The 56,774-nt window shown below is 65.7% G+C and carries 50 protein-coding genes, 1 other RNA gene and 1 pseudogene (1 of these 52 running past the window's edge); 26 read left to right on the forward strand and 26 right to left on the reverse strand.

The genetic code is table 11. The annotated features are described in order from the left end of the window. Window positions 1-129 precede the first annotated feature (129 nt). A complete protein-coding gene (locus ABF648_RS03070) occupies window positions 130-2,214 on the forward strand; it encodes a GH92 family glycosyl hydrolase (RefSeq protein WP_415630827.1) in 2,085 nt (694 codons plus the stop codon). Between the two features lie 39 nt (window positions 2,215-2,253). Here the strand turns inward: ABF648_RS03070 and ABF648_RS03075 are convergent, their stop codons facing one another. Further along, window positions 2,254-3,195, reverse strand: coding sequence for an aldo/keto reductase (locus tag ABF648_RS03075; protein WP_415630828.1), 942 nt, complete (start codon window positions 3,193-3,195; stop codon window positions 2,254-2,256). Window positions 3,196-3,394: 199 nt separating this feature from the next. On the opposite strand from ABF648_RS03075, the gene ABF648_RS03080 reads away from it, so the two are divergent. Continuing rightward, window positions 3,395-3,958: a TetR/AcrR family transcriptional regulator C-terminal domain-containing protein gene (locus ABF648_RS03080; RefSeq protein WP_415630829.1), complete on the forward strand. Its 564-nt coding sequence runs from the start codon at window positions 3,395-3,397 to the stop codon at window positions 3,956-3,958. Window positions 3,959-4,084: 126 nt separating this feature from the next. On the opposite strand, the gene ABF648_RS03085 is transcribed toward ABF648_RS03080, so the two are convergent. Further along, the gene (locus tag ABF648_RS03085) at window positions 4,085-4,888 is read right to left on the reverse strand and encodes a decaprenylphospho-beta-D-erythro-pentofuranosid-2-ulose 2-reductase (RefSeq protein WP_415630830.1); all 804 of its coding nucleotides are present in this window, start codon (window positions 4,886-4,888) and stop codon (window positions 4,085-4,087) included. Beyond that, window positions 4,885-7,848 carry a bifunctional [glutamine synthetase] adenylyltransferase/[glutamine synthetase]-adenylyl-L-tyrosine phosphorylase gene (locus ABF648_RS03090; RefSeq protein WP_415630831.1) on the reverse strand — a complete coding sequence of 988 codons (2,964 nt, stop codon included), beginning with the start codon at window positions 7,846-7,848 and terminating at the stop codon, window positions 4,885-4,887. The genes ABF648_RS03085 and ABF648_RS03090 overlap by 4 nt, the downstream gene beginning before the upstream one ends. Before the next feature lie 148 nt (window positions 7,849-7,996). On the opposite strand from ABF648_RS03090, the gene ABF648_RS03095 reads away from it, so the two are divergent. Next, a complete protein-coding gene (locus ABF648_RS03095; protein WP_415630832.1) occupies window positions 7,997-8,737 on the forward strand; it encodes a sterol carrier family protein in 741 nt (246 codons plus the stop codon). Window positions 8,738-8,800: 63 nt separating this feature from the next. On the opposite strand, the gene ABF648_RS03100 is transcribed toward ABF648_RS03095, so the two are convergent. Then, window positions 8,801-10,135, reverse strand: coding sequence for a glutamine synthetase family protein (locus ABF648_RS03100; RefSeq protein ID WP_415630833.1), 1,335 nt, complete (start codon window positions 10,133-10,135; stop codon window positions 8,801-8,803). 217 nt (window positions 10,136-10,352) lie between these two features. On the opposite strand from ABF648_RS03100, the gene ABF648_RS03105 reads away from it, so the two are divergent. Next, window positions 10,353-11,222 (forward strand): DUF2510 domain-containing protein, encoded by an 870-nt coding sequence (locus ABF648_RS03105; RefSeq protein ID WP_415630834.1) that lies wholly within the window; start codon window positions 10,353-10,355, stop codon window positions 11,220-11,222. A 47-nt stretch (window positions 11,223-11,269) separates the two neighbouring features. Then, complete coding sequence (gene map / locus ABF648_RS03110) at window positions 11,270-12,178, forward strand: type I methionyl aminopeptidase (RefSeq protein ID WP_415630835.1); 909 nt, start codon at window positions 11,270-11,272, stop codon at window positions 12,176-12,178. A 66-nt stretch (window positions 12,179-12,244) separates the two neighbouring features. Here the strand turns inward: map and ABF648_RS03115 are convergent, their stop codons facing one another. Further along, the gene (locus ABF648_RS03115) at window positions 12,245-12,742 is read right to left on the reverse strand and encodes a hypothetical protein (protein WP_415630836.1); all 498 of its coding nucleotides are present in this window, start codon (window positions 12,740-12,742) and stop codon (window positions 12,245-12,247) included. 469 nt (window positions 12,743-13,211) lie between these two features. Here ABF648_RS03115 and ABF648_RS03120 point away from each other — a divergent pair, with 469 nt between their 5' ends. The 3 genes from ABF648_RS03120 (at window position 13,212) to ABF648_RS03130 (ending at window position 16,334) form a co-directional block, all read left to right on the forward strand. After that, the gene (locus ABF648_RS03120) at window positions 13,212-14,282 is read left to right on the forward strand and encodes a FecCD family ABC transporter permease (RefSeq protein ID WP_415630837.1); all 1,071 of its coding nucleotides are present in this window, start codon (window positions 13,212-13,214) and stop codon (window positions 14,280-14,282) included. Continuing rightward, a complete protein-coding gene (locus ABF648_RS03125) occupies window positions 14,279-15,118 on the forward strand; it encodes an ABC transporter ATP-binding protein (protein ID WP_415630838.1) in 840 nt (279 codons plus the stop codon). Before ABF648_RS03120 ends, ABF648_RS03125 begins: the two co-directional genes overlap by 4 nt. An 85-nt stretch (window positions 15,119-15,203) precedes the next feature. Beyond that, window positions 15,204-16,334 (forward strand): ABC transporter substrate-binding protein, encoded by a 1,131-nt coding sequence (locus ABF648_RS03130; RefSeq protein WP_415630839.1) that lies wholly within the window; start codon window positions 15,204-15,206, stop codon window positions 16,332-16,334. A 176-nt stretch (window positions 16,335-16,510) separates the two neighbouring features. Here ABF648_RS03130 and rnpB read toward each other — a convergent pair. Further along, an RNA gene (rnpB, locus tag ABF648_RS03135) (RNase P RNA component class A) lies at window positions 16,511-16,898 on the reverse strand. 182 nt (window positions 16,899-17,080) lie between these two features. Continuing rightward, the gene (locus tag ABF648_RS03140; protein ID WP_415630840.1) at window positions 17,081-17,827 is read right to left on the reverse strand and encodes a zinc ribbon domain-containing protein; all 747 of its coding nucleotides are present in this window, start codon (window positions 17,825-17,827) and stop codon (window positions 17,081-17,083) included. A gap of 113 nt (window positions 17,828-17,940) precedes the next feature. Here ABF648_RS03140 and ABF648_RS03145 point away from each other — a divergent pair, with 113 nt between their 5' ends. After that, window positions 17,941-19,389: an aminopeptidase P family protein gene (locus tag ABF648_RS03145; RefSeq protein WP_415630841.1), complete on the forward strand. Its 1,449-nt coding sequence runs from the start codon at window positions 17,941-17,943 to the stop codon at window positions 19,387-19,389. Window positions 19,390-19,715: 326 nt separating this feature from the next. Here ABF648_RS03145 and ABF648_RS03150 read toward each other — a convergent pair whose 3' ends face one another. Both ABF648_RS03150 and ABF648_RS03155 read right to left on the reverse strand, forming a co-directional pair. After that, window positions 19,716-20,588, reverse strand: a complete 873-nt coding sequence (locus ABF648_RS03150; protein ID WP_415630842.1) for a general stress protein — start codon at window positions 20,586-20,588, stop codon at window positions 19,716-19,718. A gap of 115 nt (window positions 20,589-20,703) precedes the next feature. Beyond that, complete coding sequence (locus ABF648_RS03155; protein WP_415630843.1) at window positions 20,704-21,567, reverse strand: HpcH/HpaI aldolase/citrate lyase family protein; 864 nt, start codon at window positions 21,565-21,567, stop codon at window positions 20,704-20,706. A gap of 66 nt (window positions 21,568-21,633) precedes the next feature. Between ABF648_RS03155 and ABF648_RS03160 the strand changes: the two genes are divergently transcribed. From ABF648_RS03160 to ABF648_RS03170, 3 genes are all read left to right on the forward strand, one after another. Beyond that, on the forward strand, window positions 21,634-22,926 hold the full coding sequence (locus ABF648_RS03160; RefSeq protein ID WP_415630844.1) for a magnesium transporter MgtE N-terminal domain-containing protein: 1,293 nt from the start codon (window positions 21,634-21,636) through the stop codon (window positions 22,924-22,926). Then, complete coding sequence (locus ABF648_RS03165) at window positions 22,926-23,462, forward strand: DUF1003 domain-containing protein (protein WP_415630845.1); 537 nt, start codon at window positions 22,926-22,928, stop codon at window positions 23,460-23,462. Before ABF648_RS03160 ends, ABF648_RS03165 begins: the two co-directional genes overlap by 1 nt. A gap of 255 nt (window positions 23,463-23,717) precedes the next feature. Further along, complete coding sequence (locus ABF648_RS03170; protein ID WP_415630846.1) at window positions 23,718-24,875, forward strand: Mrp/NBP35 family ATP-binding protein; 1,158 nt, start codon at window positions 23,718-23,720, stop codon at window positions 24,873-24,875. Window positions 24,876-25,009: 134 nt separating this feature from the next. On the opposite strand, the gene ABF648_RS03175 is transcribed toward ABF648_RS03170, so the two are convergent. Together ABF648_RS03175 and dapA are read right to left on the reverse strand one after the other, a co-directional pair. After that, window positions 25,010-25,435 carry a sec-independent translocase gene (locus ABF648_RS03175; RefSeq protein ID WP_415630874.1) on the reverse strand — a complete coding sequence of 142 codons (426 nt, stop codon included), beginning with the start codon at window positions 25,433-25,435 and terminating at the stop codon, window positions 25,010-25,012. Between the two features lie 174 nt (window positions 25,436-25,609). Then, entirely contained in the window at window positions 25,610-26,494 is an 885-nt protein-coding gene (gene dapA, locus ABF648_RS03180) for a 4-hydroxy-tetrahydrodipicolinate synthase (RefSeq protein WP_415630875.1), read from the reverse strand. Between the two features lie 69 nt (window positions 26,495-26,563). Here dapA and ABF648_RS03185 point away from each other — a divergent pair, with 69 nt between their 5' ends. Continuing rightward, complete coding sequence (locus ABF648_RS03185; RefSeq protein WP_415630847.1) at window positions 26,564-27,229, forward strand: O-methyltransferase; 666 nt, start codon at window positions 26,564-26,566, stop codon at window positions 27,227-27,229. A 62-nt stretch (window positions 27,230-27,291) separates the two neighbouring features. On the opposite strand, the gene glgC is transcribed toward ABF648_RS03185, so the two are convergent. After that, a complete protein-coding gene (gene glgC / locus ABF648_RS03190) occupies window positions 27,292-28,554 on the reverse strand; it encodes a glucose-1-phosphate adenylyltransferase (RefSeq protein ID WP_415630848.1) in 1,263 nt (420 codons plus the stop codon). A 98-nt stretch (window positions 28,555-28,652) separates the two neighbouring features. Between glgC and glgA the strand changes: the two genes are divergently transcribed. Further along, a complete protein-coding gene (gene glgA, locus ABF648_RS03195) occupies window positions 28,653-29,849 on the forward strand; it encodes a glycogen synthase (RefSeq protein WP_415630849.1) in 1,197 nt (398 codons plus the stop codon). Window positions 29,850-29,998: 149 nt separating this feature from the next. On the opposite strand, the gene ABF648_RS03200 is transcribed toward glgA, so the two are convergent. The 5 genes and pseudogenes from ABF648_RS03200 to dapE form a co-directional block, all read right to left on the reverse strand. Next, window positions 29,999-30,166 (reverse strand): DUF3117 domain-containing protein, encoded by a 168-nt coding sequence (locus ABF648_RS03200; RefSeq protein WP_415630850.1) that lies wholly within the window; start codon window positions 30,164-30,166, stop codon window positions 29,999-30,001. Then, on the reverse strand, window positions 30,138-30,563 hold the full coding sequence (locus tag ABF648_RS03205; RefSeq protein WP_415630876.1) for a DivIVA domain-containing protein: 426 nt from the start codon (window positions 30,561-30,563) through the stop codon (window positions 30,138-30,140). Before ABF648_RS03205 ends, ABF648_RS03200 begins: the two co-directional genes overlap by 29 nt. A 55-nt stretch (window positions 30,564-30,618) precedes the next feature. After that, window positions 30,619-30,831, reverse strand: a pseudogene (locus tag ABF648_RS03210) (chloride channel protein); the annotation flags it as partial. Window positions 30,832-30,848: 17 nt separating this feature from the next. After that, a complete protein-coding gene (locus ABF648_RS03215; protein WP_415630851.1) occupies window positions 30,849-31,715 on the reverse strand; it encodes a TIGR00730 family Rossman fold protein in 867 nt (288 codons plus the stop codon). Next, window positions 31,712-32,830, reverse strand: coding sequence for a succinyl-diaminopimelate desuccinylase (gene dapE / locus ABF648_RS03220; RefSeq protein WP_415630852.1), 1,119 nt, complete (start codon window positions 32,828-32,830; stop codon window positions 31,712-31,714). The genes ABF648_RS03215 and dapE overlap by 4 nt, the downstream gene beginning before the upstream one ends. A 133-nt stretch (window positions 32,831-32,963) precedes the next feature. Here dapE and dapD point away from each other — a divergent pair, with 133 nt between their 5' ends. Both dapD and ABF648_RS03230 read left to right on the forward strand, forming a co-directional pair. Then, window positions 32,964-33,911, forward strand: a complete 948-nt coding sequence (gene dapD / locus ABF648_RS03225; protein WP_415630853.1) for a 2,3,4,5-tetrahydropyridine-2,6-dicarboxylate N-succinyltransferase — start codon at window positions 32,964-32,966, stop codon at window positions 33,909-33,911. Window positions 33,912-33,913: 2 nt separating this feature from the next. Next, entirely contained in the window at window positions 33,914-34,765 is an 852-nt protein-coding gene (locus ABF648_RS03230) for a hypothetical protein (RefSeq protein ID WP_415630854.1), read from the forward strand. A gap of 38 nt (window positions 34,766-34,803) precedes the next feature. Here the strand turns inward: ABF648_RS03230 and dapC are convergent, their stop codons facing one another. The 3 genes from dapC to fdxA (ABF648_RS03245) form a co-directional block, all read right to left on the reverse strand. Beyond that, window positions 34,804-35,895, reverse strand: coding sequence for a succinyldiaminopimelate transaminase (gene dapC / locus ABF648_RS03235; protein ID WP_415630855.1), 1,092 nt, complete (start codon window positions 35,893-35,895; stop codon window positions 34,804-34,806). Next, entirely contained in the window at window positions 35,892-36,209 is a 318-nt protein-coding gene (gene fdxA / locus ABF648_RS03240) for a ferredoxin (protein ID WP_415630856.1), read from the reverse strand. The genes dapC and fdxA (ABF648_RS03240) overlap by 4 nt, the downstream gene beginning before the upstream one ends. 329 nt (window positions 36,210-36,538) lie before the next feature. Continuing rightward, window positions 36,539-36,853 (reverse strand): ferredoxin, encoded by a 315-nt coding sequence (gene fdxA, locus ABF648_RS03245; RefSeq protein WP_415630857.1) that lies wholly within the window; start codon window positions 36,851-36,853, stop codon window positions 36,539-36,541. A 226-nt stretch (window positions 36,854-37,079) separates the two neighbouring features. On the opposite strand from fdxA (ABF648_RS03245), the gene ABF648_RS03250 reads away from it, so the two are divergent. Beyond that, complete coding sequence (locus tag ABF648_RS03250; protein ID WP_415630858.1) at window positions 37,080-38,048, forward strand: 2-hydroxyacid dehydrogenase; 969 nt, start codon at window positions 37,080-37,082, stop codon at window positions 38,046-38,048. A gap of 155 nt (window positions 38,049-38,203) precedes the next feature. Beyond that, on the forward strand, window positions 38,204-39,625 hold the full coding sequence (gene fumC, locus ABF648_RS03255; RefSeq protein WP_415630859.1) for a class II fumarate hydratase: 1,422 nt from the start codon (window positions 38,204-38,206) through the stop codon (window positions 39,623-39,625). Window positions 39,626-39,692: 67 nt separating this feature from the next. Here the strand turns inward: fumC and ABF648_RS03260 are convergent, their stop codons facing one another. Together ABF648_RS03260 and tkt are read right to left on the reverse strand one after the other, a co-directional pair. Continuing rightward, window positions 39,693-41,033: an MFS transporter gene (locus tag ABF648_RS03260; RefSeq protein WP_415630860.1), complete on the reverse strand. Its 1,341-nt coding sequence runs from the start codon at window positions 41,031-41,033 to the stop codon at window positions 39,693-39,695. A gap of 67 nt (window positions 41,034-41,100) precedes the next feature. Next, window positions 41,101-43,173: a transketolase gene (gene tkt / locus ABF648_RS03265; RefSeq protein WP_415630861.1), complete on the reverse strand. Its 2,073-nt coding sequence runs from the start codon at window positions 43,171-43,173 to the stop codon at window positions 41,101-41,103. Between the two features lie 88 nt (window positions 43,174-43,261). Here tkt and ABF648_RS03270 point away from each other — a divergent pair, with 88 nt between their 5' ends. Then, window positions 43,262-43,798, forward strand: coding sequence for a GNAT family N-acetyltransferase (locus ABF648_RS03270; protein ID WP_415630862.1), 537 nt, complete (start codon window positions 43,262-43,264; stop codon window positions 43,796-43,798). Window positions 43,799-43,942: 144 nt separating this feature from the next. Here the strand turns inward: ABF648_RS03270 and ABF648_RS03275 are convergent, their stop codons facing one another. Beyond that, entirely contained in the window at window positions 43,943-45,184 is a 1,242-nt protein-coding gene (locus tag ABF648_RS03275) for a M20 metallopeptidase family protein (protein ID WP_415630863.1), read from the reverse strand. 89 nt (window positions 45,185-45,273) lie between these two features. On the opposite strand from ABF648_RS03275, the gene ABF648_RS03280 reads away from it, so the two are divergent. Continuing rightward, the gene (locus ABF648_RS03280; protein WP_415630864.1) at window positions 45,274-46,407 is read left to right on the forward strand and encodes a hypothetical protein; all 1,134 of its coding nucleotides are present in this window, start codon (window positions 45,274-45,276) and stop codon (window positions 46,405-46,407) included. Between the two features lie 29 nt (window positions 46,408-46,436). Here ABF648_RS03280 and ABF648_RS03285 read toward each other — a convergent pair whose 3' ends face one another. Then, entirely contained in the window at window positions 46,437-47,462 is a 1,026-nt protein-coding gene (locus ABF648_RS03285; RefSeq protein WP_415630865.1) for a diacylglycerol/lipid kinase family protein, read from the reverse strand. Window positions 47,463-48,165: 703 nt separating this feature from the next. Here ABF648_RS03285 and cysK point away from each other — a divergent pair. Next, window positions 48,166-49,131, forward strand: coding sequence for a cysteine synthase A (gene cysK, locus ABF648_RS03290; protein ID WP_415630866.1), 966 nt, complete (start codon window positions 48,166-48,168; stop codon window positions 49,129-49,131). Window positions 49,132-49,260: 129 nt separating this feature from the next. Here cysK and ABF648_RS03295 read toward each other — a convergent pair whose 3' ends face one another. Beyond that, the gene (locus ABF648_RS03295) at window positions 49,261-50,169 is read right to left on the reverse strand and encodes an ABC transporter substrate-binding protein (protein ID WP_415630867.1); all 909 of its coding nucleotides are present in this window, start codon (window positions 50,167-50,169) and stop codon (window positions 49,261-49,263) included. A gap of 260 nt (window positions 50,170-50,429) precedes the next feature. On the opposite strand from ABF648_RS03295, the gene ABF648_RS03300 reads away from it, so the two are divergent. Both ABF648_RS03300 and ABF648_RS03305 read left to right on the forward strand, forming a co-directional pair. Then, window positions 50,430-53,003, forward strand: coding sequence for a circularly permuted type 2 ATP-grasp protein (locus ABF648_RS03300; RefSeq protein ID WP_415630868.1), 2,574 nt, complete (start codon window positions 50,430-50,432; stop codon window positions 53,001-53,003). Then, entirely contained in the window at window positions 53,000-53,914 is a 915-nt protein-coding gene (locus ABF648_RS03305; RefSeq protein WP_415630869.1) for a transglutaminase family protein, read from the forward strand. Before ABF648_RS03300 ends, ABF648_RS03305 begins: the two co-directional genes overlap by 4 nt. A gap of 83 nt (window positions 53,915-53,997) precedes the next feature. Here the strand turns inward: ABF648_RS03305 and ABF648_RS03310 are convergent, their stop codons facing one another. Beyond that, window positions 53,998-54,639 carry a peptidyl-tRNA hydrolase gene (locus ABF648_RS03310; RefSeq protein ID WP_415630877.1) on the reverse strand — a complete coding sequence of 214 codons (642 nt, stop codon included), beginning with the start codon at window positions 54,637-54,639 and terminating at the stop codon, window positions 53,998-54,000. A gap of 96 nt (window positions 54,640-54,735) precedes the next feature. Here ABF648_RS03310 and ABF648_RS03315 point away from each other — a divergent pair, with 96 nt between their 5' ends. The 3 genes from ABF648_RS03315 to ABF648_RS03325 all read left to right on the forward strand — a co-directional run. Then, window positions 54,736-55,479, forward strand: a complete 744-nt coding sequence (locus ABF648_RS03315; RefSeq protein WP_415630870.1) for a sulfite exporter TauE/SafE family protein — start codon at window positions 54,736-54,738, stop codon at window positions 55,477-55,479. A 74-nt stretch (window positions 55,480-55,553) separates the two neighbouring features. Beyond that, window positions 55,554-56,441 (forward strand): VOC family protein, encoded by an 888-nt coding sequence (locus ABF648_RS03320; protein ID WP_415630871.1) that lies wholly within the window; start codon window positions 55,554-55,556, stop codon window positions 56,439-56,441. Window positions 56,442-56,580: 139 nt separating this feature from the next. Further along, a protein-coding gene (locus tag ABF648_RS03325; protein ID WP_415630872.1) for a hypothetical protein crosses the window boundary here: on the forward strand, window positions 56,581-56,774 show its beginning. 328 nt of this gene lie beyond the right edge of the window; 194 of the gene's 522 nt are visible here — the first part of the coding sequence; its start codon is at window positions 56,581-56,583; its stop codon lies beyond the right edge, outside the window.

Raw genomic sequence — 56,774 nt, forward strand, 5'->3', positions numbered from 1 at the left:
CGCCAGCCCCCCCGGGGGCCCGGGGCACGGGCGCGCCGCGGGGCCCTCCCCCGGGCGGCGGGCCGCGCCCCCCCCCGGCGCCGGCGCCCGGGGCCCCACACCCCGTGGGGTCAGCGGCTGATCCGCAGGATGAGCCGTCCCCACAAGCAGGCGGGCGTAGTGCGGCTCCGCGAAGGCCAACGCCTGGAGATCAAGGCCGCGATGAGCTGCATCTCCGTCGAGCAGGCGCACCACTTGCTCGACCTGGAGGTGGGTCAGCACGATTTCGACACGGTGTGGCAGGAGTCCCATGCGCTGTGGGCAGATCTGCTCGGCAAGCTGGAGATCGATGGCGGGCCGGCCTGGCTGCGTGAGGTGGCGTGGAGCAGTCTCGCCCGGTTGATGGCCTGGCCGCGGACCCACAGCGAGAACACCGGCAGCGTCGAGGACCCGCACCCGATGTACGCCTCGCCCTTCCGCCCCCGTGTGCACCCGGACACCCTCGCGCACACCGGTTGCCAGGTGGTCGAGGGCGAACTGTGCGTCGACAACGGCTACTGGGACACCTACCGCACCGCCTGGCCGGCCTACCACCTGCTCTTCCCCGAGCGCGCCGGCAAGATGCTCGACGGCATCCTCCAGCAGTACCGCGACTCGGGCTGGATGAGCCGATGGAGCGCACCGGGGCACATCGACTGCATGGTGGGCACCAGCTCGGACACCATCTTCGCCGACGCCTCGGTGCAGGGCATCGCCTTCGACGAGCTCACCGGTTACGAGTCGGCGGTCAAGAACGCCACGGTGCCGTCGGCAAGCCCGCTGACCGGCCGCAAGGCCATTGCTCGTGGGCGATTCACCGGCTGGATCGACACCGATGAGATCGAGGGTTACAGCTGGACGGTCGACAACGCCAACTGCGATGCCTCCCTGGCGCTGTGGTCGCAGCGGCTGGCCGAGCGCGCCGGGGAACTGGGCGTGCCCGAACGAACCCCTGAGTTCGTGGCGAATGCCCGCTACTTCACCAATCGCAGTCTGGTGAGCGAGGCGATGTACGACGCACGGATCGGATTCAGCCAGGGCAGGAAGCCCGATGGCAGCTTCCGGGTCGACCCTGAGCGCTTCGATCCGCTGATCTGGGGCACCGACTACACCGAGACCTCGGCCTGGGGAATGGCCTTCGCCACCGTGCAGAACGGCGCCGGACTGGCCCGTTCGATGGGCGGCGAGGCGGCGCTCGGCGAGAAACTGGACGCGGCCTATCGGGTATCCGACCCGGCGTCGCGGCGCACCTCCGGGGCATACCCCGAGGTCACCCACGAGATGGGCGAGGCCCGCGCGGTGCGGATGGGCCAGGTGGCGGTGTCGAACCAACCCGCCCACCACACCGCGTACATGTATCTGCATGCCGGGCGTCCCTGGGCCACGCAGTGGGCCACCCGCGAGATCGCCGGGCGGCTCTGGGCGGGCAGTGAGATCGGGCAGGGCTATCCCGGCGACGAGGACAACGGCGAGATGAGCGCCTGGCAGCTGTTCACCTGCTTCGGGCTGTATCCATTGCAGCCCGGCAGCGGCGAGTTCGTTCTCAGCGCGCCGATCTTCCCGACGGTTCGCTGGCATCGTGACGACGGCACCACCCTGGAGATCGTGGCGCACGATGTGGAGCACCGCTACATCCAGCGCGTCGAGATCAATGGGCAGGACTGGAATCAGGTGAGCGTGCCGGTGGACCTGCTCCATCGCGATTGCCGCATCGAATTCTGGATGGGCGCCCAGCCGAGCAACTGGGGCTCGGACAGCAGGCCGATGTCGATGAGCACCCTGGACGGCGAGACTCGCAGTTGGCAGCCGGATCGCAGCGCCGACGCCGCCGTGTCGCTTTCCATGTCACCACTGTCCACATCAGAGGGTGTGGCGACGGACACACCCTTGTTGCGGCAGCTGGTGGACGATCGCGGCGAGCACGACATCGAGCTGCCCGCCGGATGCCGCCTGGAATTGCGGTGGACGCAGCCCTTCCAGGCCTCGCATCTCACCCTCACCACCCAGGCCGACGCACCGCAGCGGTGGACGCTGGAGGTGCTGGCCGGCGGGGTCTGGGCGCCACTGGATGTCGCCCCCGTCACACCGCGCTGGCAGGGGCAGACGATCCCCTATTTGCTGGGTGACCGGCTCATCTCGGGTGTGCGGCTACGCATCGAGGATTCCCTGTTGGTGCGTCAGATCGAGGTGTACTGAGCACTCGAGGCACGCTGGGCAGCCGAGGCGTGGTGGGAATCAGACCGGATCGGGCTGGGAGACCTCGTCCAGGCGATGCACCTCGTCGGCTGTCAGTTCCACAATTGCCGAGGCCAGCAGATCGTGCACCTGCGCGGAGCGTGAGGCGGACGCGATGGGCGCGACGACGGCAGGACGTTCCCGTAGCCATGCCAGTGCCGTCGTGGCGATGGAGGCCTTGTGATCCTTGCCGATCTCCTCGAGCGTGTCGATGATCCGCAGGCCCTGAGGTGTGGCGTACCGGGCGGCACCCTGTGCGCGCGGGGAATCCCCCGCAGTATCCGCGGAGCGGTACTTTCCGGTGAGGAAACCCGAAGCCAGCGCGTAGTAGGGCACCAGCGAGATGTCGTACTCCTGGGCCAGCGGCACGATGGCGGACTCCGGGTCCCGGTGCACAAGGTTGTAGTGCGGCTGAATCGCCACGGGGAGCGCAGCCGACGCCCGGTGGGCGAACCCCAGCCACTCATGGATGCGAGCGGCCGAATAGTTCGACACTCCGACGTGGCGCACCAGACCATCGCTCACCAGATTCGCGAAGGCATTGACCGTTTCGCCCAACAGCACCGACGGATCGTCGAAGTGCGCGTAGTAGAGGTCGATGTGATCCACCCCGAGCCGCTTCAGCGAGGCTTCCGCGGCGGAGCGGACATTGTTCGCCGACAGCCCCTGGAAGTCCGGGTGCTGGGACACTTTCGTGGCGATGACCACATTGCTGGGTTTGCGCGAGGCAAGCCACTGACCGATGATCTCCTCTGACTCGCCGCCATGGTTGCCGGGCACCCATGAGCTGTACGAGTCCGCAGTGTCGATGAAGTTTCCTCCACCGGCCACGAAGGCGTCCAGAATCTCGAAGGAGGCATCCCGGTCTGCCGTCCAGCCGAAGACATTGCCGCCGAGCGCGAGGGGGAACACGTCAAGGTCGCTGTTACCGATTCGAGTCATCCTGCTTCTTTCTCCAGGGGTGCCGCACACGGATCGTCTCTCGGTGCGCGCTGGGAACACGGGCTGTCATTGGTGACAACCATGCTCCTCGCGCAGGCATTCCGTGCTTCCGGCACGGGATCCGACGCACAGTGCGGTCGCCAGCAGGGGCCGCCCGGGGCCGTGACGGGCACTCGCCGCCCGGAATTAGGCTGGTCTCGTGGCACTGAGCAGGCAGGACGTCATCGACGCAGCGCTCGGCATCCTCGACGAGTACGGCCTGGCCGATCTCACCATGCGCCGGCTGGCCGACAATCTCCAGGTGCAGGCCAGCGCCCTGTACTGGCACGTCAAGAACAAGCAGAGCCTGCTCGCCGAACTCGTGCGCTGCATCCTCGACGATCTCCCGGAGCCGTCTGGCCCCTGGCGCACCGGCATTGCCTCCTGGGCAGCCCAACTGCGCGAGCGCCTAATGCGGCACCGCGATTCCGCCGACCTGGTCGCGTCGATGCGGGCACTGGGCCTGGCCGCCACCGATCTGGACGACGGCCCCGCTGCCCTGCTCCGAACCGCCGGATTGTCCGAGCAGCAGGCTTCACTCGCCTCCCAGACGCTGGTGCATCTGGTACTGGGGCATGTCTACGAGGAGCAGCAGCGCGTCCAGCTGGCACCGCTCACCGGCGCCGACGCCGATGAGGAGGCTGCGCGCGCCGCCGGACAGGACTTCGATGGCGGAGTGCAGATCCTGCTCGCCGGCATCGCGTCGTCGTTCGCGACCGTGTAGGCGTTGCGTACCAACACATCCGGATGCCAGCACATCCGGGTGCCCGGCTCCCGTGGACTCGGCGGGTGGCTGGTTCGGCCTGGGGCGTGGCCAGTCAGCGCACCCACCGGCGCAGAGGGCAGAAACTCACCAGGGGAGATGACGAGCCACGGAGTCGGGAATCAGCTTGTAGACGGCCATGATCGGGCCGAAGATCAGGGGCGCACGAACCAACGTGCGACCGGCCCGGTCCGCCTGGACGATGCGGCCGGCCAGCTGCTCGGGAGTGATCGCCAGGGCCGCACTGCGCCCCTGGGTCATCGTCGAATGGACGAAACCGGGCCTCACCACCAGCACACGGATACCCTCCGGGGCCAGGGCCTCACCAAGACCCCGGTAGAAGCCGTCCATGCCCGCCTTGGATGAGCCGTAGGCGAAGTTGGACCGGCGCACCCGCTCGGCCGCCACCGAGCTGATCGCAATGATCCGGCCCTGACGCCCGGAAGCAGCGGCCTGCCGGCGCAGTCGCTGCGCTACCAGCACGCCCAAGCTCACGGGTGCAGTCGTGTTCACCTCGAAGAGCTGGACAGCGGCCGACTGGTCCTTCCAGGCCTGTTCGGGATCACCGAGCACTCCCAGCGCCATGATCACCAGATCCACCGGTGCTGTGAAGGCCTGTTCCACTGCCGCCGGGTGACCAGCTGTGTCGCAGGCATCCAGAGCCACGACGCGCACATCGCTGGCACCCGCGGCACGCAGCCGGGCCCGAGCAGCGGGCAGGCGTGCAGCCCCGGGCCGGGCCACCAGCACCACAGGTGCCGCCTGCCCGGCCAGCAACTCGGCGACCAGGGCCACACCGAGGTCGCTGGTGCCACCCACGAGCACGATCGCCCCGGGCTGCCCGTCATCGCGGTTCTCCGCAGCGAACCGGGGATTCGGTTCCGGGCTCATCGCTCCGACTCCCAGAAGATGCGCTCCACAACGCCCGTTGCGTGCCGGGTGGTGCGTCCGTAGTCCTCCAGCAGCGCGGACGACTCGGATTTTCCGTAACCCATCAGCATGGCCACGGCCCCCATGGCTCGCGATCCCATCGGCAGCTGCTCGCTGGGACGCCCGCGCACCAGCATCGTTGCATTGCGCAGGCGGCCGGCCATGTGCCATGCGGCGCGCAGCGTCTCGGCATCCTCGGCGGTGATCAGATCCTCCGCTTCGCAGCCGTCCAGTACCGCCATGGTGGACTGGGAGCGCAGCGCGGGCAGCTGCCCGGCATGGCGCAGCTGGAGAAGCTGGACGGTCCACTGCACATCGGACAGGCCGCCGGGCCCGAGCTTGAGGTTGCGGTGCGGGTCCGCACCGCGCTCGATGCGCTCGGCCTCGATCCTGGCCTTCATCCGCCGGATCTCAGACACTTGGCCGGGGGTGATGCCAGCCGGCGGCCAGCGCACGGCTGCGACACCTGCCAGCAGCTCCCCGACCAGCTCGCGATCCCCTGCCCCGAAGTCGGCCCGCAACAGGGCCTGGTGCTCCCAGGTCTCCGACCACCGCCGGTAGTAGGCCAGGAAGCTCGACACCGTGCGCACCATGGGGCCGTCATGGCCCTCAGGGCGAAGACCCGGATCCACCTTGAGCGGCGGCTCGGGGCCCGGGGATCCGAGCATCGACCTCAGCCGGGTCACGACCGCATTGGCCCTGGCGATCTGCCGAGAATCCGTTTCATCGGGCACCACGAACATCGCATCGATGTCGGAGGAATAGCCCAGCTCCGCACCTCCCCAGCTGCCCATCGCCACCACCCCGATGGGCGGCACATCACCGGGCTGCTCCCGCACCGCGATGGTCAGAGCCGCCTCCACCGTGGCATCGGCCAGATCACTGAGACCCTGACCCAGCGCATCGACATCCAGGCGCCCCAGAACATCGGCGAAGGCCAGACGCAACAGCTCGCGCCGCCGCAGGACGCGCACCGCGAACACAGCCTCTTCGGCCTGCTCGTGGCGGCGAACGACCGTCAGCATCAACTGCACCAGATCATCGCGACCGCGAAGTGACAGCTCCTTCTCGTCTGCCAGCATCTGGATGGACACCGGGTCATGCCCGATCATCGAGATGACATATCGGCTGGTGGACAGGATGTGGGCGAGCAGCTCAGCCATCTGCCCCTCGTCGCGCAGCGCATGCAGGTACCAGGGGGTGGAGCCCATCTCCTCCGACAACCGGCGGAAACTCATCAGGCCCAGATCGGGATCCGGCCCGGTCGCGAACCACCCCAGCATGGCCGGCAGCAACTGCCGCTGGATCTCCACGGCCCGGCTGGAACCAGTGGTGAGCACCTCGATGTGCTGGAGGGCAGCGGAGGCATCGGAGAAACCGAGCGCCTTGAGGCGATCCTTCGCCGCCTGGGGAGAGAGCCTCAGCGCCTCCTCCGGAAGCCTGCTGACCGTGAGGAGCAGCGGGGAGTAGAACACTCGCTGCTGCCTCGTGCCGACCTCCAGCGCGGTGCGCCGCCAGCGCTTCCACAGCGTGGTGCCATCGGCGAGACCAAGAGACCGGGCGATGTGCTCCCGGTCCATCCCCGCAGGAGGCAGCAGGTGACTGCGGCGCAGATGTTGCAGCTGGATGCGGTGCTCCAGACAGCGCTCGAAACGATAGGCGGCATCCAGCGCCGCCGCATCGGCCCGGCCGACGTAGCCGTGCTCGGCGAGCGCGTGGAGCGACACGAGAGTGCCGCGGTGGCGCAGCCGCTCATCGATACGGCCATGCACGAGCTGGAGCATCTGCACGCTGAACTCGACATCGCGCAGGCCACCCGCGCTGAGCTTGACCTCCCGGTCGCTGTCGGCCGCGGGGATGAGCTCGATGACCCTGTGCCGCATCGCCTGCATCTCGGTCATGAAATTCTCCCGGCCTCCGACCTGCCACACGAGGGGCCCGACGATCTCGGTGAATCCCCTGGTGAGCTCGGGGTCGCCCGCCATCGGCCGGGCCTTGAGCATGGCCTGGAACTCCCAGTTCTTCGCCCACTTCTCGTAATAGGCACGATGACCGGCCAGGCTGCGGACAAGTGGGCCGGCATTGCCCTCGGGCCGCAGCGCGGCGTCCACCTGCCAGATGGTGCCGCATCCGGAGTGGGCCGAGCAGATCCGCATGGTGGCTGCGGCGAGCCTGTTGGCGATGATGAGAGCCTCCGCGGTGCCGCCTTGCGGGCTGGCCGGCTCGCCGATGAAGAGCACATCGATGTCGGAGAGATAGTTCAGTTCCTGGGCGCCGCACTTGCCGAGCGCAATGATGCCGAGCCTGACGAGCTCGGAATTGGCCACCTGGGAGCGGGCGATGGCCAGCGCACAGATCATCACGGCATCGGCCAGGTCGGCCAGCTCGGCGGCGATGTCATCGACGATGGCGCTGGGATCATCGCAGGAAAGATCCCGGGCCGCGATCCGCACCAGGTGCCGCTTGTTGGCAAGCCTCAGCCGATCCGCCGCATCCGGTTCATGCGCAACAGCACTGGCAAGCCGCTGAAAGCCGGCTGTGGCGAGCTTTCCGAGGCCCACACTGGCGAGCAGGTCGTCACGGATCCGCGCCGCGCTCCAGCGTTCCGGCTCGGGACGCAGCACCTGCAGGTCGACCGGATGGATCACCAGGTGCCGCGCCAGGGCACGGCTGAAGCCGAGCACAGCGGTGACCCGGATGCGCCAGCCCTTGTCGTCCAGGATCCTGGCGAGCAGCTCCTCATCACCGGCGGCGAGATCGGTGAGCGCTTCGAGAGCCTGGTTTGGATCGGCAGTGGCTCCCATCGCGGCCACCAGACCATCGGCAGAACCGGGTAGCGTGGCCACGAGGGACGCCGCTCGATTCGCGTCGGCGAAGCCCCGGCGGGCCAGGTCTCCCTCCGCTGTCGACCGCTCGCGCATTGCCCTCCCCATTGTGCTGACTGCTGCCTGACCACGGTTCGACGCCGCGAGGGGCATAATTTCTGGAACCAGGACAGAGTTAATCCCATGGTCACCCAAGGGCAACCAGTTGACAACCCGCAGCGACCATGGTGAAGGAATGACGAGTATGGCGGAGCGAACCCAATTGGCTGTCCAGCATCTTGCCCAGACCCTTGCCGATCAGTTCCCCATCCTGCTGGATGCCGCCGGCGCCACGAGCAGGTGGGCTCTGGCTGAACTCATCAATCTGTGCGAGGAGTTGATCGCCGCCCTCGACGAGCCCACCCAGACCACTCCCGATTCATTGGCCCGCTTTGCCACGAACCGCGACATGGACGTTCTGGCGCACAATCAGACCATCCGCTCGATCATCGGGACTGAGAGCCCCCGGACGCTGCGCAACCAGGCTGCGAATGCCACCTCGCAGGCCATCGCAGCGCTCGCACGCCCCAGCCTTCCCCCAGCGGTCAACACGCCGGTGGGACCGGTTCGCACCTCCGATCTGCTGCGCGCACTCACCATCGAGGCGTCCCTGCTCGCCGACCATTGCCGGGCCAGCCTCGATCCGCCGGGCACCGCACAGTGCACGCGCGCCCTGGCGTCCATCCTCGGCGAGCGCTTTCCCGGTCGCACCATCGAGGTGCGGGTGCCGCCCTACACCGCGGTGCAGCTGGCATCGCTGACGGCAGGCCCGCAGCACCACCGCGGGACACCGCCCAATGTCGTTGAAATGGACACCCGCACCTTCTGGGAATTGTGCACCGGGGTGCTCAGCTGGGACGGCGCGCGCGAGGCTCACCGGCTGCGCGTCTCGGGCGTGCATGCCGGCGACGTTGCGACGATGCTTCCGGTCGTGCATCGCCGCTGACTGGCGTCATGCCTGCCAACGGCGCCTTCACCGGGAAGTGCGGGCCAGGCGCTCCTCGGCCCCTCACAGGCTGAGCAGATGCCCCTTCAACTCGAAGGGGGTCACCTGACGGCGGTACTCGTCGAACTCCGCGCGCTTGTTGCGCAGGAAGTACTCGTAGACATGATCGCCGAGCGTCTCGGCCACCAGCTCGCTGGACTCCATGGCGCCGATCGCCTCACCGAGGGAACGCGGCAGGGGCTGGATACCGAGCGTGCTGCGTTCCCGGTCAGTCAGGGACGACACATCCTCCTCGGCGCCCTCGGGCAGTTCGAGCTCGCGGCTGATGCCGTCCAGCCCGGCATTGAGCAGCAGCGCATAGGCGAGATAGGGGTTGCAGGCCGAATCGAGGGCCCGGTACTCCACCCGGGCGCTGGAGGACTTGTTGGGCTTGAACAGCGGCACGCGCACCAGGGCGGAGCGGTTGTTGCGGCCCCAGCAGACATAGGTGGGGGCCTCGCCCTTGCCCATCAGCCGCTTGTAGGAGTTGACCCACTGGTTGGTCACCGCGGTGATTTCCCGGGCGTGCGCCAGCAGGCCCGCCACGAAATGCCGGCCCACCTTGGACAGCCTGACCTCGTCGGTGGCGTCGTAGAAGGCATTGCGGTCGCCCTCGAACAGGCTCATGTGGGTGTGCATGCCTGAGCCAGGCTCGTCACTGAAGGGCTTGGGCATGAAGGAGGCCACGATGCCCTGCGAGGCGGCGATCTCGCGCACCACCACCCGGAAGGTCATGATGTTGTCGGCCATCGACAGGGCATCTGCATATCGCAGGTCGATCTCGTGCTGGCCAGGGCCGCTCTCGTGGTGGCTGAACTCCACCGAGATACCCATCTTCTCCAGCATCATCACGGTGTCGCGCCGGAAATCGGTGCCGTCGTCCATGGTGGTGTGATCGAAGTAACCCGCGGTGTCCAGCGGAACCGGCGGTTCCCCGGCCACCAAGGGGCCCTTGAAGAGGAAGAACTCGATCTCCGGGTGGCAGTAGAAGGTGAAACCCATGTCGGCCGCCTTGCCCAGGGCCCTCTTGAGGACCTGCCGCGGATCTGCCGGAGCCGGTGATCCGTCGGGCAGTGAGATGTCGCAGAACATCCTTGCGGTGCTCACCTGGGTGCGCCAGGGCAGCATCTGGAAGCTGGTGGGATCGGGTCTGGCCAGCATGTCTGCCTCGTAGACGCGCGTATAGCCCTCGATCGCGGAACCGTCGAAGCCGGTGCCCTCCGCGAATGCCCCGTCGAGTTCAGCCGGAGCCATCGCCACGGACTTGAGGAAACCCTGGACATCGGTGAACCAGAGCCTGATGAATCGGATGTTGCGCTCTTCAACTGCCCTCAGGACATACTCGGTTTGGCGATCCATGCCCCCAGTCTGCCAGCGCCACGGCTCCCGAGTGGTCTGGCCTGCCGGGCAGGCGGGATAAACTCATTCCCAGCCCCCATCCGGTCCCTCGCCCCTTCTGGTCTGGCGGCCGTTCAGCCGCAGCGCCACAGAACATGCAGCCCTGGCCGCATGCCCTATCGGATGCCGAATTCGAATGACCATCCCAGGCGCCGGAACACCGACGAGGAAGGCAAGCATGCCCACCGCTGGCTGGTATCCCGATCCCACAGGCGAGCCCGGCCGTTACCGCTACTGGGACGGCCATTCCTGGACCGATGCCACCACAGTCGATCCCGCCACGACGCCCGCACCGGCGCCCATGGCCGCACGGGGCGATGGGCGCCACTGGGGGCCGATCGCCGTCATCGCGACAGTCGTCGTCGCGGTGGCGGTGGTTCTCTTCCTGGTCTTCGTCCCCGGCCAGTCCTCCTTCCGCGATGCTCCCGTGGACACGAACACCTCGCGTCCCACCGGTTCGCAGTGGGACGAGACGAGCACCCCCACGCCCAGCCCATCGGCCAACCAGTCGCTCGAACGCTGCCCCGTCACCAAGGTGAACACCACCACACCCCAGACCAACTCGAATGTGCTTCGCGGCGGTGGCCTGGAAGTGCCCAAGATCAAGGGCTGGCAGAACGACTCCTTCTACCTCGACTGGATCTCCGACATGCAGACCGCAACCGACCAGGTCTATCCGGGCTGGATCGCCAACCAATCGGTCGGTGCGCTCAACACGGTCGACGGATTCACCGACATCCGCACCTCCGCCCACCAGACCATGGACTGCTTCGCCAGCTCCGGCTACTACATCGGCTACACCGGACGGAAGGTTCTGGTCGACCAGCAGTACTCGGTGGACGGGCACCAGGCCTGGCACATGCAGGCCGATGTCTACGTCACCTTGTCCAGCCTTCCGCAGGTGAAGGGCGATGTGGTGGACATCATCGTCGTGGACATCGGGAACAGTGACCATCTCGGGATCTTCCTGTCCAGCGTGAACATCGGCGACCAGTCCCGGATGTCCAAGATGCAGTCGGCCATCTCCGGCCTCGAGGTCGTGGGCTGAGGCTCTGCACTCGGGCGACACGAACAATCGGTCCTACACTGGCCGTCGTGACTGCCGTGAAGCCCTATCCCCAGACCGCCATGCGAGATGTTCCCGGAAGCATCGTGCGTCCGCCCTATGTCGGGGTGATGGAGTCGGAGGTCTACACCGGTTCCGATGTTCAGGATCCCGAGATCATCGAGAAGATGCGCATCGCCGGCCGGATCGCCGCGGACGCGATCTTGGTGACCGCCAAAGAGATCGCCCCCGGGGTGACCACCGACCATCTCGACGCAGTCGCCCACGAATTCATGTGCGACCACCATGCATGGCCGGCCTGCCTGGACTACCGGGGCTTCCCGAAGAGCATCTGCACCTCGGTCAACGAGGTGATCTGCCATGGCATCCCCGACCAGCGCCCGCTTGAGGACGGCGAAATCGTCAAGCTCGATGTCACCACGTACATCGATGGCGTGCACGGGGACAACTGCGCCACCTATTTCGTCGGAGATGTCGACAAGGACGCCCGCAAGCTCACCGAAGTGACCCGCGATTCCATGTATCGCGGGATCAAGGTCTGCAAGCCCGGACGACCGGTGTCGGTCATCGGCCGGGTCATCGAGAAGTACGCCAAGCGCTTCCGCTACGGAGTGGTGCGCGAGTACACCGGCCATGGCTGCCATACCGCCTTCCACTCCGGTCTGGTCATCCTGCACTACGACGAGCCGCGCCTGAACACGATCATGCAGCCCGGTATGACCTTCACCGTCGAGCCGATGCTCACCCTCGGCAGCGCACGCACCGAGCAGTGGGACGACGGCTGGACCGTGGTCACCCGGGATCGTTCGCGGTGCGCCCAGTTCGAGCAGACCCTCGTGGTCACCGAGACAGGCACCGAGATTCTCACCGTGCCGAGCAGTGGAAAGCTGATCCAGGGCGGCGATCCCTCCCTGATCGATCTGTCCTCGATTCACTGAAGCCGGGTCACTGACGCCAGCTTCCTGAAGACGTGACGCCGAGGCGTCCTCCGCGAAGCGGATCGCTCAACGGCCTCCACCCCGGGTGATCGGCACACCGAAGAACTGGGCATCGAGACACCGCCCGATCGTCACCAGGGCGGGAACCCAGGTGACGGCATCCAGGTTGAACAGGAAGGGCAGGGCGTCACCGCGCGCCATGCCCACAGGATTGAGCAGCGCAATCAACCCCAGCACCATGACGATCCTGCTGAACGGGCGCCGTGCCGGCACCCCGCAGGCCAGTTCGCTGATCCGCCACAGCGGCACGGCGACCATGAGTTGCCACAGGCCCAGCTTGCGCATGCCATTCCAGATCATCCGCCCGAGCATCTGGCCGGTGTTCATGTTCTGCCGGATCCCGTTGCCCATCGACCAGTCGACCCACCACGAGACCAAGATGGTGGCCCTCGCGGACGCGAGGACCGAGGTGAACAACAGAGCCGCGAAGGCAATCGCCAGAATCCAGAAGAAGACGGCAATCGCAGAGCTGGCAATGGTGCCGGCGACAGTGCTGGCAGTCACTGGACGGCCGTTTCGAATGGGCGCACCACCGGTGGACACGCACCCATGCTGCCACACACCGAAGAACCGTTCGGGTGCACGCCGACCCCTTGCCGTGAGTTATGAATCTGTCGGCTGAACGCGAACAGGCTGTACCACGGATGCGTCTGACCACGGTGAATACAAACCGCATCTGAGCATCCTGCAATTACTCATTTCGTGGTTCCATGCATCCAGAACAACGGCATCACAAGGCATGATCAGCGGAATCGGCTTAAGGTACTCTCATATACACAATCCCCAAAAGAGCACTTCTCATGATCCGAACTCCGCAAATGCGGATATCTCTCGCGAGCTAGCGTGCAGGCCGTTGCTCGCCGATGGACTCTGCATCGTGTCGGTCACAGGTTGTCGTGGCATGCCGCCGTGACCGCCTCACAGCGGCGATGAATAGTTCGGCCAAATCCCTGAAGGAGTTGAAGGAGCAGTCATGAGCAAAATCACTGCAGCTCCAAGGACCTCTGTCGCGAGCTCGACGCAGGGACGCGAGAGCCGAACGCCTCGATTCATGTTGGTGGCTCTGCTGATCGTCTTCATCCTGCTGTTCATCGTGTCGTTCAGCCTGGGTCGTTTCATAGTGCCGCCGTCAACCGTCATCGACATGCTGTGGTCCACGGCCACCGGTCATCCGACACCGAATTCGGTGACCAAGACCGTGCTTCTCGAAGTCCGGCTGCCCCGAATAGTGGCTGCCTCACTCATCGGCGCCGCGCTCGCCACCGCCGGCGCCACCTTCCAAGGCCTGTTCCGCAACCCGATGGTCTCCCCCGACATCCTGGGCGCCACCTCGGGCGCAGGCTTCGGTGCAGCTCTGGGCATCCTGATGTCCTTCAGCCTGCTGGGCGTCTCGACACTCGCCTTCGCCATCGGTGTCTGCGCAGTGCTGCTGTCCTACTCGATAAGCCTGGTGATCAGCCGTGGCGATGATGCCGTGCTCATGCTGGTGCTGACCGGCATGGCCGTGTACAACCTCTTCCTGGCGTTCATCTCGCTCATCAAGTACGTCGCCGATCCGGACAACAAGCTGCCCGCCATCACCTTCTGGCTGATGGGCGGCCTGGCGTCGATCACCCTGAAGAATCTGGCGATGATCGTTCCCCCGCTGGTCATCGGCTGGATCCCGATCCTGGCGCTGCGCTGGCGTCTCAATGTGCTGTCCTTCGGCGAGGAGGAGGCACAGGCCCTGGGCGTCAACACCCAGCGGCTGCGCTGGATCTTCATCATCTGCGCCACCCTGCTGACCGCGGCGTCTGTCGCAGTCAGCGGCATCATCGCCTGGGTGGGCCTGGTGATTCCCCACGTCGCACGACGCTTCGTCGGGCCGAACTTCAGCTATCTCATCCCCGCCTCGATGTTGTGCGGGGCGAGCTTCCTGCTGATCGCAGACGATGTGGCCCGCACCGTCACCGCTCAGGAGATCCCGCTGGGCATCCTCACCTCGCTGATCGGCGGCCCCTTCTTCATCCTGCTGCTGATCCGCGGGAGGAAGGGAACCCGATGAAACTCGAGCTCAAGGGCCTTTCCAGCGGCTACGGCGAACGCAGGGTCATCAACGATCTCTCCCTGGAAGCGGTGTCGGGCGAGGTGATGTGCCTGCTCGGGCCCAATGGCGTCGGCAAGACCACCCTGTTCAAGACGATCCTCGGCTTCATCACACCGCAGGCCGGTACGATCATGCTGGACGATCGCAATATCCGCGATCTCACCAGGCGTGAGATGGCGCAGGTCATCGCCTACGTTCCCCAGGCCCACACCCCACCCTTCCCGTTCAGCGTGCTGGATGTCGTGACGATGGGACGCACCGCGAAGCTCGGGCCGTTCTCCTCCCCCACCAAGAAGGACGTCGAGCTGTCGAGGGCTGCCCTGGAGCGGCTCGGCGTCAGCTTCCTGGCAGAGCGCACCTACACCGAGATCAGCGGCGGCGAACGCCAGATGGTGCTCATCGCACGTGCCCTCACCCAGGAGCCTCAGCTGCTCATCATGGACGAGCCCACCTCCAGCCTCGACTTCGGTAATCAGGTGCGCGTCCTGCAGGTGGTGAGGAGACTCGCCGAGCAGGGGCTGTGCATCGTGATGACCACCCACGTGCCCGACCACGCCTTCCTCACTTCCGCGAGGGTGGCACTGCTGCAGGCGGATGCACCGGTCATGGTCGGCTCGGCCGACGAGATCGTGACAGAGGAAGCGATGAACGCGGCATATGGCGTCACGGTGCGCATCGCGACCGTTCCGGGCGATGGCCCGGACGAGCCGGAGGTCAAGGCCTGCGTTCCGCTGCTGAGCGACACGCCCCACGACCGCACCCCTCAGTACCACACCGTCTCGACCGCACCATGAGGCCGAGCCATCCACCGGCGATGACGATTCACCGGGACGAAATGACTATCGGTACCACCGAATGTCAATCACGAGGAGAGAATCAGTGAAACCACCCAGCACTTTCGTCCACCACCCCAGGAAGCTGGCTGCCGGCCTTCTGAGCGTGGCTCTGGCATTCTCTGTCGGCGCGTGCTCGTCGACAGCTTCCACGTCGAATTCGGGCAGCGCCACTGCGACGTCGACCGCGACCTCGCAGACCATCACCGATCAGCTCGGTCACCAGGTCACCGTCCCGACCCAGATCGACCGGATCGCTGACTCGTGGCCCGCCCACACCGAGGTGCTCATGACTCTCGGCGCCGGCGACAAGATCGTGGCTACCGCGAACACCCCGAAGAGCCTGCCCTGGATGTTCTACATCCAGCCGAGCCTGAACAATGCGATCGTCACCACCGCGCAGAACTTCAACACCGAGAGCCTGGCGCAGAAGAATCCCGACATCTTCTTCATGTCGCCCGGCAATGCCAATGCCGACAAGATTCAGAGCATGGGCATTCCGACCGTCCAGCTGAACTTCACGACCTATGACCAGATGAAGCAGACGATGTCGATCACCGGGAACATTCTCGGCGGCGACGCGCCGGCGCGGGCGACCAAGTTCAACGACAACTTGGATCAGACCCTGGCCAGCACGAAGAAGGTCTCTGACACCATCCCGGCATCGCAGAAGCCGAAGGTGCTGCACATCCAGTCCTTCAACCCGCTGCAGGTCGATGGTTCGGACACCATCATCGATCAGTGGATCAATGCGGCCGGTGGCGTGAACGCGGCCGCTTCGATCTCGGGCAACCAGAAGCCGGTCTCCATGGAGCAGATCATCTCCTGGAATCCTGATGTGATCATCGTGGGTGACGGTCTGCCCGCCACCGTGAACACCATCGAGACCGACTCCGCATGGTCGACTGTGAACGCCGTCAAGAACAAGAAGGTTCTCCTCGACCCGACCGGCGTCTTCCACTGGGATCGTTACAGCCCCGAGGCAGTTCTGCAGATTCCCTGGGCTGCCAAGACCCTGCACCCCGACCTGTTCAGCAATATCGACATGGTCAAGGAAGTTCAGGACTACTACCAGAACTTCCTCAACTACAACCTCACCGCCGATCAGGCCAACCTCATCCTGGCCGGCGAGCCCCCGGCGAGCAGTTCGGCGAGCGCTTCAGCTTCAGGTCACTGAGCGGATCCTGACTGATCGGGTGGACTGATCCGACAGCAGAACAGCTGATCAAGGCCAACGGCCGTGTCCCTTCTGGGGGTGCGGCCGTTGGCCATTCGGCGACACCGTGACGGACTGCGAAGTTGTCGCGTATGCGCAATGGAAGTGGCGTCCGCCGGTGGTTGGGGCCGTGGGAGGGGACGAGCCGGCTGTAAGCCGGATTCTGTGACTCTTGCGAGCCGATGGCCATCCATCTGCGACAGCTGTTGCCAGCCGCCTTCCCCCGGCGCTTCCACGCCGGGCGTGCAACCTACCCGCAGGCTCGGGCGGGCCGCCCTCGAACGTCTGCGCGGGCCCGAAGGCCCTTCTTGGTCTTGCTCCGGGTGGGGTTTGCCCTGCCACCGCAGTCACCTGCGGCGCGGTGGTCTCTTGCACCGCCGTTTCACCCTTACCCGATCGCTCGGGCGGTCTGTTCTCTGTGGCACTTTCCCGCGGGTCGCCCCGGGTGGATGTTGTCCACCACCCTGCCCTGTGGAGTCCGGACTTTCCTCAGCGCCGTGGCGCCGCGGTCATCTCACCGGCTCGTCCGCGAGGAGTCTACCGGCTCGACGGGCAGTCGTCCCCATCACCGAACCAGGACCCCCTCAGACGCATCCCGAACGCCCGCCGCGTGCGATTCCTGACCCCCGATGCCCGAGAACGGCCGGACACCTGCGGTGAGAGCCGTCGAGTGTCAGTCCCCGCACGGCTCCACCGGACGGGCAGCCTCAGCTGAGCCCGGGCTGTTCGGTGCGCACCAGGATGCGTCCGCACTCCTCGCAGTACAGCACCTCGTCGGGCGAGGCCGTGGTGAAGCGGCGCAGGTCTGCCACGTCGATCTCCATGCCGCAACCGCCACAGCGCTTGGCACGGATCCCGGCCGCACCCGTGCTGCCGGTCTGGGCCCTGATCTTCTCGTACTCCTTGAACAGATCTGCGGGGACATCCGCAACCACCTGGGTGCGCTGCCTGGCAATCTCCTCGGCCTGCCTGGTGATCCTGGCCTTGGTGTCCTCGCGCTGGGACAGCAGTTTGCGCATCGAGTTCTCGATGTCAGTGCGCTGGGCGACGAATGCGTCGTACTGCTTGCCCTCGTCCTCCACCTGCTGCATGGCCTCGAGCTCGGCCTCCTCGAGATCCTCCATGCGTCCCTTGAGATGGTCGATCTCCGCCAGCAGACTGGCCAGCGCCCGCTGCTCGGACACCACACCGTCATCCGCGCGCTTCTGGTTTCGTTCCAGCCGCTGCTTCACCGGAGCCAGATCCTCCTCGGCCCGATCGAGCAGACGCTGAGCGTCGTCTCTGCGGGTCTCGGTGGCAGTCACCTTCTCCGAGAGCCCCAGGCGTGTCTTCTGCAGCGCAGACAGTCCCTCGTTCTCCGGCAGATGAGCCGCCTGATGGTTCAGGTGCAACTGCTTCGTGTCGAGGGCGGCGATGTCGAGCAATCGACGCTGAGCGGTGGGATCGGCGTGCATGGGTGTCCTTTCCTGTTCCCGACAGGCTATCCGGAAGCACCGAAAACCCGTCATAGGATCGAGGAGTAGCCGGTTGCAGACGGCAACAGGCGCGTCAGATCGTGATGGTGACGATGTCGAAGCACAAGCTCGACCTCCCGAAGGGACGTACTCCCTTCTCAGACGCCTTCAAGCAGTTCATCTCCGAGGGCTGGGCACCCTACGACCCGAACCCCCCGTCAACCCTGCCTGCAGCTGCCGGCGCCTCGGCGCACCGGAACGGGATCGCGACACTTTTCCCCGGCGAACGGCTGGTGATTCCAGCCGGTGGCTACAAGGTGCGCAACAACGACTGCGACCACCCTTTCAGGCCGCACTCCGCATTCGCCCACATGACGGGGCTGGGTACCGATCGCGAACCCGATGCGGTGCTGGTCATCGAGCCTGACGCAGCAGCCACGCTGTATTTCCATCCGCGGGTGGCTCGCACCGATCCCGAGTTCTACGCCTCACCCCGATACGGCGAGATGTGGGTGGGTCAGCGCGAGTCCCTGGACGAGATGTCAGCGCTGTGCGGGCTGCCGACAGCCGACATCCAGGATCTTCCCGCCGCACTGGCAGCCGGTCGCGGCGTGCCACTACGGGTGGTGCGCGCGACCGATCCGAATGTCACCGCGCTGGTGGATGCCCTGCGCGGCGGTCCCCAACCCCACCAGGACGCCGAGTTCGCCACCGCGCTCAGCGAGCTGCGCCTCGTCAAGGACGAATGGGAGCTCGACCAGTTGCGCGAGGCGTGCCGTGTCACTGCGCTCGCCTTCGAAGACGTCGTGGCCAATATGGAACACGCCGTGGAGTACGGCCGCGGCGAGCGCTGGGCGGAGGGCATCTTCGGGCTGCACGCCCGTCACGAAGGCAATGCAGTGGGTTATGACACCATCGCCGCCGCCGGGGACCATGCCAACACCCTGCACTGGGTGCGCAATGACGGGCCGCTGGTGCCGGGTGAACTGCTGCTCATGGACGCCGGTATCGAGCTCGACTCGCTCTACACCGCCGACATCACCCGGACCATGCCGATCGGCGGTCACTTCAGCACCGAGCAGCGTCAGGTCCATGACGCAGTCCGGGCAGCCCAGCAGGCTGGCATGGATGCAGCCCGGCCAGGTGCTCCGTTCGCAGACGTCCACCGCGCGGCGATCACCGTGCTGGCCCACACCTTCGAGGACTGGGGAATACTCCCGGTCAGCGCCGATGAGGCCTTGAGCCCAGAGGGCGGGCAGTTCCGGCGCTGGATGGTGCACGGCACCAGCCATCAGCTCGGGCTCGACGTGCACGACTGCGCGCACGCCAGGGCCGAGTGCTACCGCCTCGGGGAGCTGAGGGAGGGCATGGTCATCACGGTGGAGCCCGGCATCTACTTCAAGTCCACAGATCTCATGCTTCCACCCGAGCTGCGCGGCATCGGGGTGCGCATCGAGGACGACATCGTCATCACCCATGACGGCTGCGACATCCTGTCCACGCAAATTCCGAGGGACTCCCAGGGTGTCGAGGAATGGATGGCAGCCATCCTGTCCCGGTGAGACGAGGCAGAGTTTCGGGCGGACGACAGGGGCGGGCTGCTTCTCAGACCGGGCTGCAGCTCAGCCTCCGGCACACACCCTGCGCGCAGCCTCGACTGGCCGTGCCGCTGGCAGGGTCACGGCTTCGTGACCGGAGTCGAGACACCGAGTAACGCACATCCCGGCGGTACCCGGTGCCACCGGGCGTGGTCAGGACCACACGGATCAACTCACCGGCGATCGCCTCGACCCGCTCCATGTCCGTGACTGCCCTGCAATCACCGGGACGCCCCAGCGTGGGCAACCCGTGTTCCAGGAGTACGCCCAGAAGATCTGAGGCCGAAGGTTCAGCGCTGGCTGCGGTCGGTGGGGTCGAAGCGTTCAGCCTGTGGATCCGCTCCGGACGCCGGTGCACCCGGTCGCTCGTAATCGGAATCCTGTGCCGATGAGTTTGCACCGGTTGCTCCCGGTGTGCTGTCAACTCCGCTGGACGGCCATGCCGGAGGCGGCAGGGCGCCGAGATCCGCCTCGGATTCGGGAGCGCGGTGCGTGGGATTCGAGTGCGGCTCTGCTGGCCATCGGCCATCCCCGCTCATCGCACGACTGGGACGAGAAGCCTCCTGCGCATCGCGCCCATAGCCAGAATTCGGCGCTTCTCGTCGGGACGCGCCAAACGACTGGTCCTGTGCCGTGCTGCGCTCAGGACGCGAGTTCGGCTTGCGCCCCCCGCCGGACAACAGCGTCCTGGCCTGATTCGCCACCGGGGCTTCGCCCAGGATCTCGTAGCGCGTCGCGATCACCTGGGTCGCTGAGGTGAAGTCGCGCCGACCGCCGGTCATTGCATAGCGGATCGACGAGGTGATGAGGTTCGCGATCACGAAGATGGCGATGGCGCCGAACAGAGCCAGCGAAAGGCTCACCGAGGGCACGATCAATTTGACGAACAGGGCAGCCAGCACGCCCCAGGTGACTCCTCCCGCCACTGCGCTGAGGATGACCTTGCTCCAGTTCAGCCCGCCGGTGATCCTCTCGATGCTCTTCAGATCGGTGCCGACGATCGACAGATTGCTCACCGGGAAATGCTGGTCGGCGAGATAGTCCACGGCGTGCTGCGCGTCGTCGTACGAGTCGTAGACGGCGATGGACACTGGCTGGTGCAGTGAGAGCCGCTGGGCCAGGCGACCCGGATGTGCACCACCTTGGGAACCGAACATTGACATCACTCGCTCCTGGGGTGAACCGGGCGGCCGCGTGCGCGGCCGTTCGCGTCCAGACTAACCGGCCACACCATCCCACCAGCCGTGACGCCCTGCGACCATGTCCGCGCGGCCGGGCTCAGCGGCCGATGATGGCCTCGTGCAGTGCCAGAGTGCGCCGGGCTGTCTCAACATGGAGATTCTCGATCATCTTCCCGTGAAAGGTCACGACGCCCTCGCCTCGGGCAATGGCTGCATCGAAGGTGGCGATGAGCTCGCGGGCCTCCTCGACATCCCCGCTGGTGGGCGCCCACAGCTGATTGGCGATTCCCACCTGACGAGGGTGAATGAGGGTCTTCCCGTCGAAACCGAGGTCCCGGCCGGCAACGCATTCCCGTTCGAAGCCCTCGGCATCGTGGATGTCGTTGAAGACGCCATCGAGGATGACCTTCTGATTGGCACGCGCCGCGCACAGCGCCGCAGACAGTGCGAGGGACAGCGGCCCCCGATCCTGGGCAGGACGGGCACGCAACTCCGCAAGCAGGTCGTTGGTACCCATCACCACCACCTCCAAGCGCTCGGAGGCACCGCAGATGGCATCGGCATCGATGATCGCTCTCGGGGTTTCGAGCATCGCCCACAGCGAGGTCGAGGCACCGGCGCCGTGTTCGTCCATCCGGGCGACGAGTTCGTGCACCTGGCCGGCGCTGCTGACCTTGGGCACCGCGATCGCATCCGGGCCCGCCTGGCAGACAGCCGCCATGTCCTCGTCGTGCCACTGGGTTCCCATGGCATTGACCCGCACCACGACCTCGCGGTGTCCATAGCCACCACCGCGCACCGCATCGCAGGCGGCCTGACGAGCGGCAGGCTTGGCGTCGGGTGCGACAGCATCCTCAAGATCGAGGATGATCCCGTCGCAGTCGAGCCCTTTCGCCTTCTCCATGGCCCTGGCGTTCGCAGCAGGCATGTACAGAACTGATCGGCGAGGACGCTGGCTCATGACGACCACGCTATCCCCATCGTGGTGGGACGATTTTCGCCGGAGGCCCACGGGTAGTCTTTGGTCGTGAGCCCCAATCCGCCATCTGTATTCCTGTCCAGATTGCAGGGTCTTCCCGTCCTCGACGCCTCGGGCGACCAGGTCGGCAAGGTACGCGACTTCGTCACCCAGATCCGGATGCCCGGAAGGCTGCCCCGCGTCAAGGGCGTTGTGGTGGAGCTTCTCGCCGCACGCAGGATCTTCGTCCCGATGCCCCGCGTGTACTCCTTGGACGCCAACCAGGTCTCCCTGTCGGGGGTGATCGATGCCCGACGATTCGTCAAGAGAGACACCGAGACACTGGTCTACGACGATCTCTTCGATCGTGCGGTCACCACGGCAGGCGGCACGGCTGCTGCGATCTTCGATGTGTCGATGCGTCAGATCCACGTCCGCCAGTGGGAGATCAATGAGGTGGCGCTGCGCGAGCAGCTGCCCAAGCGCCCCTTCAGCTTCACGGCCCGCAAGGGAGCCGTGTACACGGTCGGCTGGTCGGATATCGCTGCCTCGGTGGCCGCAGCGGACCAGGCGACCGACCGGAAGGTTGCCCAGCTGGTCGACATGCGTCCCGCCGATGTCGCCCGCGAGCTGCACGACATGGAGCCGGAACGCCGGGCAGAAGTGGCCCAGGCACTGGCGGACGAACAGCTGGCCGACGCCTTCCAGGAATTGCCCGAGGACGAGCAGGTCTCGCTGCTGTCCTCCTTGGAGGCTGAGCGTGCCGCCGATGTGCTGGAGGAGATGGACCCCGACGACGCCGCCGACCTGATCAACGATCTTCCGGATGACTTCGCCGAGGACCTGCTGCAGCGGATGGAGCCGGAGGAAGCCGCCGATGTCCGCACCTTGATGCAGTACGAGGAACTGACCGCCGGTGGCATGATGACCCCCGAACCGGTGATTCTGGCCCCCGACGCCATCATTGCCGAGGCGCTGGCCAGGGTGCGCAATCCGGAGATCACCCCGGCGACGGCGTCGATGGTCTTCATCACGCGCCCGCCCACCGATACCCCCTCTGGGCGCTATCTGGGTGCCGCCCACATACAGCGGCTGCTGCGGGAACCGCCCTCGGTGATGGCCGCGACCGTGATCGATTCCACCCTGCCGACCCTGCATCCCGAAGACGATCTGGCGAAGGTGAGCCGGTTCTTCGCCACCTACAACCTGGTCATCGCACCGGTGGTGAACAACTCCGGCCAGCTCATCGGCGCGGTCACCGTCGACGACGTGCTGGACCACATGCTGCCCGATGACTGGCGGGGTGATCAGATGGACGGCATCGACCATCCGGGTGTGGATCTCGCCGAGGAGGTGCACTGATGACCGACACCGCTCACTCCCAGGAGAGGCTCAGCACCCCGGGCACCCGATCCCGCTTCGCTCGCCGCCCGCATGTGCACTTCAGCCAGGAGTCCTTCGGCCAGTTCGCCGAATTCATCGCCCGATTCATGGGCTCCCCCACCTTCATCATGTGGATGACGATCTTCGTGCTCGGCTGGATCAGCCTGAATGTGGTGGGTACCTGGAAGCATTGGGATCCCTACCCCTTCATCCTGCTGAATCTGGCCTTCTCCACCCAGGCGTCCTATTCCGCGCCGCTCATCCTGCTGGCGCAGAACCGCCAGGAGGCTCGCGACAAGCTGAGCCTGGACGATGATCGCCGGGTGGCGGCCCAGTCCCGCGCCGACATGGACTTCCTGGCTCGCGAGGTTGCTTCGCTGCGCGCGAGTGTGAGTGAGGTGGCCACCCGCGACTTCGTCCGTTCCGAGCTGCGCGATCAGCTGGAAGAACTGATCATCGAGCTGGACCACGCCCGCGATGCGGACAGCAATGACCAGGCTCCGGCCAAGGGCTGACGCTGCCGTTGAATCTTGTTGCCAGGGTCTGGTCGCACGTCACCGGGCTGGACATGGTTCCCCGCGAGGGCAGTGGGGGTGGAGAGGTGCCCTCCGCAGCTGCATTCACTGTGACCCAGCTTCCGGGGGCATCCCCACCACAGCCCGCTACGGGGACTTCGCTGCGAGGACATCGGGTCGGCTCAGGTGAGCACCGACCGGTCCGCATCATGACCGATTTGAATTCTGCTTCCACAGTGACGTAGACACGATGCCATGAGTCAAGCCGAAGACCCCCTGCTGAATGCCATCAAGGAGGCCCTGCACACAGTTCAGGACCCCGAGATTCGTCGCCCCATCACCGACCTCGGAATGGTCGACGGCATCAATGTGGACGCCGACGGCACGGCGAATGTGAAGGTTCTGCTCACCGTGGCCGGCTGCCCGCTGAGCACGACCATCCGCTCCGATGTGGAGCACGTCCTGGCTGAACTCGACGGTGTGAACGCGGTCAATGTCGAGCTCGGTGTGATGACTGACGAGCAGCGCGAGGCGATGCGGCAGAGCCTGCGGGGCGGCCAGCCCGAACCCGAAATCCCCTTCGCCCAGCCTGGCAATCTCACCCGTGTGCTGGCCATCGCGTCCGGCAAGGGCGGTGTCGGCAAGAGTTCGGTCACGGTCAATCTGGCTCTTGCGCTGGCCAAGCGCGGCCTGTCCGTGGGCCTGCTCGACGCCGACATCTACGGCCATTCGGTGCCCGACATGCTCGGTGTGCCGGAGGCACGGCCCACCGTGATCGACGACATGATCATGCCGGTCCCCGCGCTCGGCGTCAGCGCCATCTCCATGGGGATGCTCAAGGAGGACCGCGACCAGGTCATCGCATGGCGCGGGCCGATCCTGGATCGAGCCCTCACCCAGCTGCTCTCCGAGGTCTACTGGGGTGACCTGGACTGGTTCCTCATCGACCTTCCACCAGGAACCGGCGACATCGCGATGTCGCTGGGGCAGAAGCTGCCCGATGCCGATGTCATCGTCGTCACCACCCCGCAGCCCAATGTCGCCGACGTCTCCGAGCGCGCCGGGACGATGGCGAACATGCTGCACCAGCATGTGCTGGGTGTGGTGGAGAACATGAGCTGGCTGGAGACCACCTGCCAGAACTGCGGCACCACGCAGCGCACCGAGCTCTTCGGATCCGGCGGTGGTGCACAGACCTCTGCCAAGCTCAGCGAGAGGATCGGGCGCGAGGTGCCCCTGCTCGCGCAGATCCCCATGGATGCCGCGATCAGTTCCGGCAGCGAGAATGGCGAACCGATCGTGCTGTCCGCGCCGGACCATCCCAGCGCCCGGGCGATCACGGCGCTGGCCGAGAAGCTCGCCACCACACCGCGAGGCCTGGCCGGGCGCTCACTGCACCTGTCGGTCGGCTGAGCCGGGCGGACGGCCAGGATTCACACAGTCCACTGACCACTGACCGCAAGGGGCGCAGCCGAAGATCACCTCTGCGCGACCCATTCCATTGCCTCGTCAGAGCGGTGATGGGCTGTCACGGTGCCCAGCCAGGCTCAGGTGGCATCCAGGTCGAAACACAGGCCATAGCGTTCCCGCATGGCCTCCGAAGCTGGCGAAAGCGGGGTCTGTGGTGCTGAAAGGGGTGCCGCGGCACTCTGATTCAATTCATGGGTGGCGGCATTGACATCGGCCTTGACGTCGTGGAGATCCCGCTCGATGTCCTTGATGTCCTCCTGGAAACCGTCCAGGACATGTTTCTGCACGAAGGTCTTGGGATTGAGGTCCTGCAGCGTGAGGTCCTGGTACTCCGGGCCGAGTTCGTCCTTCAGCTGGCTCGTCGCGTTGTTGGCGATCTTCCTCACGGCGAAGACCACTCGCGCTGCCTTGCGGCTGAATTCGGGGATTCGTTCCGGCCCGAACATGATGACAGCGATCACCACGAGGATGATGAACTCGCCGGCATTGATACCGAAGACCATGGGAACCACATCGACAGGCTAGTCGCCCGATATCACCGTGGTGAAACCAGCACTGTCATCGCGACCGCCGGACGACCGAGCACGGTGAGCCTCGCGCTCGAGCGAAAACTGGCCCGGGCCGGGCGCTGCGGCCAAGACCTCGCCCAACCCGGCCACCCGGCACTGCAGGAACTGTCAGCTCAGATCGGTCGCGTCCAGGATGGCCGCGAAGCGTTCCGCCAGATCTGGCGGTGCCGCGCTGAGCGGGGGCCTGCAGGTGCCCACCGGCAGACCCTGGTGCGCCAGCGCGGCCTTCACCATGAGGCATCCCTGGGTGGCGAAGACGCCCATGAACACGGGCAGCAGGACCCTGTGCAGACGCAGCGCCTCGGCATTGTCACCGGCCAGGAAGGCATCGATCATACGGTGCACCGGGCGTCCGCTGAAGTGGGTGGAGGTGCCGACTACACCCACCCCGCCGATCGCCATCAGAGCCAAGGTGATGGCGTCATCGCCGGAGTAGAAGTCCAGATCGGTTTCAGCCATCACCCTGGACGACGCGTCCAGATCCTTCTTCGCATCCTTGACAGCCCTGATCCGGGGGTGTTTGGCGAGTGTGATGAGCGAGTCGGTCGCGATGGCGCGACCGGTCCTGTGCGGAATGTCATACAGCGCCATGGGCAGCTGGGTGGCATCGGCAACGGCGACGAAATGATCGATGATGTCCTGCTGGGGCGGCAGCGAGTAGTAGGGCGTCACCACGAGCAGGCCATCGGCCCCGGCCTGCTCGGCCTGGCGGGCCAGCTCGACGCTGTGCGCGGTGTCATTGGTGCCCACACCGGCAACGATCTTCGCGCGGTCCCCCACTTCCTCCTTCACTGCGACGAGCAGTGCCCGCTTCTCGGCATCGCTCGTGGTGGGCCCTTCCCCCGTGGTACCCGAGATGACCAGCCCGTCATTGCACAGGTCGTCGACCAGATGCGCTGCCAGCTTTCTGGCGGTCGGTAGGTCCAGTTGCCCTTCGTCGTCGAAGGGGGTCACCATCGCCGTCAACATCCGCCCGAAAACCGGTTCACCCATCATGGTCCCTCTCTGTCGGCCATCCCCTACTCGCACCATCGTAGAGACCGGTGACGCTACGCTGGGCACGTGACAACGCCTCGCCGCCCAAAGAACGCACCCCACGAGGGAATCGATGCTCGCTCGCTCGCCTTCGCCGAGGATTTCGTCCCTCTTTCGGAGGCCGTCAAGGCTGCGCGCGAGCAGGCCGTGGTGCTCAATGCCCCCACCCTGTCCCCCGGCGCTGTCGCCATGCTCACAGTGCTCACCAGGGCCATCCATGCCACCGCGGTGGTCGAAGTGGGCACCGGCACAGGTGAGTCAGGCCTGGCATTCTTCGAGGGCATGGGTGTCGAAGGTGTGCTCACCTCCATCGATTCCCAGGCGCAATGGCAGATCGAAACCCGCAAGGCCTTCCTCTCCGAATCGATTCCCACCAGGCGTTTCAGGCTCATCCCGGGCAATCCGCTGGACATCCTCGACAATTTGCGCGAGGGCGCCTACGACATCGTCTTCCTCAACGGCAACAAGCTCGAGCTGGTGGAGTATCTGGCGCAGGCCCTGCGGCTGCTGCGCTCGGGCGGCCTGGTGATCCTGAACAATGCGTTGTGGCAGAACAAGGTCGCCGATCCGTCCAATGAGGACGACGAGACGGTCATCATCCGCGAGGCGCTGCAGTCGGTGGCTGAGACCGAGGAGTTCACCAGCGCACTGCTGCCCCTCGGCGAGGGACTGCTCGTCGCGGTCCGCTCCTGAAGAGGCCCGTCCGAAGAGGCCGTCCGGCAAGGAATCCGGAGCAGCTGGGCAGAACCCAACAATCAGAAGGTGGTCGCACCGACGATCGGCTTGTTCACCGCGGCATCCTCGGTCACCAGAAAATCCTTCGGGACCACGGTCACGCCGCCGGCGCTCACGATGAGTCCCCGCGCTCGATCCTGCTCGTGGTCCACCCCGATGGACACTCCGTCGGCGACCTCCGCCCCCTTGTCGAGGATGACGTGGCGCAGCGTGCAGTTGCTGCCGATCAACGAATTGTGCATGAGCACGCAGCGGTCCACCGAAGAGCCCTTCTCGACGCGTACCTTGGGGCTGAGCACGGAATGGTCGACGTCGCCACCGGAGATGACGCAGCCGGCCGCCACCAATGAGCTCTCGGCCGTACCGTGCAGGGTGAACTTGGCGCCCGGCGCCTGCACCGCATCGGTCCACACCGGCCAGAATTCGTTGTAGAGATTGAACTCGGGAACGACCTTGACGAGGTCCATGTGGGCTTCGTGGAAGGCGTCGATGGTTCCCACGTCGCGCCAGTAGTCCCGGTCGGCCTCAGTGGCGCCGGGCACCTCGTTGTCCTTGAAGTCGTACACGCCGCAGTCATTCGCATCGACGAAGGTGGGCACGATATTGCCGCCCATGTCGTGCTTGGAATCCGCCAGGTCAGCGTCCGAGCGCAGGATGTCGACGAGCGCCTTGCGGGTGAAGATGTAGTTGCCCATCGATGCCAACGACTCGTCGGGGGAATCGGGTAGTCCCGGCGGGTCCGCGGGCTTCTCCAGGAAATTCCTGATGCTGTCATTGGGGGCGGCATCGATGATCCCGAAATCGGAAGCCTCCGCGCGTGGCACGCGGATACCGGCCACCGTGGCGCCACGGCCGGAATCGATGTGCGCCTGCAGCATCTGGCGCACATCCATCCGGTAGATGTTGTCTGCCCCGAACACGACGATGTAGTCGGGATCCTCGTCATTGATGAGATTCATCGACTGGTAGATGGCGTCCGCACTGCCCTGGTACCAATGCGGCCCGCGACGCTGCTGGGCCGGAACTGGCGTCACATAGTTGCCGAGCATCGTCGACATCCGCCATTTCAGCGAAATGTGACGGTCCAGCGAATGCGACTTGTACTGGGTGAGCACGGCGATCTGCAGAAGATTGGAATTCGCCAGATTTGAGAGTACGAAATCGATGAGGCGGTAGGTGCCTCCGAAGGGAACTGCCGGCTTGGCCCGATCAGCGGTGAGGGGCATCAGCCGTTTCCCTTCACCTCCCGCCAGGACGATGGAAAGCACACGTGGATTAGCCATGATGACAACCTATTACGCGAGGTCTCGCGGGATCGAGTGAACGAGAAAAAAGGCGCTCAAGCACCCGCCGGACTGAGCTCGTGTGGGACGATCAGGCCATGCATGTGTCAATCCTCACTCGTGAATATCCTCCGTCGGTCTACGGCGGGGCGGGTGTCCATGTGGCCCAGCTCGTGCCCCAGTTGCGCAAGCACATCGATGTCGACGTGCAGTGCATGGGCGAACCCCGCGACGGCGCTACGGCCCACCCCGAAAACTTCCCTCCCGATGCGAATGCCGCGCTGCGAATCCTCGGTACAGATCTGTCCATGGTGGCGGCACTTCCACCGGATCTGGACGTCGTCCATTCCCACACCTGGTATGCCAACATGGCCGGTCACCTGGGCGGCCTGTTCCGGAGCGTCCCCCATGTGGTCACCGCGCACTCCCTGGAGCCCTTGAGGCCGTGGAAGCGCGAACAGCTCGGCGGGGGCTACGAGTTGTCGAGCTGGGCTGAGCGCACGGCCTATGAAGGCGCTTCCGCCGTGATCGGTGTGAGCAGTGCGATGGCCGCCGACATCCTGCGTTGCTATCCCGATCTGGACCCGGACAAGCTGCATGTGGTGCTCAACGGCATAGACACCGAGGAGTTCTATCCCGAGGACAGGCACGATTTCCTCGACAAGATCGGCGTCGATCTGGACAGGCCGTCGGTGTGCTTCGTGGGGCGCATCACCCGCCAGAAGGGGTTGGTGCACCTGGTACGGGCGGCTCGGGAGTTCGACAAGGGCACCCAGATCCTGTTGCTGGCCAGTTCCCCGGACACTCCCGAGATCGCCAAGGAGTTCTCCGAGAGTCTCGATGACTTGCGCGCCGAACACGGCTCGGATGTCATCTGGATCGAGGAGATGGCTCCCCGCGATGCGGTGCGTGAGGTGTACTCCCACGCCACGGTGTTCGCCTGCCCGTCCATCTACGAACCGCTGGGGATCGTCAACCTGGAGGCAATGGCCTGCGAGTCGGCGGTGGTTGCCTCTGCGGTGGGCGGCATCCCCGAAGTGGTGGACAAGGGCGTCACCGGGTTGCTCGTGGACTACGACCCAGCCCAGGCGGACGATCCGGCCTATGTGGCCGACTTCGAGCATCGCTTCGCCGAGCAGGTGAACACTCTCACTCGCGATCCCGCGCGAGCCGCGGCATTCGGCAAGGCCGGGCGTCAACGCTGCATCGACCATTTCAGCTGGGAGGCGATCGCCGCCCAGACGATCGACGTCTACAAGGCAGCTCAACAGTACTACGCCGAGCACCAGGCCTGACATGACGACTGGGGCGTCCGGTGCATCCTGCTCAGGAATGTACCGGACGCCCCAGTGCTCACGCGCTCAAAAAGCGACACTCATCGACTCATTGCACGAGCGATGCGTGTGCCCAGAGCACGGAAATGTGTTGAATCCAGTTGCGGAGTTCAGCCGACGACGCCCTTGAGGCAGCCGAGAAGTTCACTCGCCTCGGTGGCATTCAGTTCGACTACGAGCCTTCCTCCGCCATCGACGGGGACCCGCATCACGATGCCGCGGCCTTCCTTGACCACTTCCATCGGGCCGTCACCGGTTCGGGGCTTCATTGCTGCCATTCGATCCTCGCTTCTCATCGTCACGCACGCCGTCGCTGACGCCGATGCTCCTATTATCCCCCAATGGCGCCGATGGTGCAGGGGACGGGGCAGCGGGGACCGCTGGCAAGGTGTTGGCCGGGTCGACATGCCAGGATGAATCCGTTCCTGCGTTCCCGTTCGCAGACCGCAGCTGAACCGCGATCCTGTCCAGCACTGCGTCGACCTGAGCCGGTGCGTATCCCCTGGTGACCACGGCGAACCGCATCATCCGCAGGTCGTCGGCGGTAATTGCGCCGTCGCCCAGATCAGGGCCGGGACGATCCTCCACGGCCGGCCCGAGCTGGCCCAATCGCCCACGTGCAGCGAAGACGCCACAGACGATGACGACGACGATGAGTATTCCGATGGCCCACATCACGGGTTCATGCTACGGCTCAATCCTCTGACCTCGGGCGAATGCCATGATCGACGACGAAGCTGGGCATCAGCGCGTCAGCCTCCATGTCGTCGCGCTGGAGCAGTTCGGCACCAGCAGCGCCTCCCCACAGGGCCCGGAAGATGACGCCGATGTCTGAGCCCATTGCCGCTGAGACGGCTGTCCTCGAGTCCGTTCCGGGCATCCGCAGTCACCGGCACGGCTGGAAGATCGTGGTGGTGCAGATCTGCGCAGTGGGGCCCTCGCGGCGCTGTCCCCGTCCGATCAGGCTCCGGTCGCAACCCGCACGGCTTCCTCGGCATCGTCGGTGATGGTGAACAGGTCGAGATCGGAAGGTGAAATATTGTCCTCGCCCGCCACCTCATCGACCAGCCAGGAGCGCAGGCCCGACCAGTAGGAGGAGCCGAAGAGCACCAACGGGAAGTGCTTGACCTTGCCGGTCTGGACCAGCGTCAGTGCCTCGAAGAGCTCGTCGAATGTACCGAGCCCCCCGGGCATGACGACGAAGCCCTGGGCGTACTTGAGGAACATGACCTTGCGCACGAAGAAGTACCGGAAGTTCACGCCGAGGGTCACGTAGTCGTTGAACCCAGTCTCGAAGGGCAACTCGATCCCGAGCCCCACCGAGGTCCCGCCAGCCTGCATGGCACCGAGATTGGCTGCCTCCATGATGCCGGGGCCGCCTCCGGTGATGACCGAATGGCCGGCCTCCACCAGCAGTTGCGCGATGCGGCGCGCCTGCTCGTACTCCTCTGCATCGCGGGAAGTGCGCGCCGACCCGAAGACAGCCACCGCCGGGCCGACATCCTCCAGCGAGTCGAATCCCTGGATGAACTCAGCCTGGATGCGCAGCACACGCCAGGGATCGCTGTGAATCCACTCCGGTTCCCTCCGGCCTGCGATGAGCTGCTCATCCTTGGTCTGGCGCACGATCGACCTGCCGCGCCGCACCGGCGCGCCGGTGAACTCCCGGCGTGCACGGGGCAGATTATTCGGATCGACGGCGGGGGCGCCGGAATCACGCAGGGCATCGGTGCGGGGCACCGGCGCATTGTCCACCCGGGGATCGCCGTTGCCCCGGACACCAGATTTCCCTTGGTCCGGCTGGCCGGAATCCACTGGACCGCTCATTTCTCGGCCTGGGAGGTCTGCGGACTTCCATCGGCACCCTCCAGGGGCGACAGCCAGGCAGTGAGTGCATCGGCACACAGGTCCAGTTCGCTCACTCGGCAACGTTCGTCATCGGCATGAGCGGTGCCTGCGTCACCGGGACCGAAGTTCACTGCAGGGACACCCAGGGATGCGAACCGGGCCACATCTGTCCAGCCGTACTTGGGCCCGGGTTCCCCGCCCACCGCGGCGCAGAACTCCTGGGCGACCTCGCGTTCCAGGCCGGGCCGGGCTGCCGGGGAAAGGTTCTGCAACTCGAAATCGATGCCGGGAAGGTCGAACAGGGCACGCATGGAGGCTTCGGCGTCAGCTGCCTCGACATCGGGCGCGAAACGGTAGTTCACCGTCAATTCGCAGTGATCCGGGATGACATTGCCCGCGATTCCGGCCTTGATGGTGGTGGCGTTGAGGCCCTCGCGGAAGACCAGGCCCTCCACCTCGGGGCGACGCGGCCTGAATTCGCGGATCTTGTCGAGAGCCACCGTCATGTCGTGAATGGCATTGTGGCCCAACCAGCCCCTGGCGCTGTGTGCAGCGATGCCATGACTGATGAGCTTGAAACGCATGGTGCCCTGGCATCCGCCCTCGACCTTGGCCGAGGTGGGCTCCATGAGCACGGCGAACTCGCCGTCCAGCCAGTCCGGGTGCTGCGAGGCGATGATGCCGAGCCCGTTCGCGCTGTCCTCGATCTCCTCGCACTCGTAGAACACCCAGGTGACGTCGTGGCGGGGTTCGGCCAGGCTGGTGGCAAGGTGGGCCATCACCGTGACGCCACCCTTCATGTCCGCCGCACCACGCCCGAGCAGATAGTCCTCGCCGTGGCGCCTTTCGATGCGTGAGGGCAGGTTGTCCTTCACCGGCACGGTGTCCAGATGACCCGCGATGATCACCCGCCGGGCTCGTCCCAGCTGGGTGCGCGCCACGATGGAATTCCCCAGCCTGTCCACCTGCAACCAGGGAACCTCACGCAGAGCCTCCTCGAGCGTATCGGCGAGCTGTTTCTCATTGCCGCTGACGGACTCGATGTCGACGATCTCGGCAAAAAACCGGTGCAGCTCGCGGATGCTCAGGGACATGACGTCAGCCTAGCGAGAATGGCTGCCCCGGCGGCAGCTCCGCGCCCGGTTCAACAGGTCCACACAGCTGATCCGCTCCTGCCGACCATTCGGTCGATCGGGCCGGCCGGCCGGGATCGCTAGGCTTGTCGCCATGACGCAGACGAGCGACGAACAGTCTTCGAGAACGGCATGGGGATGGGCCCTTGTCACAGTGCACGATTCAGGTCAGGTGCTCGACGCCTGGTTTCCCGAGCCCCGGCTCGGCCAGCCCGATGGCTCCCCCGCACCGGAGTCGGTGACTGCCCCGGCCGGTACCGACGAGCTGCGTCATGTGCACACCGAAGCTCGCCTGCTCGCCATCGATCTTGATGCCGCCCCCGTGGACACCGCGGACGGCTATCTGCGTCTGCACCTGCTGAGCCAGCGTCTTGCCCGGCCCAACACGATCAACCTGGACGGCATCTTCGGGGTGCTGCCGACCGTCGTGTGGACCAGCGCCGGGCCCTGCTCCCCCGATGACTTCGACCAGATCAGGGGTGCGCTGCGCGCTGCCCGGGGTGGCCTGGTCGTCACCAGCGTCGACAAATTCCCCCGGATGGTCGACTATGTCGTGCCCTCCGGCGTGCGGATCGGGGACGCGGACCGGGTGCGGCTCGGAGCGCACCTGGCCGATGGCACCACGGTCATGCACGAGGGCTTCTGCAACTTCAATGCCGGCACTCTCGGGGCGTCCATGGTCGAAGGCCGCATCTCCCAGGGCGTGATCGTGGACGTCGGTTCCGATGTCGGCGGGGGCGCGTCGACGATGGGCACGCTGTCCGGTGGTGGCAAGGAGCGGGTGCGGATCGGCAAGGGATGCTTGCTCGGCGCCGAGTCGGGATGCGGTATCGCCCTGGGCGACAACTGCGTCATCGAGGCAGGTCTGTACATCACGGCGGGCACCAAGGTGACCATGCCGGACGGCGCGGTGCTCAAGGCCCGTGAGCTGTCCGGTGGGTCGAACATGCTGTTCATCAGGGATTCGGTCACCGGGGCGGTCAAGGTGCTTGCCAGGAAGGGCAAGAAGATCGAGCTCAACGCAGCGCTGCACCGGAACTGACTTTGGGAAACTCTGCGCGCGTCACCCGCCGTGCCCTGCTGAGCGCCGGCGCCGCCGGTGCACTGGCAGGGGCACTGGGTCTGACCGGCTGCTCGTCCGCGAGCACCGTGATTCCCCCTGCTCAGGGCGCACTGGTGCAGGCGAACGGCGTACACGACCTGCGCGACAAGCAGCAGGCCGCGAATCTGGCCATCATTGTCGGAGAGTCGATCCGCAGGGGGCTGCCGCCCAGAGCTGCGACCATCGCGATCGTCACTGCGATGCAGGAGTCGAAGCTGTACAACCTCAACCACGGCGATCTCGACTCGCTGGGACTGTTCCAGCAGCGCCCCAGCCAGGGCTGGGGAACGGCGGACCAGATCATGGACCCGTGGTACTCCTCGGGCAGGTTCTACCAGGCATTGGTGAAGGTGAGCGGCTGGCAGGACGGCAACATCAACGACGTTGCCCAAGAAGTGCAGCAGTCGGGCGTGCCTGATGGCTATGCCGAACACGAGCCGGTGGGCAGGGCGTGGGCCAGCGCGCTCACCGGCCAGGAGGAGGCAGCTGTGACGATGGTGGACAGATCCAACCAGGCGGCGGCCACAGACCAGCTGACAGACTTCGTGCAAAAGGTCTGGCCGTCAACGGTGCTGGCCGATGCCGAGAGCGCGAAGGTGAACTTCAGCACGCCCGACACGACCACCTCGTGGGCACTGGCCCAGTTGCTGATCTGTCGCGGACCCACTGCTGGCCTGATCAGCATGCAGGTGGGCCCGATGAGCTGGACGAACAGCGGCACGACCAGGGCACCATGGACCGGCACCATGGGCTCGGTGGCGACCAGCGTGGTCGCCGGCCTGCGCAAGAGCTGAGCCGGAAACCCACTGGCCTGGTCACCACTGGCGTCTGGTCAGCCGCGCAGACGCTCGGCAGCCGAGGCGATCCGCTCGTCGGTGGCAGTCAGCGAGAGCCGCACGTGGTCGCCCGAATCGGGGCCGTAGAAGGCCCCGGGCGCCACCAGGATGCCGCGCTCTGCCAGCCAGTCCACACTCTCGCGTCCACTGGTGCCCTGCGTGGCCCACAGGTAGATCGAGCCCTCGGAGTGGTCGATCCTGAATCCGGCCTGCTCCAGGGCGCTCCGCAGCAGCTCGCGCCGAGCGGCATATCGTGCCCTCTGGACGCGAACATGCTCATCGTCGTCGAGTGCGGCGACCATGGCTGCCTGCACGGGCGTGGAGACCATCATGCCCAGGTGCTTGCGTACCGCCAGCAGTTCGCTGACCACTGCGGGATCACCGGCGATGAAGCCGGCCCGGTAGCCCGCCATGTTCGAACGCTTGGACAGCGAGTGCACGGCGAGCAGGCCGTCCAGCGAGCCGCCATTGACCTGGGGATCGAGCACGGAGTAGGCCGGCGCGTCATAGGCGAACTCGGCATAGCACTCGTCGGCGGCAAGGACCGCACCCTCCTGACGGGCGAAGGCCACCCAGCGCCGCAGCAGGTCGAGGGAGGCGATGGCGCCGTGCGGATTTGCCGGCGAGTTGATCCAGATCAGCCGGGGGTGCGACTGCACCTCATCTGGATCATCGCAACGCTCGATGAGCGTGTGAGCCATCAGGGCACCCACCTCATAGGTGGGGTAGGCGATGCGAGGGATCACCACGGTGTCGTGGTCACCCAGCGCCAGCAGAGTGGGCAGCCAGGCGACGACCTCCTTGGTGCCCACGGCGGTGGTCACCGCCTGCTCATCGAGCCCGCACGCGTTCCAGCGGCGCGTCATGTAGCCGATCACAGCTTGCCGCAGCTGCGCTGTGCCCCACACCGTGGGATAGCCGGGAGCCTGGGCTGCTGCGGCCAGGGCCTCGCAGACGATTGCCGGGGTGGGGTCGACAGGTGTGCCCACCGAAAGGTCGGCAATGCCCCCTGGGTGTTGACAGGCGCGCGCCTTTGCCTGGGCCAGAGTGTCCCAGGGGAAGTCAGGCAGCGTCTGGGAGAGCTTCACTCCTTGGGTGGCAAGCCGGCCACCGTCGGTTCGTCGCTGTCCTGGGGGCCGAGCCGCGCGGCTCCGCCCGGAGATCCGATCTCGGTGAAGAAGTTCGCATTGATGTCGGTCCACTGGAGGAAGTCATCGGGAAGATCGTCCTCGTAGTAGATGGCCTCGACCGGGCAGACCGGCTCGCAGGCACCGCAGTCAACGCACTCATCGGGGTGGATGTAGAGGGTGCGAGCACCCTCGTAGATGCAGTCGACGGGGCACTCTTCCACGCATGCCCTGTCCTTGACGTCGACACACGGTTGAGCGATGACATAGGTCATGGCCACTCCTGTACACGTTCTAGATGTGACGGCCGACTCCACTCATCGGAGCCGGCACTCAGGTCACAATACAACGCTCGTGGGCCATGACTGCCCCTTCACAAGCGGCTCTCAGCTGCTTTGCGACCGGATCTCAGCCACCGTGCGCCATGACGGAGGCAAAGCACTGCAGGTTGCCGCATTGGGTGGTGGCACATCTGGCCGCACAGGGCCTGCCCCCACCAGCGGGACAGGGGAACACGAAGCGCCCTGCGGGAGCCTGGAAGAACCCGCAAGGCGCTTGGTGAACACACCGTTGAGGTGCGGCAGATGACTGCTTCTCCGGACGACTATTTCTTGGGCAGCGCGGCCACCGTGGGCTCGTCGTGGTCCTGCGGACCTGCCATCGCAGCGCCACCGGGGTTGCCGATCTCGGCGAAGAAGTTCGCATTGATCTTGGCCCACTCCTTCAGGTCGGCGGGCAGATCCTCCTCGGCGTAGATGGCCTGGGTCGGGCAGGCCGACTCGCAGGCGCCGCATTCCATGCACTCGTCCGGGTTGATGTAGAAGGCGCGCGGGCCCTCGTAGATGCAGTCTGCGGGACAGCCCTCAAGGCATGCCCTGTCCTTGACATCGACGCAGGCCTGCGTAATGACGAAACTCATCGTGACTCCTGAATCTGCAATTGGCGAGGCCGCGCCAACCATGTCGAGCAGAACGCGGACAACTTATTGGACTAGAAGATAATGCTTCCCGGCCACGGCATGTGACATGACTACATAGCAGACAGCACGGCAATGCTCCACCCCACGAGCTATGGGTCACTGGGAGACAATTCCGGCCGGACACTCGCCCGCGCTAGTGTGCCCATGAATCGAGAGAGGATGGGCGATGGCAAGAATCTGTATCACTGATGCGGTGCCCGAAGACGGTATCGCATCACTGCTGGAGGCAGGTCACGAAGTGGTCCGCTGGACCGGGGACCAGGCACCGACGAGGGCCGAGCTGCTCGAGCATGTCAAGGGCGCCGAAGGCGTGCTCAGCGTACTGAGTGATGGCGTCGACGAGGAGTTCTTAGCTGCCGCGGGCCCCCAGCTCAAGGTGGTGGCCAATGTCGCCGCCGGTTTCAACAACATCGATCTTGATGCCTGCCGTGCACACAATGTGGTGCCCACCACGACTCCCGGCGTGCTCTTCGACGCCACCGCGGACACCGCCTTCGCACTGCTGCTCATGGTCACCCGCCGCTTCGGCGAGGCCGAGCGTCTGGTGCGGGCGCACAAGCCGTGGCAGTACCGCACCACCTTCATGCTGGGCCACTCCATCGAGGGCAAGACCATCGGCCTGATCGGCGCGGGCCAGATCGGCGCCGCGATGGCCAAGCGGTGCAAGGCCTTCGGTATGACGATCCGCTATGCCGAGGAGCACCCCATGAGGGAGCCTGTGCGCAGCGAACTGGACGCCGAGGGGCTTCCGCTGGACGAACTGGTGGCCACCTCCGATGTGGTGAGCCTGCACTGCCCGCTCACTCCCGAAACCCACCACATCCTCAATGCCGCAAGACTGGCGTCGATGAAACAGGGCGCCTATGTGATCAACACCGCCCGCGGCGCCTGTATCGACGAGGCCGCGCTCGTCGAGTCGCTGCGTTCCGGACACCTGGCCGGCGCAGGTCTGGACGTCTACGAGAACGAGCCGACCATCGATCCCGGTCTGTACGAACTGGAGAACGCGGTGCTCCTCCCGCACCTGGGTTCGGCCAATGTCGAGACCCGCACCGCGATGACCGAGCTGGCCTCCAGCAATGTGCTGGCTGTTCTGGCCGGCAAGCCTGCCCCCACCCCGGTGGCAGGCTTCTGAGGTCCGGCGCAATCCAACCAGCGCGACCACGATTCCGGGCCATCGACCCTTGTGGCGCGCCGCTGAATGCGTCCCCGTGAGAACTCGCGTTGGCCGAGCCCCGGATGGGTCCCGGCCAACGCGGCCACCACAAGGCCGGTCGATAGGCTGAGTGCATGGCTGAGAACAGCAACGCGCAGACGCGTACCGAATCAGACTCAATGGGCACCATCGAGGTTCCCGCAGACCACTACTGGGGCGCACAGACCGAGCGCAGCCTCCACAATTTCGACATCGGCCGCACCACCTTCGTGTGGGGACGCCCGATGATCAAGGCGCTGGGCACCCTCAAGAAGGCAGCCGCCCAGGCCAATGGCGATCTTGGTGAGCTCCCGCCCCAGACGGCAGAGCTCATCGTCCGCGCCGCCGACGATGTGATCTCCGGCACACTCGACGCAGAGTTCCCGCTGGTCGTCTTCCAGACCGGGTCGGGCACCCAGTCCAATATGAACACCAACGAGGTGATCGCCAACAGGGCCATCGAACTGGCCGGCGGCACCCTCGGCTCGAAGACCCCTGTGCACCCCAATGACCACGTCAACCGCGGCCAGTCCAGCAATGACACCTTTCCCACCGCGATGCACATCGCCGTGGTCTGCGAGCTCGCCGAGATGTACCCACGCATCGAGCAGCTGCGCAACACCCTCGACGCGAAGGCCAAGGAATACTTCGACATCATCATGCCCGGGCGCACCCACCTGCAGGACGCCACCCCGATCCGGCTCGGACAGGTGATCAGCGGCTGGGTCGCCCAGATCGACTTCGCGCTGGACGCCATCCACTACGCCGACTCGCGCGCTCGTGAGCTGGCTATCGGCGGCACCGCAGTGGGCACCGGTCTCAACGCCCATCCGGACTTCGGCCCGCTGACCGCCAAGAAGATCAGCGAGCAGACCGGCATCGAGTTCAAGCAGGCAGCCAATCTGTTCGCCGCGCTGAGCGCCCACGACGCGCTCGTGCTGGTCTCCGGTACGCTGCGCGTACTCGCCGATGCCCTCATGAAGATCGCCAATGACGTGCGCTGGTACGCTTCCGGCCCGCGCGACGGCCTCGGCGAGCTGCTCATCCCCGAGAACGAGCCCGGCTCCTCGATCATGCCCGGCAAGGTCAACCCGACCCAGTGCGAGGCCATGACGATGGTGGCCACCAAGGTCTTCGGCAATGACGCGACGGTCGGCTTCGCCGGCTCGCAGGGCAACTTCCAGCTCAATGTGTTCAAGCCGGTGATGGCCTGGTGCGTTCTCGAGTCGATCCAGCTGCTCGGCGACACCTGCGAGAGCTTCGACAAGAACTGCGCATACGGTATCGAGCCCAACCGCGAGCGGATCGAGCACGACCTGTCGATCAACCTCATGCAGGTCACCGCGCTGAACCGCCACATCGGCTACGACAAGGCGTCCAAGATCGCCAAGAATGCCCACCACAAGGGCACCAGCCTCCGCGAGTCGGCCCTGGAGCTGGGCTTCCTCACCCCGGAGCAGTTCGACGAGTGGGTCGTACCTGCCGACATGACGCACCCTTCGGCCGCCGAGGACTGAGTTCCGTCCTCACCCCATCGGGACTGTCCGGGCGCGCATTGTTCCGCGCCCGGGCAGCCCTTCTGTGTCAGCGCAGACCTTCTTCGGCCTGCTGGGTGGCTTCCGCCTCGACCCTCGTCCATATCCGTACGTGAGGTGGCCAGCCCTGCTCCAGGCGCATCCGGACACCCTGGTGGCCGATCAGATAGGCCAGCACTGCCAGTGTCGTGGTCCCGGTCGCGATCGGCCCGACGAGCACCATCTCCCGAGGCCCGAGCACATCGCCGATCCACCCCACGATGGGCGCCCCGATCGGTGTGCCGCCCATCACAAGGACCATGTAGACGGCCAGCACCCTCCCTCGCATCGAGGGCTCGGTGGTCATCTGGATCGTGGAATTGGCGCAGGTCAAGGTGGTGACGCTGAACAGGCCGACCGGGATGAGCAGCACAGCGAACACCGGATAGTTCGGCGCGAGGGCCAGCAATACCGTGAAGATGGTGAAGCCGGTCATCCCGATGATGAGAGTGCCCAGTCGCGGACGGCGGCGGCGTGCCGCGATGAGTGCAGCGACCAATGTCCCTATTGCCATGATCGTGCCGAGAATGCCGTAGCCAGCTGGACCCTTGCCGAACACCCGGGTGGCCATCGCCGCGTTGGTGATCTGGTAGTTGATGCCGAAGGTGCCGAGCATGAAGACCATCACCATGACGATGATCAGGTCAGGGCGATGCGCGATGTAGTGCATGCCCTCGCGGATCGAGCCGCGGCCGCGGCGTGGCAGAGCGGGATGCAGCAGGTCACCCTGCATCGATACGAGCGCGAAGATCATCGCCAGAAAACTGAACGTGTTCAACAGCATCCCTGGTGCCACGCCGAGCGCCGCGATGAGCAGCCCGGCCAGCCCAGGCCCGACCAGCCGCGCGCCGTTGAAGGACATCGAATTGAGGCCCACTGCGTTGGCGATCAGCGGAGCCGGCACCATCTCGGAGACGAAGGCCTGGCGAGCGGGGTTGTCGAAGCTCGTGATGACGCCCTGGGTGAGGGCGAACAGGTAGACATGCCACAGCTGCACCTGGCCGGTGACCACCAGCACCCAGAGCAGCAGGCAGTTCAGGCCGAGCAGAGTCTGGGTGATGAGCAGCAGCCGGCGTTTGGGGAATCTGTCGGTCACCGCGCCGGCCAGCGGTGCCAGGAAGGGCAGTGCCAGGAATTGCAGCGCCGAGACGATTCCCATGGCCGAGGCGGAGTGGTTGGTCAGGCGGGTGAGCACCAGCCAGTCCTGGGAGGTTCTCTGCATCCAGGTGCCGGTGTTGGACACCAGGGCCCCGCAGAAATAGTTGCGGTAGTTCCGCTCCGCGAAGGAGGCGAAAGTCCTGGACCCGGATCCGAACGGGTGCAGGTGCGCCCTGCCCGGCTTACTCGTCATCGTGGTTCGCACGCAGAACTGCCCGGCGTCTGCGTCCAGATGCCGGGCAGTTCATAGGACATCGGACTCAGCCAACTGCAACGAGGCTCTGGGCGGCGGCGGCGACGTTCTCGGGGGTGAAACCGAACTCGGTCATGAGCACGCTCCCCGAGGCCGATGCCCCGAAGTGCTCCAGGGAGACGGCCACACCCTGGGCGCCGATGTAGCGGCTCCAGCCCATCTCGATACCGGCCTCGACGCTCACCCTCGCGGTGATCTGCGGGGGCAGCACTTCGTCGCGGTAGGCCTGGTCCTGCTCCTCGAACCACTCCTGGCAGGGCATGGACACCACGCGTGCGGCGATCCCCCGCGACGTGAGGATGTCCTGGGCGCCGACGGCGACCTCCACCTCCGAACCGGTCGCGATGAGGATGACCGTCGGAACCCCCTCGGGCGCTTCGCGCAGCACATAGGCGCCCTTCGCGACACCCTCGGCGGACGCGAAACCCTCATCGCTACGGTCGTAGGTTGTGAGGTTCTGGCGGGACAGCACCAGGCCGGCCGGCCTGTCGGTGTGCCGCAGCACCTCGCGCCAGGCGATGGCGGTCTCGTTGGCATCCGCGGGGCGCACGACGTCGAGTCCGGGGATGGCCCGGCAGGCCGCCAGATGCTCCACCGGCTGATGGGTGGGGCCGTCCTCGCCGACGCCGACGGAGTCGTGGGTCCACACGAACACCGAGGGGACCTTCATGATCGCGGCCAGCCGCACGGCGGGGCGCATGTAGTCGCTGAAGACGAAGAAGGTGCCGCCGTAGGCCCTTGTCAACCCCGACAGGTTGATGCCGTTGACGATGCCGCCCATGGCATGCTCGCGGATGCCGAAGTGCAGCACCCGGCCGCCCGGATCACCGGGCCACTCCTTGGTGATCCGATCGGTGGGCAGAAAGCTCTCCTGACCCTCCATCGTCGTGTTGTTCGAGCCCGCGAGATCGGCGGAACCGCCCCACAGCTCGGGCAGCTGGTCTGCCAGGGCGGTGAGCACCGCCCCGGATGCCTTGCGGGTGCTCATCGAGCCGGCATCGAAGCTGGGCAGTTCCAGGCCCACCGGGAGACGGCGCGCCAGGACTCTGTTCAACAGCACCTCGGCGTCGCGGTTGGTGGAGCGCCACACCTCGAAGCGCTTGTCCCAAGCCGCACGTTCTGCTGCTCCGCGCTCGGCGAGCGCTGCCCTCGTGCGGTCCACGATGGCGTGGTCGAAGGCGAAGGGCTCCTCGGGAAGATTCAGCTCCTTCTTCAGGGCTGCGATCTCCTCGGTACCCAGTGCAGCACCGTGCACCTTTCCGGTGCCGCGCATTGTCGGGAGCGGCCAGCCGATCACCGTGGTGAGGCGGATGATGCTCGGCCTGGATGTTTCAGCCTTGGCGGCCTCGATCGCCTGGTACAGCGCTTCGACGTCCTCGCCGTATTCGGTACCGCCGTGCGTCCAGTCGACATGCTGGACATCCCATCCGTAGGCGGCGAAGCGGGCGTCGACATCCTCGTTGAATGCGATGTCGGTCTCACCCTCGATGGTGATCCGATTGTCGTCATAGATCAGCACGAGATTGCCGAGTTCCTGCGTGCCGGCCAGCGAGGCCGCCTCGGAGGCGACACCTTCCTGGAGGCAACCGTCACCGGCGATCGTGTAGATCATGTGGTCGAAGACGGACTCGCCGTCGGTCGCCGAGGGATCGTACAGGGCGTGCTCCCGGCGGGCTGCCATCGCCATGCCGACAGCCATCGAGATGCCAGCACCCAGCGGCCCGGTGGTGGCCTCCACGAACTTGGTGTGCCCGTACTCGGGATGCCCAGGAGTCAGCGAACCCAAGGTCCTCAAGGACTCGATGTCCTCCAGCTCAAGGCCGAGCCCACCCAGATACAGCTGCACATATTGCAGCAGCGAGGCATGACCGGCAGACAGCACGAAACGGTCACGGCCCAACCAGTGAGGATCATTCGGATCGATTTTCAGCACGCGTTGGTACAGCAGGTAGGCCACTGCTGCCAGCGAGATCGGCGTGCCAGGATGACCATTTCCTGTCTTCTGCACCGCATCGGCCGCCAGCATGCGGGCCACATCCACTGCTCGCCGATCTTCTTCGGACCACTCAATTTCGCTCAACGCCACACCCTTCACATTGCACAAGTTGCGGACACCGCAATCAGTCTCCTCAATGAGACTCTGAAACCATCCTAACAATGCGCGTACCGTGACTCGTGTGAGTGCTCCGGTGAGCCTGCGCCAGGCCCGTCAGAAGGACGCCGGGGCGATCTCCACCATCCTCAACACCCAGGGCATTTCACGCACGGCGAACTATCGCCGTCCGCTCAGCACGGCAGAAGAACGGCTCGGATGGCTCGCCTCCCAGACCGCAGGGGGCAGGCCTGTGCTGGTGGCGGAGGCCGACGATGAAGTGATCGGTTTCGCCAGCTATGCGACCTTCCGTCCCGAGGACGGCTACGACATGACGGTGGAGCACAGCGTCTATGTCGCGTCGGCCCGCGAGCACGAGGGCGTGGGCCGCATGCTGATGACCGGACTCATCGACATGGCACGCGCCGACGGCCTGCATGCCATGGTCGGGGTGATCGATGCAGCCAACGGGGAAAGCCGCGACTTCCATCGCAGTCTGGGCTTCATTGAGCAGGGCCTGCTCCATGAAGTGGGTCACAAGTTCGGGCGCTGGCTCGACGTCTGCATCATGGTGCTGCGACTGGGCGACGGGCCTGCCCCGATCGATGGGTGAAGGATTTCGCACGCCCCACTTCGCCGAGCTTCGGCACAGCTGCCAGGCACGCCTGGTGGTCACATCGGCAGTATTCACACCGTCTGCGGCCGACGACGCTCGTGACAGGCCATCACGCCGGCTCCTGGACGGCACCGTCCGAGATCAATGACCCTCAGGCAGTGCCCCCTGGAAGGCCAGTGCTGCAAGCATCGCGGCTTGGTCGCCGAGCGCGGAATCGTCATAGCGCGCCAGCGGCGAGTGAAGCTGGGGCGCGGTTGCGGGGTCGACGCCAGGCTCCAGAGCACCCATGAAGAAGAAGGCTCCGGGCACCTGCTCCAGTACATAGCTGAAGTCCTCGCTGGCCATCACGGGGTGGTCCATGTCCACCACCCGCCCGGGGCCGAACAGGGTGGTGGCGGTGTCCAGCGCCCGCTGGGCCGCGATGGGATCGTTCAGTGTGGTCGGGCAATTGACCTTGAACTCCGCGTCCACCTGGCAGCGGTGAGTGGTGGCGATCGACTCGGCAAGCTCCACGCCACGGGTGGCGAAGTGCTCGGTGGCCTCGCGCGAGACGGCTCGGAAGGTGGCCCCGAGGTAGGCGGTGTCATGGATCACATTGATCACCTCGCCGGCGCGCAGCTGGGTGACCGTGCACACCACCGGATCGAAGACGCTGAATTCGCGAGTGACGAGATTCTGCAACTGCTGGCCGAGATCGAGTACCGCAGGCACCGGGTCGATCGCGGCGTGCGGGGCGGAACCGTGTCCACCGGCCCCGGTGTAGGTCGCAGTGATCTGGCAGTTGCTGGCCATCTGCGCGCCCCTGCTGATGTGCACGGTGCCCACCGGATAGGGCATCTCGTGCAGACCCCAGGCCACCACGGGGCGCTCCCCGCAGGCCTCCAGCAGCCCCTGGTCGAGCATCCGCCGGGCACCAGCTGCGGTCTCCTCGCTGGGTTGGAACATGAACAGCACCGTGCCGGCGATCTGCTCACGCAGCTGCACGAGAATCCGCACCGCTCCCACCATGCCCGACATGTGCAGATCATGGCCGCAGGCGTGCATGGCACCGTTGCTGGACGCGAAGTCCACGCCGGACTGCTCGGTGACCGGTAGGGCATCCATGTCGGCGCGCAGCAGAACCGTCGGGCCGGGACGCCCGCCACGGAGCACAGCCCAGAAACCGCTGCAGTCGGCGAGTTCGTGGATTTCCAGCGGTAGCCCTCGCAATTCCTTGAGCACGCGGGCGTGCGTCTTCGGCAGGTCGAAGCCGATCTCGGGGATCTGGTGCAGTTCTCGCCTCAGCCCGATGATCTCGTCACGCAGCGCCGCGCCCCTGCCCACGAAATCCAGGGCGGCGAAACCCGGAGTGCCGATGTGCCCGCTGGTGCTCTCGATGTCCATGCCGCCATGGTGGCACGCCTCCGTGGCGGAGGAGTCCGGCCAGACTCCGACGAAATCCGGCCGGGCGGGCTCGCGGCTAACCTGTCGACGTGGATCGCAGCGCTCAATCACACGACTCCATGGCGGCGATGGAGCCCGTCCCGGGTGCATCGAGCCACGGAGCTGACCCGCACGGGTGGCATTGGCCCGCTGCGCTGACCGTGTGTTCCGGACGCCAGGCCCTGTCCCTCGTCGCGCGGTGGTGCCGGGCGCACGCCATCACGACTGCCCTGCTCCCGGCCTACCACTGCGAGACCATGGCCACGCCGTTCTGGCTCGAGGCGATGGCGGTGCGTCCGGTAGCTGTCGACGGCCGACTCCAGTTCGATCCGGCTGCGCTGCACTCGGCCGTGGACGCCTGCGCCGGTCCGGCAGCGATCTTGACCTGCCGGGTCGGTGCCATGACCGTGACGGAGGAACTGGCGCAGGAGCTGTCCCGGGCCCGGCAATTGGGGCACCTGGTCGTCGAGGACGCCACACACAGCCTGCTGGACGAACTCATCGACCCCTTCCCACTAGACCTGGCCGCATCAAATCCGGAGCCCCCGGCCGACATCCGCATCGCGAGTCTGCGCAAGCTGCTCCCGGTGCCCGATGGCGCCTGGATCACGACCGCACCCGGGATCACGCTCGACCCATTGAGGTCCCGCGGCGCGCAGGACGAGGCAGTGACCAGAACCGGCCTGGAGCTTCTGGAAGCCCAGCACGCCTGGCGGGCGCAGCCGATCATCAGCAGCACGGAACCAGGCAGCGCTCCCCCGGAATGCGCTGCCCTGCTCACTGCCATGGCCCGCGCCGACGCCGCCCTCGATGCGACCCTCAGCCCCGCCCCCGCAGGCCCCGTCACACTCACGATGCTGGCCCGTATCGACCTGCCCCGCTGGGCGCTTGCCTGGCGCCGGGCCAATTCCCGGTTGTGCTCACTACTTGCCGGGGACGTACGGCCGCTCAACGCTGGCCGGGCCTGTTTTCCACTGATTCGCAGCACGCACTCGACATCTATCGACAAGTCTCTGGCTGCCCATGGAGCCTTCGCGCCGCAGTACTGGTCCAGACCCTCCTGGCTGTCCGAGGATGCCGACTGGCCCGAAGACGTCCTGAGCATCGATGTCGCCCCCGATGACACCGAGCAGCGCGCGGTCACCCTCGCAACTGCCATTGCGGCGGCCCTGGTGCCCGCCTGACTGCCTGGCCCCCAGTCATGGCCGCCGGTTCAGGGCACCCGGATGCACACCTGTCCGACAATCCCGGCGCTGAACTCGGAGCAGTGCGTCGAGACGATGTCACCGTCCGCCTGCACGGCGACCGGTACCGCCGAGCGCACCTGGACCGATACTCCCTGCGCATACTGCAGGCCGGGTGCCGAGGAAGTGCTGCCGAGCAGACCCTTGGCAGCGATACCGATCCACTCGTCGGGGCGGTGCGGAGCGACGGCCACCACGTCGAGCCGGCCGTCATCCATCCGGGCATCGCGAGCCAGCACGACACCACCGGGCACGATGTGAGCACCGGGAACCAGGGGTGTATTCGTGGCCAGCACCGTCCAGTCGCGTCCCTGGTGCCAGTCACCGTCGTCGACGCGCCACGACATCGACATCGGAGAACGAAGAATCTGCCCGAGCCCGGCCATGCCGTAGGCCAGTGGGCCCATCACTTTCTTTGCCGCCCGAGGCGTCGACTGAACCGTGCGCGCGTCCCTGCCAATGCCAGCCATGCAGCAGAAGTGAAAGGGGCCACGCAGCTGGCCATCGCCTTGCAGGCATGTGACCTCGCCGACGTCGATATCGGCCAAGGATCCGCAGATGGCCGAACGTATCTGGTCAGGCATCCGCCGGCCGGTGAGACCTAGCGCTGCGGCGAGCACGTTCCCGGAACCCACCGGCACAATGCCCAGTGGCAGCTCGCTGCCCACCAGCTCCTCGATCGACTGGCGGATCGTGCCGTCACCACCGGCAACCACCAGCGAATCGATCCCGCGATGGCGCAACCGGACGGTCTGGGTGCGACCGGGCTCGGCCAAGGAGGTGAACTCCACCCAGAGTTGCGCTCCGATGGACTGCGTGACGCGCCTGGCGATGTTGACTATCCGTCCCGGATTGCTCGCGAGCGAATGCACGATGAGCCCCACCTGTCTCGGTGGGTCGACCTCACGAGGTGGGACGCGGATGGGCCTGGGTCGCGCCACATGGGAGCGCAACTGGAACAGAGCTTTGCCTCGTGCTCTCGCGACATCGGTCACCCCCTGATTGTGCACCGAGGAGCGCATCCGGATTCGAGCGGCAAGCGGGAGTCCAGCCCGAGCCGGGCCTGCTGGACAAACGTCGGTCTCTCCCAGCCTGTCTTCCAGGGATTCAGCCCTTCGATCACCCGGCTGATCCGGGGGCAAGCGCGACGATGCCCTCAGCCGGGTCGCCTCCTTGCCGGACGTGGACGACTCGCTCACCAGGAGCTGTCTGCTGGCCCACTCACCTCGCTGCATCGCTGAGGCAGGACAGCATCACGGAGGAGGACGGCCCACCATCACGCGCTCCGCGTCATCGAGGCATGGTCATCGAGGCATGAGCACGGAATTGACTTCACCGAGTCGTGGACTAATATCACCGTCATGGCCTCTTACCTCGCTGAGCACAGTGATCTGGTGCGCGTCGAGTCTGCCATGATGTGTTGTCGTTGCCACTGAAGAGCGACCGCACAGTTCAGTTCCTCGTGATTCCACACCTTTCAGGGTGCCTGGGTTGCCGCCTCCTCCTCGGGGGGTGATCACGAGTCGGGCCATCGCTTCTCCTCCCGTCAACCGTTTGTCACAAGGGCTTGAGTTCCGGTGCGAGACGGTGGACGAGATCTCTGGCGCCTCCTGCTGATGCGGTCAGTCCCCATGATCAGTCATCGCATTTCCACATTCCAATTTCCGCCCAGAAGTACAAAAATCCGAAAGGTTCCGCATGTCCGGTATTCACGAATCCATCACCGAGCTCATCGGTAACACCCCGTTGGTGCGCATTCCGCACTTCCTCGAGGCAGCCGGTATCCCCGACGCCAACCTCGCCATCAAGCTGGAGTACTTCAACCCGGCCGGCTCGGTGAAGGATCGCATCGCGCTCTCCCTGATCGAGGATGCCGAGAAGAGCGGCGCACTCAAGCCCGGTGGCACCATCATTGAGCCCAGCTCGGGCAACACCGGCATCGGCCTGGCTGCTGTGGGCACCGCGCGCGGATACAAGGTCAAGATCGTGCTTCCCGCCGCGGTGAGCGTCGAGCGCCGCGCACTCATCCAGGCCTACGGCGGCGAGGTCATCCTCACCCCCGGGCCGCTGGCCATCAAGGGTGCCATCGCCTACGCCAAGAAGCTGCACGAAGAGGATCCCAACTCGATCATCCCCGGACAGTTCGACAATCCGGCCAACCCCCAGGCCCACTACGAGCACACCGGCCCGGAGATCCTCAAGGACACCGACGGCAAGGCTGACGTGCTGATCTCCGGTATCGGTACCGGTGGCACGCTGTCCGGCGCCGGCAAGTACCTCAAGGAGAACAAGCCCGGCTTCACCGTGATCGGCGTCGAGCCCGCCAAGAGCGCAATCCTCAATGGTGGCAAGCCCGGCCCTCACGGCCTGCAGGGCATCGGCACCGGTTTCGAGCCGGCCACCCTCGACAAGACCGTCTACGACAAGGTGCTCGACATCACCGATGAGGACTCCTTCGCCAACGCGAAGCTGCTCGGCACCACCGAGGGCATCTTCGTGGGCATCACCTCCGGGTCTGCACTGACCGCTGGCATCGAGATCGCCAAGGATCCCGCCTACAAGGACAAGCTGATCATCGTCCTGCTTCCGGACTCCGGCGATCGCTACCTTTCGACCCCCCTCGGCAAGTTCCCCGAGATCGAGGTCCAGGACGTTACGCTGTGATCTGAGTCACACCGAGTGACCGACATCACGTAACGGGCACCGCATCCGAGGGGAGTCACCCCCCTCCGGAAGCGGTGCCCGTTGTGCACGAGGCGTCATGGACCCCCGATGCTGAGCCTCAGGACGGCCTCAGCCCAGGCCATGGTCGGCAAGCCAGGCCTTGGCGATGTCAGAGGATTTCTGCTGCTTGGTGGTGCTCTGCGCGTTGAGCGCCCGCAACTGGTCGGTGGTGAGTTTCGCCGACACGGAGTCGATCGCCGCAGCAGCCTCCTGGTCCACCGAGCCAGTCACCAGCGGAGTGACGTTCTGCGGCAGGATCAGGTGCTTCGGGTCATCGAGCACGACCAAGTTGTCGATGCCGATGACCGGGTCAGCGGTGTAGATGTCGGCGGCATCCACCGAGCCATCGGTCAGTGCCTTCACCGTGAGCGGACCACCGGAGTCCTCGACGCCGACCACCGTGGCCTGGACGCCGTAGACACTCTCCAGCCCCTTGGGACCATAGGGTCTGGAGGCGAACTCCGAGTTCGCGGCCACCTTGATGACCCGCCCCAATTTCGTGAGGTCGCCGATGGAGGTGAGACCGTACTGGTCGGCGCTGGCATGGGTGACGGTGTAGGAATCCTGGTCAGTCGCCTCCGCGGCGTCCAGCACGCGCAGGCTCTTGGGCAGCGCTGCGGCCAATTGGCTGTGTACCGAGGCGGGATCGGTTCCCGTTGCGGTCTTGTCGTAGTACTGCAGAAGATTGCCGCTGTATTCGGGCATCACGTCGATGCGGCCCGCTTCCATCTCGGGCAGATACACCTCTCGCTGTCCTATCTGGTACTGCCGTGTGACGGTGAAGCCGGAAGTCTCCAGTCGCTGGGCGTAGAGCTCAGCGATGATCTCGTTCGAGTAGTACTGCTGCGAACCGACGACCAGGCCCTGCTTCGACGCGCCGGAACCGCTGCTGGCGCCAGTCACCGGATTCGCGCTGGAGCACCCCGCGAGTGCCACCAGCGCACCCGCCATCAGCAACGACCTGCGATCGAATTTCATCGTGACCCCCTGACGCGACACTGATGCCACCAGCATTTCAGCTGCGTCAAGGCCCTGTGCACACACGGACGTACGCAGCACGACCGTGCGGCATGCAACCGATGCGTCGCTCAGCGGCCGGGACACGGGCATCGGCTCGCCCTGGTGCAACAAAAAGTGCCGTGTGCACGGCATCACATCGAAAGAACATATTCTCATTTGAAAACATTCTCGTGAGATCGGAGCCCCGCCCGCCCCCAAATGTGCCTACAGTCATGCCAATGACCGCCGAGACCACCGGGCTGTTCGAGGGCTATGTGCAAGAGCTCTCGCGATCCGGCACGTCCGCAGGGGATTTCTTGCTCGATCACGTCGCCGATCAGGCCTCCGACCCCGCGCGCGTGGCCCTGAAAGGCCTCGCGAGCGAAGACATGGCGGCAGTGTCACGCCAGATCGGGCAGCTCGTCGACGCCGAGGGCGTCTCCTTCGGCCAGTCCGAGCCCTACGCACCTACCTGGCACCTTGATCCGATGCCCCTGCTCATCAGCCCCAGTGACTGGTCGCTGCTCGACGCCGGGGTCCGTCAGAGAGCGGAACTGCTCGACCTGGTGCTGACCGATCTCTACGGCCCGCGGACACTGCTCCACGATCGCGTCCTGCCTGCCGAGATCGTGATGGGGCACGAAGGTTTCCTGTTCCCCCTGGACCATGTGCGGCTGCCCAACCGACGTCAGCTGGTGCTCGGCGCCACAGATCTGGTTCGTGCCAGCGGTGGGCAGTGGACGGTCGTGTCCGACCACACCCAGGTCCCCTCGGGTGCGGGCTATGCGATGGCCGACCGCAGGATCATCTCCCGGGTGCTGGACCGGCTGTACCGCTCGACCGGTCCCTATCGGCTCAGGGGATTCTTCGACCACATCGAACAGGCCCTTCAGGAAGCGGCTCCTCGCACTGAGGCACCGCGCGTGGTACTGCTCACTGCTGGGGTGGGGGCGAAATCCAGTTACGACCAGGCGCTCACCGCGACCCTTCTCGGTCATCCCCTCGCCCAGGCCGATGATCTCGTCGTGGAGGGCGGCCGGCTGTGGATGCGCACGATCGGGCAGCGCCAACCCGTCGATGTCGTGCTGCGCAATGTTCAGGCCCTCAGCAGCGATCCCCTCGACCTGAGACCCGAGTCCAGGCTGGGGGCGCCTGGCATCGTGGCCGCCTGCCGCGCCGGGCGTCTCAGTGTGGTCAATCATCTCGGAGCAGGTGTACTGGAGAATCCGGCACTGGCATGCTTCCTCCCGGCCGTGTGCCGCCGGCTCCTGGGCGAGGACCTGTTGCTGCCCCAACCCGCCACCTGGTGGTGCGGCGACCCCTCGTCCTTGGGCTATGTCCGGGAGCACCTGGATGAGCTGGTGATCCGCCCGATCTGCCGGACGACCGCATCACCGCTGCTCGGCTGGACCCTTGGGCCGTCTGCGAGGAGATTGATCCTGGATCGCATCGCTGCGGAGCCTTGGGCATGGGTCGGCCAGCACTTCGTCGAGGCGGCCACTGCACCGGCCCTGGGAGCCCATGGGCTGGTCCCCCGGGCCGTCGTGCTACGCACCTTCCACGTGTCTGCCGGCGATGACATCCACCTCATGCATGGCGGCACGGCCCGGCTCACCCGGCGCGGCGACCGCCCGCTGATGAGTCACCCGGAGGGCAGCGCCATCAAGGATGTCTGGGTGTTGCGCTCCAGTCAGGCAGGTGGCGCCACGCAGAGCCTTCCCATCGTGACGCTGCGTCCCGAGCGCGACGAATTGGACCGCGAGCTGCCGCCCATCACGCCGCGGACTGCGTCCAATCTGTACTGGCTGGGCCGCTACTCCGAACGGACGGAGGCCACCGCACGGCTGCTCATGGTGGTGGACAATCTCGTCAATGATCATCTGTACCGGCCTCGCACGCCCGGCCACACCGCCATGACGACCATGGTGGACGCCCTTGCGGCAGTCACGACGGTTCAGGCCGGCCAGCGGACCGAATGGCCTCAGGAACCCCCGGAGAATGTCGAGCGGACCGCATCGCTCCCCCAGCTGCGCCGGACCATGCTCGACGTCCAGACTCCCGGCTCCGTGGCCTTCGACGTGGTACGTACCCGCGAGACCTCCGACCAGGGCAGGGCACTGCTCACCGGCGACACGAGCGCGGTGGTGGCTCGGCTCGCCGCGACCATGGAGTCCGCCGCGGCCGAGCCTGAGCACATCCTGCTGCAACCGGTCTGCGCCCAGGTGCTCACCAGCTGTCTTGCGCTCACCGGCATCATCGCCGAGAGCACGGTGCGCGATGAGATCTGGGCCTTCCTGGAGATCGGACGCCGCTTCGAACGCGCCTCGGCCACATTGCGGCTGGTCAGCTGCACCCTGGCCCTGGCCCGGCCACCGATCACGGAGTCCCTGGTGACCGAGACCGTGCTGCGCGCCTGCGATTCCCTGGTGACATATCGACGCCGGATGGCCGCCGGTGTCGGCTCGAGTGCCCCCGCTGCCGCGGCGACAGAACTGCTGGTCTGCGATCTGAGCAATCCGCGCTCGATCGCCCATCAGTTCAAGGCGGTCGAGATCGCACTGGCCGCGGTCCCGGACACTGAAGTGGAGACGCGCCTGCGACCACTGCAATCTGCTCTGGAGACAGCCGACATCGCGACCCTGTGCCTCACCGACAGGCCCGGGCTGCTGGAGCTGCTGACCGGCATCGAACGCGAGCTGCATCAGATTGCCAACGCCTTCGAAAGCTCCCACTTCGCGCTGCAGAGCGGAATCCGCGCCTTCTCCGTCTACGAATCGGCCCGCACCTGGCCCGATACGGAGATGTGGGCATGACGGCGCTCGCTGTGGACAATCTCCACCGCACTCGCTGCTACTCCGTGCGGCACCGGACCCTGTACCGATACGACCAGGTGGTGACGACCTCCTTCACCCGGGCCGTGCTGAGACCTCGGGCCACCGGCACGCAACGCGTGCTGGAGCACCAGGTGAGCATCTCCCCCGAGCCCGATGTGCTCGACGAGACGATTGATGCCTTCGGCAATGCCAGTCACTACATCGAGATCCACACCCCGCACACCTGCTTCGAGGTGTCCAAGAGCAGCGTCGTCGAGGTGACCTGGCCCGCGATCGATCTCGATGCGCTCGACGCGTGGACGATCGACCAGGCCGCCAGCACCTTGCGAGCCAAGGCCGATCCGGTGGCCGGGGCGACCTACACCTTGCCCTCCCCGATGGTCCAGCTCCCTGCTGCCGTGCGCGACTTCGCCCATGACATGCTCACCAGGCAGATGGGGCTCGGAACCGCCATCCGCACCGTGCACGAGCAGATTCATCACGAATTCGCCTACCGACCGGGCTCCACAAGTGTGAACACCACGCTGCCTGAGCTGCTCGATGCCCGCAGCGGAGTGTGCCAGGACTTCGCACACCTGGCGGTCGCCTGTTTGAGGACGATGGGTCTGCCCGCCCGCTATGTTTCCGGGTATCTCGAAACGACCCCTCCGCCGGGCAGGGCAAAGCTCGAGGGCAGCGACGCCACGCATGCCTGGGCATCGGTGATGGCCCCCGACGGCGACTGGGTCGACCTGGACCCCACCAACGATCAGCTGGCTGATTCCCGCTACATCGTCACCGCATGGGGCCGTGACTTCTCCGACGTCTCACCGCTCAAGGGAGTCATCTTCACCGATGGAGGTGAATCGACTCTCGAAGTGGCCGTGGACGTCGACCCGCTGCCCAGCTGAATCGACTCCGGAGGGGTACGGCTGGTCCTCACTGTGCCCGGCCCTCAGCGGCATCTGCGCGGCAGGGCGAGTCTGCGCCGGGTTCAGCCCTGTCGCCAGAATCCCCTGACCGTCTCGGCGGGCGCGTCCAGCTCGGTGAAGCCCGAGTCCACGATGCTCACCGGACGAGGGGCCTTCGCCCACACTTCCGGCCCCGGCCTGCGCACCTCAACGCGGAAACCGTCATCGCGCCAGACGTCCCGGCGGCTGTCGTCGGCGAGTTCGTAGAGCCTCTGGGCCGCATGCCCGCACTGAGCTGCCAGCTTGCCGCTGGTCAACTCCAACTCTGGCGAGATCTCGATCACCGCCACGGCATCTGCATTCATGCTCAGGCCTTCGGGAGGGAAATGGGTGCCGGAGACCTGGAGCTTGTCCAGGGCCTTGGGCAGTGGACGACACGGAGCCGGCACGAAGGAGCGCACCTGGGCCTGTCCGAAACCCTCCGGCCCCGGCTGAGTCACCGTGTGGCCGTCGAATTCCTGGACATCGGTCCACCTCTTGCCGTCCGCCCTGCGTACCAGTTTGCGGATCCGTTCACCCGACCAGCGCTCAACCGCCTCATGCCAGCTGCCGCCAGGCCGGCTGCGCGGATCATCGAGCAGCATCACCACAGCTCGGGAGGCCGCCTCACAGACATCGACCTCGCGGGCGGGATGCCGCCGGTCTCGGTGGACGACGAGCTGCATTGCCCAGGGGATCTGCTCGTCCGGCTGCACGGGAGACTGGTCACACACGGGGTTCACCGTATGCCGGGTAACGGGCACTGGATTAGTCTGGCCTGCGTGTCGATCGCCGTATTCGTCCTGCTGCTCCTCACCGGCATCGGCACAGGTCTGGTGGGATACCTCACCGGGCTCGCCTCGCTGGTGAGCTATCCGGTGCTGCTCGCGGTGGGTCTGCCGCCGGTCGCGGCGAATGTGACGAACACGCTGGGGCTGGTGGGGGCCGGCGTCGGCTCCACCGCACGCGGAGCCCGCCATTTTCTCACGACCGATCGCCGGGCAACCCTGTGGCAGTCAGCAATTGCTGCGATCGGTGGGCTGGTGGGCGCTGGCTTGCTGCTGGTGGGTGGGGAATCCAGCTTCAAGTCCATCGTCCCGTGGCTCGTGCTGCTGGCGTCGGTGCTGCTGCTCCTGGAGCCCAAAATCACGGGCCTGCGCGGAGAACATTCCACACCTGTGTGGCTGTACACCACCCTGTTGTTCTGCGTGTGCATCTACGGCGGCTATTTCGGTGCCGGTTCCGGCGTGATCTATCTCGCGGTGACGGCGCTTTTCTCCCGGATGGCGTTCGAAAAGGCTGTATTCATCAAATCAATGCTTCTCGCGCTGAGCAATCTCACCGCGTCTTTGCTGTTCGCATTCTTCGGGCCGGTGGACTGGTGGGCGGCACTGGCGCTGGGCATCGGCTGCATCATCGGAGGAAATTTCGGCCCTCCCATTCAACGGCACATTCCCGAGCTCGCGATGCGCTGGACCATCGCACTGGCGGGACTGGTGCTCGCCATCTGGCTGTGGCGCTCCTGAAGAACGACAGCACGCCCAGCGGATGCTCAGCCGAAATACCTTGCACGCTCCGGCAGCGCTGGTAGCGTCGATATATGACGCAGAAAATCACCCCCAGCATGTGGTTCGACCACACTGCACGCGAAGCCGTTGACTTCTACGTCCGAATCTTCCCTGACGCCGAAGTCACCGAGATTGCCCACTATCCGACCGAAGGGCTCCTGGACTTCCAGAAGGAACTGGCCGGGCAGGAGTTGGAGATCCAGTTCCGACTCGGCAATCAAGAATTCTCCGCCATCAATGCCGGCCCGGAATTCTCCATCAACCCGTCCATCTCGATGATGCTGCACTTCGATCCCTCGTCGGACGGCCACGCCAAAGATCATCTTGATGAATTGTGGACCGGCCTGGGCGAAGGCGGCACTGTGCTCATGGAGCTGGACGAGTACGACTTCTCACCGCACTACGGCTGGTTGCAGGATCGTTATGGCATGACCTGGCAGCTCCTGCTTGCCAGGCCCGACTCGCAGCCACGCCCCTTCGTCGTGCCGAGCTTGTTGTTCACCAGTGGGAGTGCGAAGGCGCAGCAGGCCATCAACCTGTACACCGCACTGTTTCCCGATTCCGGCATCGGCGTGGTGGCCCCATATCCCGAGAGCAGCGATTTCGCGTCGGGGTCTTTGATGTATGCCGACTTCCGGTTGGCTGGTCAGTGGTTCATCGCGATGGATGGCGGTGGACTGCATGACTTCACCTTCAACGAAGGAGTGTCGCTGATCGCCTCTTGCGCCGACCAGGAGGAAATCGACCGGTTGTGGAATGTGCTCTCGACGGTCCCCTCGGCCGAACAGTGCGGCTGGTGCAAGGACGAATTCGGGGTGAGCTGGCAGATCGTGCCGGCGAACATGGCTGAGTTGATGAAGCGGCCCCATGCATTCGAGAAGATGCTCGCCATGCACAAGCTGGTGATTGCCGATTTCTGAGAGCCGCCTCCTGAAGGGCCCGGTGAAGTGCGCGTCGCATGCCGGGCTTCGCGCTGGGCGAGAGGTCCCCGGACCTGAATGCACGCAGGCACCACTCGGCGATGAGGCCGATCACGAACGGCCCACTAGGCTGACGACCATGGCGCTACGCAATCCGCTGGGACGAAGCAACCCGTCTGGGCAGGCGAAGCCCATCAAGATCTCCCGGATGTCGGCGGTGCTGCTGGCGACGGTATGGATCTGGTTCATCGCGGCGCCGCTGTTCGCGATCTTCATGTTCGCCCTCGGGAGATGGCCGATCGGCCTGCTGTTCGCGGTCATCACGCCGTTCTC

This window comes from Propionibacterium sp., from assembly GCF_047719395.1.
Lineage (GTDB): Bacteria > Actinomycetota > Actinomycetes > Propionibacteriales > Propionibacteriaceae > Propionibacterium.

Excerpts from the sequence above, each read along its gene's own strand:
- ABF648_RS03170 (WP_415630846.1), top strand. The coding sequence starts at position 23,718 with ATGAGTCAAGCCGAAGACCCCCTGCTGAATGCCATCAAGGAGGCCCTG.
- ABF648_RS03175 (WP_415630874.1), bottom strand. The coding sequence starts at position 25,435 with ATGGTCTTCGGTATCAATGCCGGCGAGTTCATCATCCTCGTGGTGATC.
- ABF648_RS03165 (WP_415630845.1), top strand. The coding sequence starts at position 22,926 with ATGACCGACACCGCTCACTCCCAGGAGAGGCTCAGCACCCCGGGCACC.
- ABF648_RS03105 (WP_415630834.1), top strand. The coding sequence starts at position 10,353 with ATGCCCACCGCTGGCTGGTATCCCGATCCCACAGGCGAGCCCGGCCGT.
- ABF648_RS03200 (WP_415630850.1), bottom strand. The coding sequence starts at position 30,166 with ATGGCAGCAATGAAGCCCCGAACCGGTGACGGCCCGATGGAAGTGGTC.
- glgA (WP_415630849.1), top strand. The coding sequence starts at position 28,653 with ATGCATGTGTCAATCCTCACTCGTGAATATCCTCCGTCGGTCTACGGC.
- ABF648_RS03275 (WP_415630863.1), bottom strand. The coding sequence starts at position 45,184 with ATGGACATCGAGAGCACCAGCGGGCACATCGGCACTCCGGGTTTCGCC.
- dapE (WP_415630852.1), bottom strand. The coding sequence starts at position 32,830 with ATGTCCCTGAGCATCCGCGAGCTGCACCGGTTTTTTGCCGAGATCGTC.
- glgC (WP_415630848.1), bottom strand. The coding sequence starts at position 28,554 with ATGGCTAATCCACGTGTGCTTTCCATCGTCCTGGCGGGAGGTGAAGGG.
- ABF648_RS03250 (WP_415630858.1), top strand. The coding sequence starts at position 37,080 with ATGGCAAGAATCTGTATCACTGATGCGGTGCCCGAAGACGGTATCGCA.
- ABF648_RS03215 (WP_415630851.1), bottom strand. The coding sequence starts at position 31,715 with ATGAGCGGTCCAGTGGATTCCGGCCAGCCGGACCAAGGGAAATCTGGT.
- ABF648_RS03310 (WP_415630877.1), bottom strand. The coding sequence starts at position 54,639 with ATGCAGCTCGTCGTCCACCGAGACCGGCGGCATCCCGCCCGCGAGGTC.
- ABF648_RS03075 (WP_415630828.1), bottom strand. The coding sequence starts at position 3,195 with ATGACTCGAATCGGTAACAGCGACCTTGACGTGTTCCCCCTCGCGCTC.
- ABF648_RS03205 (WP_415630876.1), bottom strand. The coding sequence starts at position 30,563 with ATGTGGGCCATCGGAATACTCATCGTCGTCGTCATCGTCTGTGGCGTC.
- ABF648_RS03125 (WP_415630838.1), top strand. The coding sequence starts at position 14,279 with ATGAAACTCGAGCTCAAGGGCCTTTCCAGCGGCTACGGCGAACGCAGG.
- ABF648_RS03145 (WP_415630841.1), top strand. The coding sequence starts at position 17,941 with ATGTCGAAGCACAAGCTCGACCTCCCGAAGGGACGTACTCCCTTCTCA.
- dapA (WP_415630875.1), bottom strand. The coding sequence starts at position 26,494 with ATGGGTGAACCGGTTTTCGGGCGGATGTTGACGGCGATGGTGACCCCC.
- ABF648_RS03100 (WP_415630833.1), bottom strand. The coding sequence starts at position 10,135 with ATGGATCGCCAAACCGAGTATGTCCTGAGGGCAGTTGAAGAGCGCAAC.
- fumC (WP_415630859.1), top strand. The coding sequence starts at position 38,204 with ATGGCTGAGAACAGCAACGCGCAGACGCGTACCGAATCAGACTCAATG.
- ABF648_RS03155 (WP_415630843.1), bottom strand. The coding sequence starts at position 21,567 with ATGAGCCAGCGTCCTCGCCGATCAGTTCTGTACATGCCTGCTGCGAAC.
- ABF648_RS03320 (WP_415630871.1), top strand. The coding sequence starts at position 55,554 with ATGACGCAGAAAATCACCCCCAGCATGTGGTTCGACCACACTGCACGC.
- ABF648_RS03150 (WP_415630842.1), bottom strand. The coding sequence starts at position 20,588 with ATGTCAATGTTCGGTTCCCAAGGTGGTGCACATCCGGGTCGCCTGGCC.
- ABF648_RS03070 (WP_415630827.1), top strand. The coding sequence starts at position 130 with ATGAGCCGTCCCCACAAGCAGGCGGGCGTAGTGCGGCTCCGCGAAGGC.
- fdxA (WP_415630856.1), bottom strand. The coding sequence starts at position 36,209 with ATGACCTATGTCATCGCTCAACCGTGTGTCGACGTCAAGGACAGGGCA.
- ABF648_RS03140 (WP_415630840.1), bottom strand. The coding sequence starts at position 17,827 with ATGCACGCCGATCCCACCGCTCAGCGTCGATTGCTCGACATCGCCGCC.
- cysK (WP_415630866.1), top strand. The coding sequence starts at position 48,166 with ATGTCCGGTATTCACGAATCCATCACCGAGCTCATCGGTAACACCCCG.
- ABF648_RS03300 (WP_415630868.1), top strand. The coding sequence starts at position 50,430 with ATGACCGCCGAGACCACCGGGCTGTTCGAGGGCTATGTGCAAGAGCTC.
- fdxA (WP_415630857.1), bottom strand. The coding sequence starts at position 36,853 with ATGAGTTTCGTCATTACGCAGGCCTGCGTCGATGTCAAGGACAGGGCA.
- ABF648_RS03090 (WP_415630831.1), bottom strand. The coding sequence starts at position 7,848 with ATGCGCGAGCGGTCGACAGCGGAGGGAGACCTGGCCCGCCGGGGCTTC.
- dapD (WP_415630853.1), top strand. The coding sequence starts at position 32,964 with ATGACGCAGACGAGCGACGAACAGTCTTCGAGAACGGCATGGGGATGG.
- ABF648_RS03095 (WP_415630832.1), top strand. The coding sequence starts at position 7,997 with ATGGCGGAGCGAACCCAATTGGCTGTCCAGCATCTTGCCCAGACCCTT.
- ABF648_RS03295 (WP_415630867.1), bottom strand. The coding sequence starts at position 50,169 with ATGAAATTCGATCGCAGGTCGTTGCTGATGGCGGGTGCGCTGGTGGCA.
- ABF648_RS03120 (WP_415630837.1), top strand. The coding sequence starts at position 13,212 with ATGAGCAAAATCACTGCAGCTCCAAGGACCTCTGTCGCGAGCTCGACG.
- ABF648_RS03305 (WP_415630869.1), top strand. The coding sequence starts at position 53,000 with ATGACGGCGCTCGCTGTGGACAATCTCCACCGCACTCGCTGCTACTCC.
- ABF648_RS03085 (WP_415630830.1), bottom strand. The coding sequence starts at position 4,888 with ATGAGCCCGGAACCGAATCCCCGGTTCGCTGCGGAGAACCGCGATGAC.
- ABF648_RS03260 (WP_415630860.1), bottom strand. The coding sequence starts at position 41,033 with ATGACGAGTAAGCCGGGCAGGGCGCACCTGCACCCGTTCGGATCCGGG.